Source organism: Paenibacillus sp. 203 (assembly GCF_037027525.1).
GTDB classification, from domain to species: Bacteria; Bacillota; Bacilli; order Paenibacillales; family Paenibacillaceae; genus Paenibacillus; species Paenibacillus polymyxa_B.
This window is the reverse complement of the sequence record NZ_JAXCHD010000014.1, coordinates 57,672-108,483: the sequence shown is the minus strand read 5'-3', so window position 1 is coordinate 108,483 and position 50,812 is coordinate 57,672. Positions and strand designations below refer to the sequence as shown.

At 46.1% G+C, this 50,812-nt stretch carries 27 protein-coding genes and 3 pseudogenes (1 of these 30 running past the window's edge); 11 read left to right on the top strand and 19 right to left on the bottom strand.

From position 1 onward, the window contains the following. From WA407_RS26825 to WA407_RS23375, 8 genes and pseudogenes are all read right to left on the bottom strand, one after another. A partial coding sequence (locus tag WA407_RS26825) for a non-ribosomal peptide synthetase (RefSeq protein WP_442952053.1) occupies positions 1–3,236 on the bottom strand: 3,236 nt, incomplete at its 3' end. Between the two features lie 93 nt (positions 3,237–3,329). Continuing rightward, positions 3,330–18,468: pseudogene (locus WA407_RS23405) on the bottom strand (amino acid adenylation domain-containing protein); the annotation flags it as partial. Beyond that, positions 18,443–19,666: an ACP S-malonyltransferase gene (gene fabD / locus WA407_RS23400; protein ID WP_336078511.1), complete on the bottom strand. Its 1,224-nt coding sequence runs from the start codon at positions 19,664–19,666 to the stop codon at positions 18,443–18,445. The pseudogene WA407_RS23405 and the gene fabD, both read right to left, overlap by 26 nt. A gap of 540 nt (positions 19,667–20,206) precedes the next feature. Further along, on the bottom strand, positions 20,207–22,234 hold the full coding sequence (locus WA407_RS23395; RefSeq protein ID WP_336078510.1) for a S9 family peptidase: 2,028 nt from the start codon (positions 22,232–22,234) through the stop codon (positions 20,207–20,209). Between the two features lie 404 nt (positions 22,235–22,638). After that, positions 22,639–23,231, bottom strand: a pseudogene (locus tag WA407_RS23390) (LLM class flavin-dependent oxidoreductase); the annotation flags it as partial. A gap of 19 nt (positions 23,232–23,250) precedes the next feature. Then, positions 23,251–23,799 (bottom strand): GNAT family N-acetyltransferase, encoded by a 549-nt coding sequence (locus WA407_RS23385; RefSeq protein WP_336078509.1) that lies wholly within the window; start codon positions 23,797–23,799, stop codon positions 23,251–23,253. A 288-nt stretch (positions 23,800–24,087) separates the two neighbouring features. After that, on the bottom strand, positions 24,088–24,591 hold the full coding sequence (locus WA407_RS23380) for a ferritin (protein ID WP_013310291.1): 504 nt from the start codon (positions 24,589–24,591) through the stop codon (positions 24,088–24,090). Positions 24,592–24,725: 134 nt separating this feature from the next. Next, entirely contained in the window at positions 24,726–27,674 is a 2,949-nt protein-coding gene (locus WA407_RS23375) for a glycoside hydrolase family 48 protein (protein WP_336078514.1), read from the bottom strand. A gap of 316 nt (positions 27,675–27,990) precedes the next feature. On the opposite strand from WA407_RS23375, the gene WA407_RS23370 reads away from it, so the two are divergent. Next, positions 27,991–28,359 carry a DUF423 domain-containing protein gene (locus WA407_RS23370; protein WP_336078507.1) on the top strand — a complete coding sequence of 123 codons (369 nt, stop codon included), beginning with the start codon at positions 27,991–27,993 and terminating at the stop codon, positions 28,357–28,359. A gap of 91 nt (positions 28,360–28,450) precedes the next feature. Here WA407_RS23370 and WA407_RS23365 read toward each other — a convergent pair whose 3' ends face one another. Together WA407_RS23365 and WA407_RS23360 are read right to left on the bottom strand one after the other, a co-directional pair. Next, positions 28,451–29,305: a sugar phosphate isomerase/epimerase family protein gene (locus WA407_RS23365; RefSeq protein WP_336078506.1), complete on the bottom strand. Its 855-nt coding sequence runs from the start codon at positions 29,303–29,305 to the stop codon at positions 28,451–28,453. A 19-nt stretch (positions 29,306–29,324) separates the two neighbouring features. Further along, the gene (locus tag WA407_RS23360; RefSeq protein ID WP_336078505.1) at positions 29,325–30,059 is read right to left on the bottom strand and encodes a thioesterase II family protein; all 735 of its coding nucleotides are present in this window, start codon (positions 30,057–30,059) and stop codon (positions 29,325–29,327) included. A 162-nt stretch (positions 30,060–30,221) separates the two neighbouring features. On the opposite strand from WA407_RS23360, the gene WA407_RS23355 reads away from it, so the two are divergent. From WA407_RS23355 to WA407_RS23345, 3 genes are all read left to right on the top strand, one after another. Further along, positions 30,222–30,590 carry a hypothetical protein gene (locus tag WA407_RS23355; protein ID WP_442952051.1) on the top strand — a complete coding sequence of 123 codons (369 nt, stop codon included), beginning with the start codon at positions 30,222–30,224 and terminating at the stop codon, positions 30,588–30,590. 39 nt (positions 30,591–30,629) lie between these two features. Continuing rightward, positions 30,630–31,754, top strand: a complete 1,125-nt coding sequence (locus tag WA407_RS23350; RefSeq protein WP_235306269.1) for a GGDEF domain-containing protein — start codon at positions 30,630–30,632, stop codon at positions 31,752–31,754. Positions 31,755–31,924: 170 nt separating this feature from the next. Beyond that, positions 31,925–32,443 carry an NAD(P)H-dependent oxidoreductase gene (locus WA407_RS23345; RefSeq protein WP_235306270.1) on the top strand — a complete coding sequence of 173 codons (519 nt, stop codon included), beginning with the start codon at positions 31,925–31,927 and terminating at the stop codon, positions 32,441–32,443. Between the two features lie 88 nt (positions 32,444–32,531). On the opposite strand, the gene ectB is transcribed toward WA407_RS23345, so the two are convergent. Further along, entirely contained in the window at positions 32,532–33,794 is a 1,263-nt protein-coding gene (ectB, locus tag WA407_RS23340) for a diaminobutyrate--2-oxoglutarate transaminase (protein WP_061831657.1), read from the bottom strand. Positions 33,795–34,387: 593 nt separating this feature from the next. Between ectB and WA407_RS23335 the strand changes: the two genes are divergently transcribed. Then, positions 34,388–35,074 carry a response regulator transcription factor gene (locus WA407_RS23335; RefSeq protein WP_061831656.1) on the top strand — a complete coding sequence of 229 codons (687 nt, stop codon included), beginning with the start codon at positions 34,388–34,390 and terminating at the stop codon, positions 35,072–35,074. Between the two features lie 5 nt (positions 35,075–35,079). Here WA407_RS23335 and WA407_RS23330 read toward each other — a convergent pair whose 3' ends face one another. The 5 genes from WA407_RS23330 to WA407_RS23310 form a co-directional block, all read right to left on the bottom strand. Beyond that, positions 35,080–37,641 carry a hybrid sensor histidine kinase/response regulator gene (locus WA407_RS23330; RefSeq protein WP_336078504.1) on the bottom strand — a complete coding sequence of 854 codons (2,562 nt, stop codon included), beginning with the start codon at positions 37,639–37,641 and terminating at the stop codon, positions 35,080–35,082. A gap of 144 nt (positions 37,642–37,785) precedes the next feature. Continuing rightward, positions 37,786–39,786, bottom strand: a complete 2,001-nt coding sequence (locus tag WA407_RS23325) for a methyl-accepting chemotaxis protein (protein WP_336078503.1) — start codon at positions 39,784–39,786, stop codon at positions 37,786–37,788. 400 nt (positions 39,787–40,186) lie between these two features. Then, a complete protein-coding gene (locus WA407_RS23320; protein ID WP_336078502.1) occupies positions 40,187–42,253 on the bottom strand; it encodes a thioredoxin domain-containing protein in 2,067 nt (688 codons plus the stop codon). A gap of 241 nt (positions 42,254–42,494) precedes the next feature. Beyond that, entirely contained in the window at positions 42,495–43,499 is a 1,005-nt protein-coding gene (locus tag WA407_RS23315; RefSeq protein ID WP_250268261.1) for an alpha/beta hydrolase fold domain-containing protein, read from the bottom strand. 420 nt (positions 43,500–43,919) lie between these two features. Next, entirely contained in the window at positions 43,920–44,192 is a 273-nt protein-coding gene (locus tag WA407_RS23310; protein ID WP_061831680.1) for a CD3324 family protein, read from the bottom strand. Between the two features lie 398 nt (positions 44,193–44,590). Here WA407_RS23310 and WA407_RS23305 point away from each other — a divergent pair, with 398 nt between their 5' ends. After that, positions 44,591–45,313, top strand: coding sequence for a TetR/AcrR family transcriptional regulator (locus WA407_RS23305; protein ID WP_336078501.1), 723 nt, complete (start codon positions 44,591–44,593; stop codon positions 45,311–45,313). 26 nt (positions 45,314–45,339) lie between these two features. Beyond that, a complete protein-coding gene (map, locus tag WA407_RS23300) occupies positions 45,340–46,086 on the top strand; it encodes a type I methionyl aminopeptidase (protein ID WP_336078500.1) in 747 nt (248 codons plus the stop codon). Positions 46,087–46,293: 207 nt separating this feature from the next. Here map and WA407_RS23295 read toward each other — a convergent pair. Beyond that, positions 46,294–46,798, bottom strand: a pseudogene (locus WA407_RS23295) (hypothetical protein). Positions 46,799–46,981: 183 nt separating this feature from the next. On the opposite strand from WA407_RS23295, the gene WA407_RS23290 reads away from it, so the two are divergent. Then, positions 46,982–47,509 carry a DUF4303 domain-containing protein gene (locus WA407_RS23290; RefSeq protein WP_336078499.1) on the top strand — a complete coding sequence of 176 codons (528 nt, stop codon included), beginning with the start codon at positions 46,982–46,984 and terminating at the stop codon, positions 47,507–47,509. 185 nt (positions 47,510–47,694) lie between these two features. Here WA407_RS23290 and WA407_RS23285 read toward each other — a convergent pair whose 3' ends face one another. Then, positions 47,695–48,396, bottom strand: a complete 702-nt coding sequence (locus WA407_RS23285; RefSeq protein WP_336078498.1) for an RNA polymerase sigma factor — start codon at positions 48,394–48,396, stop codon at positions 47,695–47,697. Between the two features lie 223 nt (positions 48,397–48,619). Here WA407_RS23285 and clpP point away from each other — a divergent pair, with 223 nt between their 5' ends. The 3 genes from clpP to WA407_RS23270 are packed head-to-tail and all read left to right on the top strand — an operon-like array spanning position 48,620 to position 50,191. Further along, positions 48,620–49,204: an ATP-dependent Clp endopeptidase proteolytic subunit ClpP gene (gene clpP, locus WA407_RS23280; RefSeq protein ID WP_336078497.1), complete on the top strand. Its 585-nt coding sequence runs from the start codon at positions 48,620–48,622 to the stop codon at positions 49,202–49,204. A 59-nt stretch (positions 49,205–49,263) separates the two neighbouring features. Next, on the top strand, positions 49,264–49,470 hold the full coding sequence (locus WA407_RS23275) for a hypothetical protein (protein WP_336078496.1): 207 nt from the start codon (positions 49,264–49,266) through the stop codon (positions 49,468–49,470). A gap of 49 nt (positions 49,471–49,519) precedes the next feature. After that, positions 49,520–50,191, top strand: a complete 672-nt coding sequence (locus WA407_RS23270) for an MBL fold metallo-hydrolase (RefSeq protein ID WP_336078495.1) — start codon at positions 49,520–49,522, stop codon at positions 50,189–50,191. A gap of 131 nt (positions 50,192–50,322) precedes the next feature. On the opposite strand, the gene WA407_RS23265 is transcribed toward WA407_RS23270, so the two are convergent. Then, positions 50,323–50,812: the 3' portion of a TetR/AcrR family transcriptional regulator gene (locus WA407_RS23265; RefSeq protein ID WP_336078494.1), read on the bottom strand. The gene runs 98 nt beyond the window's last position; only the last 490 of its 588 coding nucleotides appear in the window; the start codon falls outside the window, past its right edge; it ends in the stop codon at positions 50,323–50,325.

The window sequence follows — 50,812 nt, the reverse complement described above, 5'->3', positions numbered from 1 at the left end:
ATCTCGAAAAAGTTCTCTTTCACGCCGACTTGCTTCAGGCCCAATACATCCTGCCAAATTTGGGTCAGCTTCGATTCCATTGGCGTTCGCGGTGCGAAATAATCCGTTCTGCTTTGCAGATTATCTTCCAATGCTGGCAATGCTTTGCGGTCGATTTTGCCATTCGGTGTCAGCGGGAAACGATCCAGTTGTACGACATATGTCGGGATCATATAGCCCGGCAGTTTTGGCTGGAGTATGCTGCGCAGCTCCGGCAAATTCAGCGCCTCGGAAGCTACGACATATGCACACAAATCCTTGTCTCCGTTTTCGTTTTCCCAGGCGGTGACTATCGCTTTCTGAATGCCATCCACAGTCAGCAGCTGCGCTTCTACCTCGCCGAGTTCAATCCGGAAGCCCCGGATTTTAACCTGATCATCCATCCGGCCGATAAAGTCCACATGGCCGTCCGGCATCCACCGCGCCAAATCGCCGGTGCGGTACAGTCGTTCACCCGGCACGTACGGGTTCGCTACGAATTTCTCGGCCGTCAGGTCTGCACGATTCAGATATCCCCGTGCCACCCCGGCTCCGCCAATGCACAGCTCGCCCAGTACACCGATCGGCACCGGATTCAGCTGGCTGTCCACAATGTAGAAGCGTGCGTTCAGCCACGCCTGCCCAATCGGCACATGGCCGCTGCTTGGCAGCTTCAACAATTCTTCGTCGTAGAAGCTGGAGTCAATCGCCGCTTCTGTTACGCCATAACTATTAATGATGCGGATATCTGCACCAAACCGTTCTTGCAGCACTCGGTAGTCCGTCACGCTGCAACTATCCGAGCTCGTGATCAGCAGCTCCAGACTGCTCATGTTCAGCTCCTGTTCATGCACATGCTGCATAAACGGTACGATCAGGGCCGGTGTGGATTCGAACACCGTAATCTGGCAATCGCGAATCCAGCCATACAGACGGCTGAAATCAATCCGGTCGTCTTTCGGACAAATGACCATCGTGCCGCCGTTATAAAGCGTCCGCGCGATATCCCCGACGAATACGTCGAAGGAGAAGCTTGCCAGTTGCAGGAGTCGGACTGGGAATTGGTTCAGGCGATAATCCCGACGATACGCCGCAGCTGTATTCACCAAGCTGCGATGTTCGATCATGACGCCCTTCGGACGTCCCGTCGTACCGGACGTATAGATTACATACGCCAGATCCTGCGGCTCATTGATCGGCTCGATATTCGTGGCATCCCCGGTGTACAGTGATTCGTCGTCCAATGCTAGTACGGTGTGCAAACGTAAGTTTGCTACGGATTGGGATGCTGCTTCGCTGTCAGTTGGCGAATCTGCTGCTCCATTCACAGTTCCATGAAGAGCACCTGATTCCATCGTTTCGGCGCCAGTCGCTGTTTCCAACTCACCCTCAGTCTTACCCCTGGTCAAGGACTGCTTGCTTTCCTCCAGCCATGCCTGTGCTTGCTCCTGCAATCCCGTTTGTGTTAACAGTACCGTCGCACCACTATTCTCCAGCATGAAACGAATGCGTTCGGACGGATAATCCGCATCCAGTGGCACATATGCGCCGCCAGCCTTCCACACCGCCAATACGCCGACCAGCATATCCATGGAGCGTTCACTCAAAATGCCGACAATTGACTCGCGTCCAACGCCTTCATTCCGCAATCTCCGAGCCAATTGGTTCGCACGCTCGTTCAGTATGCGGTACGTCAACTGCTGCTCCTCATACACCACCGCCATATGATCCGGTACAAGCTGAGCCTGTTCTTCTACGAAGGTATGGAACAGGGCTCCTGCTTCAACTGCAGCAACATCTCTTACTCCCACTTCTCCAAAACCGTAGATGAGTTGTTCTTTTTCCTCGACGGTTACCATATTCAAAGTTGCCAGTGACTGCTGCGGATGATACGCAATAGCTCGGACGATCTCCGTAAAATGCTGCGCCATTCGGGCGATAGTCTCCGGCTTATAGAGCGCCGTGCTGTATTCCAGACTGCACACAATCCCCTCCGGCTGCTCCATGGTCTCCAAGGACAGATCCAATTTGGCCGTAGTATTTCCTAACGGGTACGAATTCAAGGTCAGACCTTCCAACTCGAACTCCTGCTGCTCCAATGTTTTCAACTCAAACATCGTGTCAAACAGCGCATTCCGGCTCGTATCCCGTGTTAAATTCAGCTTTTCAACCAGCTCTTCAAAAGGATAGTCCTGATGCTCATAAGCACTGAGCGCATGCTCCTTCACCTCTTGCAGATAATCCAGGAACGATTTGTCGCCAGACGGATAATTGCGGATCGCCAGCGTGTTGATGAAGACACCTACCAGGCTCTCCAGTTCCGCATGCGGTCTTCCAGCAAACGGCGTTCCAACTACGATATCTTCTTGGCCTGTGTATTTATGCAAGAGCGTAGTGTACGCCGCCAGCAGCACCATATACAAGGTTGAACCTGTTTGCGAAGCCAGTTCTTTCAGGCGTTCGCTAACTTCACGCTCCAGTCCAAATTCGATCGTATCCCCTGCCGCACTTTGCACTGCCGGACGGGCAAAGTCGGTTGCCAGATCCAGCACAGGCACTCCGCCCCGGAAGGTGTCGAGCCAATATGCTTCCTGACGTTTCATCCAATCCTTTTGCGCTTCACTTTGCTGCCATACGGCATAGTCTTTGTATTGAATCCGTAGCGGTGGCAGCTCTTCATCGCTGTATAAGCGAGCAAATTCGCGAGTCAACACGCCCGTCGACACACCGTCCGAGATGATATGGTGCATATCGAGCATCAGCAAATACTGCGGCTCTTCTTCTATTCCCTGTACGCCCAAATCGATCAGGGCAACCCGCAGTAACGGAGCGGCTTGCAGATCAAATGGACGTACAAAGCTTTGGATCTTTTCTTGTACTTCCTTGCTCACAAGCTGCTCAGTCACCGATGCATACCGTTCCTGCACTACATCACGATGTAACACTTCCACATCGGTTTGTCGATCTGCTGCTGTATAAGCTACGACATGTCCCACCTGCACCTTCGCATACTCCAACTCGAACGATACGGTATCCTGAATCTGCTGCTTCGGCTCGTTATTTATCATTTCAAAGCGGGTACGGAGTGTTGAATGGCGTGAGATCAATTGACGGAATACTTCTTCCATCCGCTTCACATCCAGCGGGCCGCTTACCCGGAACATAGCAGGCATGTTGTAGTTTACATCGTCAGGGTCAAGCTGGTGCAATACGTACATCCGCTTTTGTGCAGAGGACAGCGGATAAAAAGTTCGTTCTTCCGTCACCGGAATCAATGCATACTTCATCTGTTCCAAACTTTCAATCACTACAGCCAGCTGTTCAATCGTTGGAGCTTCGAAAATACTGCGTAACGACAGGGATTTATTCAGTTCTTTGTGAATCTTTGAAGTCAAGGTAGTTGCCCGCAGTGAGTGTCCACCAATCTCGAAAAAGTTCTCTTTCACGCCGACTTGCTTCAGGCCCAATACATCCTGCCAAATTTGGGTCAGCTTCGATTCCATTGGCGTTCGCGGTGCGAAATAATCCGTTCTGCTTTGCAGATTATCTTTCAATGCTGGCAATGCTTTGCGGTCGATTTTGCCATTCGGACTTAATGGCATCTGCTCCAATTGTATAAAGTATGATGGCACCATATAGCTTGGCAGCTCTCGGCCCAGTTCGCTTCTCAGCTCGCTTGCGCCAATTTCTTGCCCGGCGACGTAGTACGCCACCATTTGCTTTTGCCCTGTTTCTTCTGCTTGAGCAATGACCGTTACTTCCCGTACAAAATCAACTTGCAGCAGCTTCGACTCAACCTCACTCAGTTCAATTCGATACCCGCGGATTTTCACCTGATGGTCGATTCGGCCGATAAACTCCAGGTTTCCATCCTCTTTCCAGCGGGCGAGGTCCCCGGTTTTGTACATTCGTGTTCCTGTTGAAAATGGATTATCTACAAATTTGTCCGCCGTCAATTCCGCGCGATTCCAATAGCCACGGGCCAAACCTTCCCCTGCAATGCATAGCTCGCCTGGTACACCGATCGGCTGTAATTCACCCTTTGCGTTAATGACATAAATTTGCGTATTCGCGATAGGACGTCCAATGTCAATCTGTTTGGCCTGGGTAAGTTCCTGTACTGCCGACCACACCGTCGTTTCTGTAGGTCCGTACATGTTATAAATGCGGGGACCGTTCAATTTTTGCAAGGCCTCCAGCAGCTTGGGTGGAAGTGCTTCTCCCCCCACCATAATTTCCTGTACACCTTGGAGCGCACGAGAGCCTTCCTCATGACCCAGCAGCATTTGCAGCCGGGATGGCGTCATTTGCAGCATGTCAATGTGATGTGCTGTAATCAGCTCGCCAAGTGCCTGAGGATTGACCTGATGACGGTGGTCACCAAGTATAACGGTCATTCCGCCCAGCAACGGCAGGATCGTTTCCAATACGAAAATATCGAACGAAATGGTGGTTAACGATAGAATCGTTTTGTCCGCTGCAAAGTCGATCACTTCGCGCATTCCTGTAATAAAGTTCAGCACCGAGCGATGCTGGAGCATAACGCCCTTAGGATTTCCGGTTGAACCAGAAGTATAAATAACGTAAGCCAGATGCTCCGGCTGGGCAGTGGCTTCCAGATTGGTCTTTTCCCCTTGATATACTTCCTCATCTTCGATAAACAGAGTGTTGGCGCTGTAATGGTGTTCTCCTACCAGATCGCGACTGGTCAGAAGTACGGCGGCCTCACTGTCATTCAGCATATATTCAATACGGGCTGACGGATATTCAGGGTCGATCGGCACATAAGCACCACCCGCTTTTAACACGGCCAGCAGACCGATGATCATCTCCGCCGAACGCTGTACCATCAGGCCAACCAGCTTGTCGGGTCCTACACCGTGCGCTTGAAGTACCCGTGCCAGTGAGTTAGCGCGTTCATTCATCTCTAGGTATGTCAACTGCTCCCCTTCGAAAAATAGTGCTACTTGCTCTGGTGTTTGTAAAACTTGAGCTTCGAACAAACCGTGAATCGTCTGTTTATTTGGATATTCTATTGCCATATCTCCACAACCAACAAGGATTTGCTTGCACTCCTGTTCGGTCATCGCTTTCATTTCATGCACTTGAATGCCCGGGTTAACCACAACTTGTTCTAGTAGGTGCACCAAGTGTCCATAAATTTGCTTTATACTTTCTCGATCAAACACAAGTGCGTTGTAACTAAAGCTCATTCGGGGTTTTTTCCCTGAAAAAACTACCAGGTTAAAATCATAGTTGGACTGTTCGACCGACTCAACCCCCGTAATGCTAAAGTGGGACTCTATATCATCACCTAGTTGCCCAGACTGTTCCTCCACCCAGTCATTTTCAAAAATGAGTATATGATTAATTAAATTTTGCTTAAGTTCTGAGAGTTTCTGAATTTCATATAGTGAAAAAGCATCATATTTACTAGAAGCCACTGATTGCTTCTGGGTTTGTTTCATTACTTCCCAGAACGAGTTGTTCTCACTACTGGTAATACGTACAGGGAGTGTATTCAAAATCAAGCTGAGCATACGCTCCTTATTTGGAATATCACCCTCATTTCCGGACAGCGTACTACCAAACACTACATCATCCGTGTCGTTATATTTTTGAAGCAAAATGCCCCACACCGTCTGAATCAGCGTGCTCTGATTCACCTGATAGCGGTTGGAGATTTGCTGAATCCCGCTCATCAGACTCGGACTTAAAGCTACGTTAAAATGCTCCGTTTGACACTCTGCTCTACTCTGAGTTTTAGCCTGTGGCAAACAGCAAGCTTCTTCATACCCGTCTAGATATGCGCTCCAGTAACGCGAAGCTTTCTGACGCTCTTGATGCACTCTCAGCACATGCACTGTTTCTACCTCTGTGATCCATTCCAGCTCCCCCAGTTTAATATCAGGATTCACCACAATAGCCTCAGACAATCGTATAAAATGACGCGTAATCTGTTCAATCGTTTTCCGCTCATACAACGATGTTGCATACTGCAATTCGAACCGAATACCTTCTTCTTCCTCGCTCGCTTCCAGCATTAAGTCAAATTTCACCGGAGCCTGCTCCATGTCGTATGGACGGAAACGGATATCCTCCAGTTTCAGCTCGCCTTCTTCGGTATTTTGCAGTATAAACATAGTGTCGAACAACGGATTACGGCCCATATCCCGTTTCACATTTAGCTTGTCCACCAGTTCTTCAAATGGATAATCCTGATGCTCGTAGGCTTGCAAAGCTTGGGTTTTCACGTCTTCCACATAGCTTCGGAACGTTTGCTTAGCGGTTGGATAATTGCGCATTGCCAGTGTGCCAACAAACATCCCGATGATCGGCTCCAGATCGGCATGCGGCCGTCCCGACAATGATATCTTCCTGTCCAGTATACTGATGCAGCAGTGCTGTATAGGCTGCAAGTAGCACCATGTACAGCGTTGAACCTGTCTGCGCCGCCAGCTCTTTCAAGCGCTCGCTGACTTCGCGTTCCAGTCTGAATACCACTGTATCGCCTGCCGTACTTCGTACTGCCGGACGGGCAAAATCAGTTGGCAGATTCAGTACGGGTAACTCACTCCGGAAGGTATCCAGCCAATATGCTTCCTGACGTTTCATCCAATCCTTTTGCGCTTCACTTTGCTGCCATACGGCATAGTCTTTGTATTGGATCCGTAGCGGAGGTAACTTCTCACCGCTATATAAGCGAACAAATTCGCGGGTCAACACACTCGTCGACACACCGTCCGAGATAATGTGGTGCATGTCGATCATTAGCAGATGCTGTGTTTCTTCTGTCCCCTCTCCGTTAAGATCCAGTAAGGCTACCCGTAACAGTGGAGCAGCTTGCAGATCGAATGGATTTACAAAATTGCTAACCCATTTTTCTATTTCTGTCTCAAATGCAAGTGCGTCTGTCCCTGCCTGTTTTTCCTGTACCTTGGCGTACTCCACCTCAAAAGGTACCCTTTCCTGAATCCGCTGCACAGGCTCATTGTTCACCATTTCAAAACTCGTGCGGAAGGCCTCGTGGCGTGAGATTAACTGCCGAAATGCTGCCTCTACCCGTCTTACATCCAGCGGTCCGCTCACCTGGAGTACTGCGGGCATGTTGTAGCTCACATCACCCGGATCAATCCGATGCAATATATACATTCGTTTTTGTGCAGAAGACAAGGTATAAAAGGGACGCTCTTCCGCCGCTAAAATAGATGCATACGCCACCTCGTTCAGATTTTCAATCACCACTGCCAGCTGTTCAATCGTCGGTGCGTAAAAAATGCTACGTAGAGGAATTGGTTTGTTCAATTCTTTGTAAATCCTCAAGACCAACGTCATTGCCCGTAGAGAGTGTCCGCCAATTTCAAAGAAGTTTTCCTTCACGCCGACTTGCATCAAACCCAACACGTCCTGCCAGATTACCGATAGTTTCGCTTCCAACCACGTCCGTGGGGCAATATATTCTGTCCCTCTTTGTATATTACCTTCCGGTGCTGGCAGCGCCTTCCGATCGATTTTTCCATTCGGAGTCAACGGTATACGATCCAGAAACACAAAGTAAGACGGTACCGAGTAATACGGAAGCAACTTGGCGGCATGCTCATGAATTACGGTTAAGCTTGGTGTTTCTTCTGTATGCAGTACAATGTAGGCACACAAGACGGATTCATGATCTTTGCTTTGATTTACAGTGACGACAGCCTCTCGAATTGCAGAATGGCTAATCAAAGCATTTTCAACCTCACCCAGCTCAATCCGGAATCCACGTACTTTCACCTGATGGTCGATTCGGCCGATAAACTCCAGATTTCCATCCGCTTTCCAGCGGGCGAGATCGCCCGTTCTGTACATTCGTGTTCCTGTTGAAAATGGATTATCTACAAATTTGTCCGCCGTCAGTTCCGCGCGATTCCAATAGCCACGAGCCAATCCTTCCCCTGCAATGCATAGCTCACCAGGGATTCCAATTGGCTGTAATGCACCCTGTCCATCAAGGATATACATTTGCGTATTGGCAACGGGGGACCCGATATCAATATGTTTAGCACCTGTCAGTTCCCTAGCTGATGAAAATACAGTTGATTCCGAAGGTCCGTACATATTGTAGATACGCAGCCCTTTAATTTGTTGCAATTTCTTCAGTAACGTAGGCGCAAGCGCCTCGCCCCCAAGAATAATCTCCTTTATACCTTGTAGTGCGTGCATTCCCGATTCACTGCTGAGTAACATTTTAAGGCGAGAGGGTGTCATTTGTAGCAAATCTATATGCTGAGCAACAATTAATTCCCCAAGTGTCTGTGGATCAACTTGATGATGGCGATCACCCAGTACAAAGGTCATTCCGTTTAGCAGCGGCAATATCGTCTCAACCACAAAAATATCGAAAGAAATAGTAGTCAGCGACAGAATCCTTTTGTCAGGCTTAAAATCAATCAATTCATGCATTGCTGTGATAAAGTTCATAACGGAACTATGCTGAAGCATGACCCCTTTTGGATGCCCGGTCGACCCTGAAGTATAAATAACATAAGCTAGGTTCTCTGATTGAACATTCGCTTCCAGGTTCGACTTCTCTCTCTGATATAATTCCTCATCTTCTAAAAAAAGCATTTTTGTTTTGTAGCTATTCTCTTCTACCAGTTTACGATGGGTCAAAACTACAGTCGCCTCGCTGTCTTCAAACATGTATCTAATACGGGCTGGTGGAAATTCAGGATCAATCGGCACATAGCAACCGCCTGCTTTCAGTATAGCTATCATACCAACGATCAGTTCTGTCGAACGTTGCAACATCAGACCTACGGGCTTGTCAGGACCAACGCCATTTTCACGAAGCACTCGTGCCAGTGAATTAGCCCGCTCATTCAGTTCTAGGTAAGTCAAGCTCTGATCCCTAAATACAAATGCTATGTTCTCCGGGGTCATTGCAACCTGCTTTTCAAATCGTCCGTGGATCGTCTCATCTGTCGGAAAAGGTACGACGGTATCGTTAAATCCGGTCAGCAGCAATTGCTTCTCTTCATCAGATACGATCGTAATATCAGCCAACTGCACCCCGACATCCTGCGTCACTGTTTCCAAAATTCGCACAAAATGCTCTGCCAGCCGTCGGATGGTCTCCAGTTTAAACAGCTTCGTGCCATACTCCAAAGTGAAGGACAAACGTCCTTTTTCTTCAGTCACATGCAATGAAAAATCCACCTTGGATATGCCCGCGTTGAATTCTTCCGGTTTAAAACGAATGCCTCCTGTTTCCAAAACATCTGTGCCGACATTTTGCAGACTGAACATCGTATCGAACACCGGGTTTCGACTTACGTCCCGTACCAGTTCCAGCTTGTCTACAAGCTCATCAAACGGGTATTCCTGATGCTCCAGTGCCAGCAGCGAATTTTGCTTAACCTCCTGCAAAAAGGATTGGAACGTTAAAGAAGATTGCGGATGATTGCGAAGAACCAGCGTATTGACAAACATGCCAATCATCGCTTGAGTATCCACATGCCGTCTTCCGGCAACAGGTGTACCCACGATAATATCCTCTTGACTAGAATATTTGCCCAGCAGGACATTATAAGCTGCCAAAAGTACCATAAAGATCGTAGATTCGGTATCTTGGGCCAATTTGTAGAGTGTGTTAGTAAGTTTGGATTCCAATGTAACGGTCAAGCTGTCACCTTCAAAACTTTGTGCTTGCGGACGTGAAAAGTCCGTAGGCATATTCAGTACAGGAAGCTCGCCATTCAAGGTCTGGAGCCAATATGATTCATGCGCTTGCCATGCGTCGTCATTGATCTGCTGCTTCTGCCAAGCAACAAAGTCCTTGTAATGAAGCTGAATGTTCGCAAGCTGTCTGCCCTGATACCGTTGAATGATTTCATCCAGCAGCACGGCCATGGAGAAACCATCGGACACAATATGATGCATATCCACTAGCAGTATGAAGCCACCTTCGATAAATTCGTACAGTTCGGCACGGAATAAAGGAGCTGTTCCCAGATGAAAAGGCTGAACAAACAAGGCCCGAGCCTGTTTTGCTTCTTCTTTGGAAATACGGGTATAGGGGATGTCGAATGGAATCGTGTCCCGAACTTTTTGTACTACTTCCCCGTCTTCCAGATCGAAATACGTCCGAAAGGATTCATGTCGTAAAATAACTTCCTTAACGGCTTCAACAAAGCGGGGGACCTCCAGATTTCCCTCTATGAAAAGCTGACCGGGTATATGATAGGCCGTTCCGCCTCCCATTTGATCCAGCACGTACATTCTCTTTTGGGAAGAAGACACCGGATAAAAGGCCTGCGATTTTACAGATACAATCGGTTCATAGGTCTGCTTTGTTCCACCCGCAATATATGTAGCCAGCTCAGCAATCGTTTGCAGCTCAAAAATGTGGCTGAGTGGAATGTGTACACCCAATTCCTTGTTGACTCTCGACAGAATGACCGTCGCTTTTAGCGAATCACCGCCCAGTTGAAAAAAGTTATCGTCATAGCTGATATCCGTTACATTCAGAACGTTCATCCAAATGTTCACGAGCTGATCTTCTACGCCGTGGTTCTCAGAAGCGACGTCTGTTTTAGCGAATACACTTGCTCGTTCTGGCGCTGGTAGAGCCTGTAGATCAGGCTGACCATCCGGCAGAAGAGGAATATGATCCATAGGAATCCAAAAACGGGGCTGCGTATAATCTGGAAGAATTTCGATTGCAGCCTTTTTTAGTGCGTTTTCTTCCCAAGGCTTCGATGCGTTTGCGACCACATAGGCGGTTATATATGAGACTTTTCCAGCTTCGTCCGTTTGTGGTGTAATGACGCAGGACTCCAATTTTAATATTTGCAGCAGGTGTTTCTCCAACTGCTCCAGATTAACCTGATGTCCGCGAATGTGGATAGTCCGATTCAAATTGCCAATATGCTGCAGCTTGCCATCGTTTTCCACGTAAGCCCATTCCCGGGTCGTTCCCAACAGGCCTGCTACTGAGGCTTGATACACCTCCCCTGCTGTCCCGACAGGTGCCAAATGCTTGTAGGCATCGAGAACGCAAAGATAGTTTCCGTTGGCATCGGTATTTGCTGCCCATGCAGCTCGAAGTTGTTCGTTCTCTGACGCACGAAGTAAAGACATCGCGGAAACGCGAGCCCCTTCTTCCTCTACAATGGAATGCAGCAGATTCAGGAAATACCCTGACCAAGCTTCGATGATGTTTTGCTGAAAAAGATCCGAATTGTAGTCAAAATCAAGACGTAATTGCTTCTGTGCCTCTGTCACGTTCAAAAACAACTCATATTTGCTGAATGATACCTCATTCTCAATGAGTTCTGCTTCCATTCCATGGAATTGAAAACGCGGAATCGGTCGATCCATATTGAATACAGCGTTAATGACAGGCAAATTCTTTAGCCCCAGCTGAGCGAGTCCGGCAAAGCTGTACTTTTGGAAGCTGTCCAGTTCATTCATGCGCTTTTTGACCGTTTGGGCATGCTCTGTAAAAGTAGCATCAGGACGCACTTCGCTGATCACTGGCAGTAAGTTGACACAGTTGCCGATCAGGGAGAAGGCGTCCATATGGGATTGTCCTGCAGTAGGAACCCCCACCGTTACTTCCTGCTGCCCTGTCAGGCGATGCAGAAAAATCTGAAAGGCGGATAGCAGTGTTATAAAAAGACTGGTGCCAAGCTTTATGCTGGCGGATCTCAATTGTTTAACGAGCGGCGCTTCGAGCATTACAGTATGTCTGCTTCCGCTAGAAGACGGAATCTGTATTCCCCTCACCGGAGATGGTAGATTGAGGACAGGCGGATGATTTTCCAGCACTGCTGACCAAAAAGTAAGGGGCCCTTCTTTCCCGGCTTTCAATTGATCCTGCTGCCAAACAACGTAATTCCGAAAAGGTACTGGATCGGGAAGGTTGTAGTCAGCATTTCGGACAAGCGCAGAATAGATGTGTTCCAGTTCCTGAATGAATACACCAATCGACCAGCCATCCGCGATAAAATGATGGAACGTAAAGACACTCAGATGCTCCTCATCTGATATTTTCAGCAGATGGATTCGGAATAACGGATCTCCTGGCGTCATGGCAAACGGGGTTTCGCTGTCCTGGATCATCCATGCCCGGATATGTTGTTCCTGTTCATTTGGGTGGTGACTGGTAAAATCATGAAGCGGAACTTCCACTTTCATCACAGGAGCGATCACCTGAGTTTCCCCATCACCACTCATAAAGGTATGTAAGGCTTCATGCCGGTTTACGATGGTCTGGACAGCCCGGTTGAACTCCTCCTGCTGAAGTGGACCACGAAACCGCAACAAGGCGGTTTCGTGTAAAGATTGAGAGTCACTTCGTTCTGAAACAGAGGCGAACCAAAGCTGCTTTTGATCAGGAGTCAGCGCAATTACGGTTTCTGGAACACTCACTGCTTCAGCTTCTGGAGGTACAGTTACAGGTACAGTTTGCTTGCCCGGCCCTGGGCCGTTTCCATTCGGGGGCGGGGCCGGTAAAAATCCCCCTTTACGCAGCTCGTTCACGCTATCCTTGACCGCTTGTACGATTCGCGCAATATCTTCCTCGGTATGGGCCGTGGACAAGAAGCAGTTTCGTCCCTCCCAGATATAGATGCCTTTGTCCAGCATGTGATAAAAGAACAGCTCCAGATCGCCTTTGAGCACGAAGCGGAATAGGGAGCCAAAGTGAACGACCTTCATAGGTACGCGTTCGTCAGTGAAATAGCTGTTCAGCTCCGCAGCTAACGCCGAGGTGCGGCTGTTCAAGCGATTTTGCAGTTGCTCGCCATGTTTCTCCAAATGATCCAGCACCGCTAAGGATGCAGCCATTGCCAGCGGATGATGGCAGAAGGTTCCTGCCACAAAGGTTCGCTGCTGCTCATGCTGCGGATAGGAATCGTCCCCAAAGCTCCACGTGCCTCCGTCGATCCCGTTCATAAAGGCGGCTTTTCCGGCTACGATGCCGATGGGCAGTCCGCCGCCAATGATTTTACCGTAGGTCACGAGGTCGGCTTGCACCCCAAACCACGCTTGGGCCCCTCCGGGCTGAATCCGGAAGCCTGTGATGACTTCATCAAAAATGAAGGCAGTACCCGACTGCTCCGTTATCTGGCGAATTTCCTGCAAAAAAGCTTTAGGCTGAAAATCTGGACGGCGGCTTTGCACCGGCTCCACGACAACCGCGGCCAGCTCATGCGCATGGGTGCGGATATAATCCAGCGATTCGTCCGCTCCATAATGAAGCACGACGATATCGTCGACCATATGCTGCAAGATACCTGGAGCGAGAGGCGTCGAATGCTCCTTGTCATCACCCGCGCTCCCCAGTGCCAGCACCCCGTCGAATGTACCGTGATACGAGCCAGCAAAAAGGACGACTTTAGCTCGTCCAGTGGCAGCACGTGCCAAACGGAGCGCGACCATGACGGCCTCCGTGCCGGAATTATACAGGGCAATCCGTTCCACACCGGTCATCTTGCATATTCGCTCGGCGACTTGCCCAGCCATGTTGGACATGGGGCCGATACACATGCCGTTCTTCAGCTCTTCCTCAATTTTTTCACGAATAAAGGCTGGATTGTGTCCGAACAGATTCACACCAAAACCCATCGTCAAGTCGACATATTCATTGCCGTCCAGATCCCAAATTTTTGAACCATCGGCGCGTTGGGATACAATTTGATACACCATTTCCTTCAAAACAGGCCGGAAACCAGCCACATTGCGGTTATTGGCGTATACGGAGCGATACTGCTGGGTGTACTGTTTGGTGCTACGCGTACGGGTCGTGTAGCGCTCAATCAGCTCTTGCAGGTGTTGTTCCTGACGGAGCGAAAGCAATTCACGTGCTTTAACATCCAGCTTTTTATAAGGCGTATACGGCTTGGCTTCATTGCCTGTCTGCTTGAAAACAGCCTTTACGGATGAAGCTGGTGCTAATGCAGCCGCGACTTTCTGCTTGGATTCGGTACGGATGATATGCGGACTTTCACTACTTGCCGATAGCAAAACGCTCGTTTCCGGGTTAAATGGCTCGGAAGCTATTACGGATGCAGATGGCTGATGCCGGAGAACATCGAGCTGCTGTGACATCAGATGTAGCTGTTGCTCCAAAATTCGCTCTACAGCCGCAGGAGCTGTAGCGATTGGAAAGCTTTGAGCTCGTGTTTGCCCAGCCGTGTCTATGGCATAAACGGATGCCGCAGCCGGAACAGCGGATTCATGAGACGGTTGGGTTAGCGGGAAAGCTGCCTGATTCAGAGTTGTTTCTGGACGATTTTCCACAGATTGAACCGGGGTTTCAGCAGAAGTGAAAATGCTCACCCGCTCGGCTACGTAGCTTGCCAACAGCTCCAGCGTGGTCAACGATTCGAAAAATTCGTTCATTGGAATGTCCAGTCCGAAGGTATCCTTGATACTGTGGCGAACCTGGGACAAATTAATGGAATCCAGCCCAAGCTCCAGAAAATGTGTTTGTGGCTCCAGTTCCTCCAGGCTGAGTTGGGACACGTTACCGATCATTTTCGCTAACTTTTGAAGAATAGATGATTTGTGCTGGTCGGTAGCAGATGCTGGCGCTAAATACTCGTTCCCCATAATTCCAGACTCCTTTATTGTTGAGTTTTCATGAACTGGTACCTTCTGTTCCGTTCGAACCTGTTCGGGTACGTTAATCCAGCATCTTTTCCGTTCGAATGGATACGTAGGCAGAGAAACCTTTTTATAGTGCTTACCTGCATAGAGGGCATTCCAATCGATCTGCGCTCCTTGCACATACTTGGCAGCCAGTTGCTCCAGTGATTGCAACGTGTCCAAGCTTCCAGTGACCGTCTCTGTGCCACCAGCGCTATCCGCTTTCCCGGTGTATACACCATCGACGGCTCTGCCTTGTTCGTGCAACTGAAGCACCTTTGCTTTCAGCGCATCTGCTCCTGCCGCAGTCACCGCAATCCGGTGATTCAGGTGGCTTCTTCCCGTGTTAGCCGTATAGCATACATCCTTCATCACGAGTTCTTCCGCCCGTCTAAACCGTTCTGCGTACCGCCCGACCAGCTCGCGTAAAGCGGATTCACTCCGCGCTGACAGGGTCAGCAGCAGCGGTGATGATCCATTATTGCTGCCCGTGGAGGATTTATCCGATTCCGTCTTTGCAATATATTCCTCCAGTACCACATGGCAGTTTGTCCCGCTGAATCCAAAGGAACTCAGCCCGCTTCTTCTCGGGAAGCCGTTCGTCTTCCATTCCCTCAGCTTCATATTGGCATATACCGGAGATTCCTCGAAATGGATCTTCTTGTTTGGCGTGCGAAAATGAACGAGCGGCGCAATCTGTTGATGCTTCATGGACAGTACGGATTTGATCAAGCCCGCAATTCCGGCGGCTTCGTATAAATGACCGATATTCGTTTTGACCGTGCTGATTACCACAAACTGCTTACGCTGTGTATACTTGCGGAAAGCCTTGGTAATGCCGTCAATCTCAACCGGATCGCCCAGCTTGGTTCCGGTGCCATGTGCTTCGATATAACTTATCGTTTCAGGATCAATCCGTGCATCGCGCCACGCCTGCGAAATCACTTCTGCCTGAGCCAGCGCATTCGGCGCGGAAATACCAATCGTGCTGCCGTCCTGATTGATAGCACTTCCCTTGATCACGGCTAAAATGTTGTCACCGTCTTGTTCCGCTTTGCGCAGCGGCTTCAGTAAAACGGCTCCAACTCCCTCACCCCAGCCTGTTCCGTCCGACTGGTCGTCGAAGGCGCGTGCTCGATCATCGGAGGATTCCATGCCAATGCCCGCTTTCAGCGGCAGCAAAATGGTCTTCACTCCACCTGCCAAGGCCATGTCGCAGTCTCCGCTAAGGATGGATTTGCAGGCCAAATGCACTGCCACGAGTGATGAAGAGCATGCTGTATCAATTGTTAGCGCCGGACCTTTTAGATCGAGCAAATAGGCAATCCTGCTGGAAATAATGGATGATAAATTACCAATGGCAAAGTTCGGCAGCGCGCCTGGTTCCACCTCGGACAACAAACGCTCGTATTCGAAGCTGGTTTTGGAGAAGCCAACATACACGCCGACCTTTTGGCCTGCCAGTTGCTTCCCCCCATACCCTGCATCCTCAATCGTGCTCCAGGCTGTTTGGAGAAATAACCGTTGATTCGGGTCCATGAGTGAGGCTTCCCGTGGAGTCAGCTTAAAGAAGGAGTAATCGAACTTGTCTACTTCATCCAGATAGCCGCCTTCTGCAATTTGCATATTCCGTCCTTTCGTATTCAGACGGGAAATGAAATCTTCGGCATCTTTTCTTCTTTCATCGCTGTACGGGCCGATATTGTCAGCCCCTGATGCCACATTCGCCCAAAACTGCTCCAATGTTTCCGCTTGAGGAAACTTGCCTGACATGCCGATGATGGCGATATCCCGGACATTTGCTTCCTCCTTGGCCTCGGACTGTGCTGTTGCAGCCGGATCCCTGCTCATGCCCTGACTAGAGATATATGCAGCAAGCTTGGCGATGGTCGGATAGGAAAAGAAGTCCGTCACCTCAATATGAATCCCTAATTGATCCTCCAACACGTCCACAATTTGAACGAGCTGCAAGGAGGTCACTCCGATATCAAAGTAACTATCGTCCGTCCCGATCGATTTTACATTTAAAATATCCTGGCAGATTCCAATCAGCTTCTGTTCTATCTCTCCTTGAGGCAAGACTGCACGCTCAGCTGCTTGCACGGTTTGAGTGGCCTCAGCCAGTGCTGTCAATATCTCATTAAATTCGCCCTGCTCATAACTCTGGGCTAATTTGAAGCGCTGAACCTTTCCACTGGTTGTTTTAGGAATACGCCGTATCGGAACTATATCCTGAATATGCCAGCCTCCCCGGTAATTCAGATGGCTTTTCAGCTTTTGGACAAGCGGTACAAAATGCTCTATCTTTTTCGTGTGCATCACAAAGGCAACAATACGATCCTGCCTGGTCTGCGCATCATGTACACCGCACACAGCTACTTTCCCGAGATCCACGCCATCCAGTTCCTCGGCAATCCTCTCGATGTCATGCGGGTAGACATTCTGTCCGTTTACGAAAATGATATCCTTGGCTCTACCGGTAATAGTCAGGCGGCCGTTCCGCATAAACCCTAAATCGCCGGTGATAAGCCAGCCATCCTCTGTTTTGACCTTCGAAGTAGCCTCTGGATTGTTGTAATATCCAGCGGTCACATTTTTGCCACGGATTTGCGTGTGTCCAATCACACCATCTTCCAGCACCCGATTTTGTTCATCGCAAATGCGGACAGAGATGCTGGCCATCGGATACCCCAAATCCACAAAAGTAAGACACCGCTTGTCGGACTTGTCCACTTCTTCTATGGGTTCACCCACGTGTAACTGCTGCCGGTTCAAATGAATGGGTATAAAGGTACTTTTGTCCAGAGGTGGAGAGGAAACTCCCACACTCGCCTCTGCCAATCCGTAGACAGGCAACATTGCATTTTTATTCAAACCGTGAACACTCATCGCATCCATAAACACATGGCAAAGCTCTACAGATATCGGCTCAGCCCCATTTAAAATCATACGCACGCTTGACAAATCCCAGTTATCCGCTGTTTCAGGTTTGTACTGATCGAGAAAAAATTTATATCCGAAATTGGGAGAGCATATTTGAGTCACCTTGTGCTCCGATACTTTTTTTAGCCATAAAGACGGGCGTCGGATAAAAAGTGCCGTCGGCATAATCAGCTGCTTGGCATTAGCGACCACACAGGTTAAATGAAAGGCGATCAATCCCAGGTCATGCGTAAGCGGCATCCAACCCAAATAAGCATCCTTGGAGCTCATGCCTGTTTGATTTGCGATATCCCGAATATTGTAAACCAGATTTTCATGTGTCAACATGACTCCTTTAGGATCACCTGTAGAGCCTGAGGAAAATTGGATAAAAGCCAAATCCTCCGGTTTGGATGCATGAACTGCCCCTTTACCCTCAATGGAATAGTCGAATGTATGGCTTGAAAAAGTTGCTTTTTTAACAGGCTCAAAGGAATCCAGCAATCCGTGCTGGTGCGAGTACTTTTCCAGTTGTTCCATTACCTTATCATCCGCAATCATATAAGGGCGGGATAGGGTATTCCAGATTTTAAACAGTTTCATTTTATGTTCATCATTATTCCCGATGCTTACAGGAACAGGAACGATTCCACCGAGCAGGCAGCCCCAAAATACATTCACAAAGGTATGATTGTCGTCGATCTGCATGATCAGCTCATCGCCAGGTTGTATCCCTTTTTCCTGTAATGCATGAAGCACCTGTGATGCTTGCTCCAGAAGTTTACTGTAGGACACATATTCCTCTTGCTTATCACCGGAAATAAAGGTGATCCCGTTCTCATCCCGGCTTGCACGGTCTTGAATGATTTCAACTAAAGTTTGAAACTGTTCCATCCTGATCCCCCCTTAATTGCTCTAGCATTACTTTCTGCTCTCCTTCGGAGACCTGTTTGGTTTGCAACACCAAGGAAATACACCCCAGTATTTCCTGTCTTTGCTCAGAAGCAGGTGTTGGACTACTGCCTGATTCTGAGTTTCGCAATAATTCTTCCAGTCTTCGGATAGGTGAAATAACACCCTTTAGGTACTCATCTTCATTCCAATTGGCATTAGGGGTAGACACAGCCAGTGAAAGGGAACGGGCAACCCAATCACGGATCGAGAAACGGCGTTCCAGTTCAACGCGATCCAATTCTCTGTCCAGAGACAGCACTTCGATGGTAGTGTTTATTTCCTTCGCCAAATTTTTCAACACCGTTCGTGGGCCTAACTCGATGCCTTGTTTCACGCCATGATTCGCCATATACTGCATGGTTTGAATCCATCGAACCGGGTGAGTCATTTGCAAAATCAATCCTTGACGAATGCTGTCTACATCAGGGTATGGCAGAGCGGTCACATTGGAGATCACGGGCCACTGCGCTTCATGGAAAGTGTATTTTTGCAGCTCGATGGTCAGCCTGTCCGCAGCATGTTGCATAAGCGGGCTATGAAAAGGACCACTAACCTGTAAGCGAGTAATTTGGGCCCCCCGCTGTTCTAACTTGCCAGCTACCATAGCTACCGATGTATGATGACCAGAGACGACATATTGACTAGGCGAATTGTAACAAGCAATGACAGCAGGCTGATCGATTGTGGAGTGCAGACGACAGAATTCTTCCACGGCGTTCAACTCAGCTCCGCGAATGGCAATCATGCTGCCCAGACCGGCCTCTGCGGCTGCTTCCATGAAGCCTCCCCGCTCTTGTACCAGTCGTAAAGCGTCGCCAAAGGATAGAACACCGCTACTTACCAGTGCTGAATATTCACCCAGGCTATGACCTGCTGAAAATTCGGGAATAATTCCGATTTTGTGCATATAACGACGGAATGCAATGACGCTGATCGTAAAAAGTGCGGGCTGAGTATAGAATGTCCTGGATAATTGGGTGATCGGACCTGCCATGCATAATGCTTTCAGGTCATATCCCAAAATATCAGTAGCCTCTTCAAACAAACGATCCGCTTCAGTAAAATCGCTATGCCATGCGGGTCCCATCCCTACATACTGAGATCCTTGTCCCGGAAAAACCAAAGCCATGCGATTCATACCAAACCCCTTTCTTCCCCACAAAGATGTGGCAAAAAGTAACAATATGGATTTCCAAAAAAAGTAAATATATATTGTAAAAGTGAATTGGTTATGGAGTTTCCATTCGTGGTGTAACTGAGATCAAAAGATGATGTGTGAGTAAACTTGGAAGTGTAAAAAACTTTGGAGTATACTGGAATTTCAGGCTTGGAACCCAAAATTCAGCATCATAGATGAATGTGATGTGAAAGTGCTGAGGTCATACAAAATGTTATTCCATAAGTAAGAATTAAATGTGAAATATTTTACTTATATAATAAATATGGACTAGAAAAATGTCAATATTTTTTTGAATTCCTTTAATAAGAAAAAAATGTGATATATGATTTTTTATGTTATTATAAACACAAAATAAATTAAAGTATGACGTTATAATGTATAAATATATTATACACACAAACAATACCCTTTTTTGTCTAAAAATCAGGCATTGTTTGTAAATTTTTAATGATTTTTGTAAAAATTTCTGTGTCGTAAGTGCAAGAAACGCATAATGTGTTATATCTGGTGCTTGACAAACCAATTAGTAATACGTTGCAGTCGTTCCACGCGAAGCTGCGGGTGCCCTTTTCGTGAAAGCTCGTGACTTGAAGCTGGAAAACGGACAAATTGCGTAGGTTTCCCCGAGCGACGTAATGCTGTAAACAGCTGCTCTCCCTGCTCAATTGGGCAACGCAGATCCTGCTCCCCGTGCAATATGAGCAGCGGTGTATTGATTTGCTGCACATAAGCCAGCGGAGATTGTCTCCACAGGAGTTCGAAATCTTCCCACGGATTCCCGCCAACTTCGTCTTCTGTAAACGAGTACCCTATGTCACTCACCCCATACATCGATAGCCAGTTGGATATGGAACGCTGGGTTACAGCTGCGCGGAAACGATCGGTATGGCCGACAATCCAGTTTGTCATAAATCCACCATAGCTGCCCCCTGTTACGCCCAGCCTTTCTGGATGAATGAATGGAAATTGAAGTATAGCCTCGTCCACTGCGCTCAGCAGATCGGTGTAATCGCGCCCGCCATAATCTCCAAGGACGACATTGGTAAAAGACTGTCCGTACCCTCGGCTTCCTCCCGGATTCGTGTAGATGACTGTATATCCCTGAGCGGCCAGCAACTGAAATTCATGAAAAAAAGAATTGGAATACATGGCATGAGGACCACCGTGAATTTCCAATATGGCAGGATAAGATACGCCCTCCTTAAATCCAACAGGTTTCATCACCCATCCCTGCACCCGTCGTCCATCCTCAACCTCAGTCCAGAAGCTCTCAGGCACACTGATCTCAATCTCATCAAGCAGAGGGTCATTCACTCTGGTCAGCCGTTCCTCAATTCCTGAATGGATCGCAATTCGGAACAAATCGCCTGGTAAAGCCACTTCAGTGGAAGCGGCAATGATATGCTGCTCATCCGAAGTAAGCTCGAATTGGTAAATTTCCCGTTCTCCTTGCGTTAAAATTTTAAAAGTTCCATCATGCGCAAACTGATATACGTGTACATTCCCTTCAAGAGTTACTAGCGTATACAGGGATTGACCATCCGCACTGAAGCGTGGTGGTCCTATATGGAGATGTGAACGCATGTCGCTCATACCGGCATTACCGATGTGAGCGTCCAGCGTCTCACTAACACATACTACCGTCCCGCCACTGGAGGGAACCGTATACAGTCGAGTCTGAGTAGCGCCTTTGGCATGTCGATCATGACCGTAAAAGGCAATCGTTGAACCGTCGGGAGAATAAGCAGCACTCTCGATGTGCAGTTCAGAATGGGTCAGCTTAAGCGGTGCTGCTGCATCACCATTTGAAATCACAGGAACTATCGTAAACAAATCATTTTGCTTACGTAAATCCGTATCCTCTTTCGAATGCTCTGCTATTCTGGCGACGAATAAAATACGTTGACCATCCGGTGACCACACAGGCTCCGCCACATCATAAGCGCCGGAAGTCAGTTGAACTGTGTTCCCCGAAGTCACATTAGTTACATACAGGTGATCACGAGTATCATCCCACAGTCCATATCCGTCGGATTTAGCTTTCGTTCGATTAACGACTCGTCCCTTAAGTTGTGCCTCCTGAGTTCCTCCATCGGATGTAGGGCTTGACGGGTTCTCGGCCGTTTTAGCTACAAACGATATGCAGGTCCCCTCAGGAGACCAGGCTAATGAACGAACGTTGTTCTCTACGTGTGTAAGCTGTCGTGCCTCCCCCCCGCGTTCTGGAATAATCCATACCTGGCGCTTGCCGTCTGTCGTACGAAGAAAAGCTAGTTGTGATCCGTCTGGTGACCAGACAGGCGTTTCATCTTTCGGTCCGTATGTAAAGGGTATCGGGACAGCGACTTCGGACGATAATAGCCAAATTCCTGAGTTATAATCGGTCCGATCTTTATTAATATGCTGCTCTACGTAAGCGATTTCACCGCTGACAGGATGAATAGCTGGATCGCTAACCCAATGAAGGTGATATAAATCCTCAGCGGTTATACAGCGCTTGGTCGTGCTAGATTGCGAGTCGCTCAAAAAAACCCCTCCTTATATCGTCAGATTTCTACATCTCAGATTTTAATTAATCCGATTAATTTTATATGATTTTAATAAATATACATTTACGTTACTCTTTTTATTTATCTCTGTCAATTTGTCTAGAACTAAAAAAAACTCTCTCAGTCGCTATTGACCCGAAAACACCGTTACTTCGGTTGCTTTCAAGAGAGAGGGTAGCATTTTCATCAATCATAACTGAAAAATAGGAGAAATGGAGAAGCCTCATTAGGAGTAGCAGCCAGTGATCCATTTTCTTTGTGTAGATTCGGCACCTGCTGCCAAATAGTGCTGGGAATCTCTCGCGCAGTATAGAGATGATATCCTCAGCAAACCGATGCAGCTGTTCAAGTTGCTCCTGCTCTCCCAGCCCATCCACGCAAAGAATTAGAAGAAAATAACGGCTCTCCATATTGTGCCGCCAGCTCCGTTGATAATGTGCTGGCGGCACTTCCATGCCATATCGGAATTTGCTGTTGATACGGGCGTGACTGGGTCGTGACCTGATACAGCGGGGACCGATAGTTGCCCTCCCACGTAACTTCTTCCTCGCTCCAGAGCCGCTTGAGCAGACGATAGCGTTCTGCTAGCGACTCTCACTGCTCTTCCTCCGTAATTCCGAACAACGGATAATGACGTGGGTCATTGCCTTTTCCGATAATCAGTTCTAATCTTCCACCCGATAAATGATCCAGTGTCGCATAATTCTCAGCTACGCGTACCGGGTCAAGAATACTAAGGCACCGTTACCATCGTCAGCAGACGAATCCGTTCAGTTCTCGCTGCTATAGCGGTCAGAACGAGTGGAGGTGAAGACGACAAAAAAGGCGTACCATGCCGCTCCCCCACACCATACGCATCAAAACCAAGCTCCTCTGCGAGCACAGCCTGCTTTATTATTTTGCTGCGAACTCCAGGCTTCTCCGGTAATCGCATTAGGCAGATTAGCCATTAGGCTGAACAATACAAACTTCATTCGTTCCCTATGATCGCGTCTAATTTTGGTTAGCTGTCTCGGCTTCATTTTTTTCACGAATGTAGGTGGAGAATAATTCAGGATTCACCACTTTACGCAGTAAATGCATCGTCCCGTTCCCTGTTCCATGGTCAAAAGCATGGATACGTTCATACCCCCAACGCTCGTACATGGATAGCAAATAGGGATGCTTTTCCGCAGTCGCCAGTGTCACAGCAGGAGCACCGACCTTGTCACGAATAATCGTTTGCTCTACCCAATTCAGCAGTTTTTTCCCATATCCTTTGCCCTGGGCAGCCGGGTCTACAGCAAACCACATCACAAACGGTAGATCGGTTATAAAATTAAGGGCTCTATTTTTGAGATGGCTAACGGTAGCCTGAATGACACCGTCTACTTCCAGCACATAGCAATCATTATTTTTAATGTTTTCTTGAATGAGAGCAACGTCTGCCTGAGCGGCAGGCCATTGAAGCTCCAACTGCCGAATTGTTTCATACGCCTCATACGTCACATACTGCAATCTTTCTGCGTCCTCCTGGAGTGCCAGACGATAGATTTCACTCATACTAACCCGCCTCCTTATAATGTTTTTATAAAACGAGTGAATCACTATATAACTATTCCCATCTATTTAATAAGATATAAAAGTTAACATAACTGTAGCATGCTCACCATTCAGCGACAAATTAATTTTTTCTATAACTCCATTTAAAATAACAATAGCCCCTCGAAAGGTGGGAGTTCGTTAATTAAAGTCAACGCAAAAAAGCCCGAAAATCGGGCTCCTCTACTTTCTAGACGAATAAAATGCTGGTCTTAGCTCCGGCATTCAAAACAAACCATGTATGCTGTATTACTCCGCAGGGGCAGTAAAGCTGCGTTTAGCAAACTCGCTGTCCAGCATATAAAAGGCGTTGCTGTCTCTTTCAATGCGCTTAAGCTTCTGGATAACACTGTCGAACAGAGCTTCCTCTTCGACTTGCTCATCAATAAACCATTTCAGGAAATGGATCGTTGCATGCTCGCGTCCATCGAGGGCCAAGTCAGCCAAATGATAAAATTTTTGTGTGTTTTGCTGCTCATGCTTGTAGCCATGCTCAAATACGTCCAGCATGGAATCGTAGCTATTTTTCGGCTCTGGCAATGCAGCCAATGTGGCGCGTCCTCTACGGTCATTAATGTATTTATACAGTTTCATGGCATGAAACCGTTCCTCCTCAGCTTGTACCAGGAAGAAGTTTGCAAACCCATCCAGACTTTCACTGGAGCAATAAGCAGCCATCGCCAAATATACGTGAGCAGAGTAAAATTCAAAGTTCATTTGCTCATTCAGAGCCTGTGCCAAATTGTCGTTCATGTCTCAGGTCACCTCGGTCATGTATGTAATGATGTAACGATCATAGTGTACCACGAATCCGATCACAAAAAAATGGACGGAAGTGAATTCAATGATCTCACATTCCGCCCGCAATTTCCACTATCAGTTCACAATCAAGGCTCCAGACCCCAGACACGTTTGTCGTTTATATACAAAGGTGCTTTGTCCCAATCCGTATAAGATGTCTTGGTTGAATCATAGGAAAAATCATCACTTTCGTTATAGTTGCTCCAGTCCGCCTTGTTCATGCGAATCTGAATATCCCCTGTATTTTCCCCTGCTGCCAGACTTCCAGCACCAGCTCCAAAGGAGATTTCCAGATAATAATCTGCACCTGTAACGGCCTTATCCAGTTTCACCAAACGTCCCTGAACGTTACTACTACCCAACTGTGCATAGTCACAATGGAATTCCTGTGACTTGTCGCCATCTACAGTATAGTAGTATCGCAGCTTGACATTTTTCAGGTCAACAGCATCTTTACCCTTGTTTACAATACGGAAAAGTGGCCGAATCTGGTTATCTCCCGGGTTGGTGTCGCCCACGCGGTATTGGGCAATCACATCTCCCGTTGCCGGAATGGGTGCTGCCGTAGGCTTGGCACTGACCTCAGCAGAATCCGGGCTGGTTCCTAAAGAACTTGTTGCATTTTCCACATAATAATAAGTGGTTTCATTCACCACTCCTGTATCCTTGTAAGTGCTGTCTGTTACCGTTGCTACTGTGGTATAAGGGCCACCACTGGTTGTCGAGCGCTTGACTGTATAGCTATCGGCACCCGTCGCTTTGCTCCAGGTTAGTGTAACCTGAGCATCCCCTGCGTTTGCCTTCACATTTGCCGGAGCTTTGGGAGCTGTCGGCTCGGTTGGTCCACTACCGTTAATGAGACGGTCATACTCGGCATAAGCCGTTGCCATATCCACTTGGGACCAGAAACGATGATACGTAAATTCTGGAGCGCCTTTATCCCATTTTTGGGTCTGATTGTTCCAAGAAGTCGTGTATTTATCTTTGAGATAAGACCATTGCGGATCTTTAGTGATATTAGGCCGGATGTCACTATAGCTGGAATACGTACCATTGCCGCCTTTGGACGGATCAGAAGCCGTAGCGTCGGTGCCAGGGATCGTGTTGCCTTGTCCAGTCTTACCGCTCCAGCCGCTCGGAATATACACTTCTTTAGTGAAATAGCGATAATAATCCTCTCGCGCTTCCTTCGTTGTAATGCCTATACCATCGTTATAACCCCATGCAGCATCAAGCAAAGCTTTAGACAGATCCTTAGCTTCCTTGCCTAACTCGGAATAGTCTCCTTTTTCAGCTTTCGTTCCAGCAGCAAAAAAAGTAAGTGCTTTAACATAGCTGCCCAGCACTCCGGCATCCTGCCCCGGATTCTTTGTTACCACATGGAGATTGGTATTCCCTTTATGATTGGTAAATCCGCTCCAGGTTTCAGGCTTTCCGCTCCATTCCAGATTGCTCGGCAGCCAGAACTCACCTTTAGCCGCTGTAGTAGCCACCTTCGGATTCTTGCCACCCAGAATACGCTTACCTTGAGCGTCCAAATAGTATCCCTGTGCATCAGTCACAGGCCGTTCGTTGGCAAATACATAGCTCTTGGACCATGCTATCCAGTTTTCCGTCACTTGTTTAGCCATTTTAAACTGCTCGGACGAAGTATCCCCTTTCTTAGCTAAGATGTAGTACAGCTCGGCAACCCGCTCGACAGGCCAAGCCTGCATCCCAAACCAGTTGTTGGATGGTGGATCGTTATATACAGGAGCCCCTGTATAAGCCATACCATAAAAGGTACTTGTGCCAGATGGATAAGCTTTGTAGGCACCATCCCAGCTATTCGTCGCTCCGCCTGCAATGGCCCCCTCATCGGATTGCAACCAAGTATAAAACTCCAGTTGGCGCTTCAGCGAGGTCGCCCAGTCCTGTCCCGCCGTTGGTGAATTCGGTATTAATCCACCATCTTGATCGGACAACGCATACGCTGCAACGACATTTTGGTAGCCCTGATGCGCATGGCTGGCACCAATTCGCCAAGCCCAGTTGCCGCTTTGGCCAAGTCCGCCGCCCCAAGCCGTATACCATGCCATTAGGTAAAGACTGGCATCCTTGCCCGTACCAGCAATAGGACTTCCATTGGAAGCGCTTCCGGTTTTCTGGAAGTATTTATCGTACATGCCGTACCGCAAAAAGTCTCCCATCTTTTTGGCTTTATCCAAATATACGGAGTTGTCATATCCCAATTCCTTAGCCCAGTACATCGCTTGAACTGCCCGTGCATCCGCATCGGTGGCATTCGTGTAGCGCCATTGCTGTGCCGGGGCATTATTTTCCTTAGTGAACAGGCTCATAAACCCTTCATTAGGCTTGCCAAACTTATGATTATCTTGTGATGGATGTGGTACAGCCTCCCAGACTGATTCCTGTTCCCCACGCTGGAAGGTGTTTACATAGGCAGCTGTATGCGACGGATTCAGAAGATTGCCGAAGCCGTACCAATTATCCACATCCAACAACCAGTGCATCAGATAAGTCTGGTTGTTGCCATAGGTTGCCTTCAGCTCAGAGTCCAGTGGATCCTTGCCAGCACCATACTGACCACTCAGACGGCTTGGGTACTGATCCGGCTGCGAATATTCTGCGGCATAAGTGGCGGGGCTGTTCGGATTATAGTTACTCATTGTCGGTTGCTCTTCCTTACCGTCCCCTTCATTAACAGGAATGATATATTTCTCCATGTTGTCCCATGCGGATTCCAAATGCCCCCAATCCCCGGTATAATGACCATACAGCACTTCCAGCCACATCCAGTAGCTGTACGCTTCCGAAGTCGTTAAGTGTCCGTAATCCGGAGCCTCGCTCATGAGCGTTTCAACAGAATGATAAGGGATGCCTTCTTTTGAAAAGTATCCGCTAGCCGGATCCTTTAGCTGTTTATATAGTTGTAGAAAACGTGTCGATTCCGGTGTTGCGGCTGATGCACGGTCGGGTCCTGCCTGAAATAACCCCAAGGTTAACGGAAGTACCAAAATGGCTGACATGACCATAGAGACAGATTTCCTGAACACGGATTTTCTGCTGATCACTTTTGCATTCATCCTCTCCATTATCAATTTTGGCTTTACACAAGAATTTATTCCGAAAAACGACAGCATAAAAAGACAGCATCATCACCTCACTTTTCCGTAAAAAAGGTGGAGGACACGCTGTCTATTGCTCCAAATGCTTCGCATTGGCCCTGGAAAAAATATATCATACTAGGCGCCAAATGAGAGTCGAAAAATTCTATAAGTTTAGAGATTCACAAGGAAAATTGACGAAATCGATTGGAATCGGTACTATTTCACAGGGAGGCGTTAAAACATGAAAATTTTGCTATTGCTTGGTTGTATCGTGATGTTTTTAGCCGTAGCTCTGGGAGCGTTCGGCGCGCATGCATTGAAAAAAAGACTTTCCGCAGACATGCTCAGTATATTCCAGACAGGAATTCAATATCAAATCGCTCATGGACTGGGTTTGCTACTGCTTGGAGTTCTTGCTGACAGCCTTGTCCATTCTTCTCTCATCGTAACCGCAGGTTGGGTTATGCTGGTGGGTATTCTCCTGTTTTCCGGCAGCCTGTACGCCCTTAGTATATCCGGTGTGAGAAAGCTTGGAGCAATCACTCCCCTTGGCGGGGTGGCTTTTTTGGCAAGCTGGGTCATTGTGATCGTGGCGGTTGTGCAAGGTTAGAGAAGGATAAAGGAACGGAGACTTGGAAAAGGAGGCGCTTCCAAGTCTCTCAATTACTAACGCAGCATTCCTGATTATATGAAAGAATGCACTATCTCGTCTGCACTTGTTGCGCTTTCTGAGCGGCTATCCAATGACCTTCGATATAACGTCTGGATTCAGCCATCTCATGCTCCTGAGCAGCTTCCATAATAATATGAACCCCCGGCTTGTACTGCTCCAGTAGTTCCATGTAGAGGCCATAGTTCATGTCTCCAAAACCCGGCGGCACCGTCTCAATTTCACCTGACGATGACAACCGCCGGTCTTTGGCATGCGCTGCGATAATCCGGGGGCCCAGCAGTTGGAAAGCTTCGCGGATGATCTCATCCTGTTGCGCCAGATTTTCCGTTTTCAGCAGATTACCCGGATCAATCACAACACCGATGTGTGAAGAAGGTACTTCCTCCAGAAAGGTAGCCAACTCTACGGCGGTTCCGACCAAGTGATCGTTTGCAGCTTCCAATCCTACGAATACGCCCCACTTCTCCGCTTCATCTGCTAATTCACGTACTACTTCCCTTACAACTCTCCAGTCACGTTCCGTATAGGCGGTACCGTCCTCATTACGTCCGACTTCAGCTGCAACCATTGGTGCTCCTAACAGACCCGCATATCGGATCAGCTCTTTGAAGCGCTCTACATTTTCACGCAGCAATTCCTCATCCTGTATAAAAAAATGTAAATAGCACCCGAGCACCGATATGGATACACCATGCTTACGAAATTCTTCTGCGATAGACAGTGCCAATCCCGGATTGAACTTACCCGGTTTATTAAAATCCACATCACTGATCGCTCTCCACGGAGCCAGCTGAACATGAGTAAAGCCCGCTGCGCCTACCTTTGCAGCCAATTCGCGATAAGGCAACTTGCCAAACAAATGTGCCAATACACCTACTGTCACTAAAAATCACCTCTTATTTTTATTGTTGTATGCTACTTGTTACCGTACTCTGCTCCAAGGTCTCATTGATGATGTGCGTAATCCGTTCCACTTCATCATGAATAAAAAAGTGTCCTCCCTCAAAGGTAAACATACGAAATTGCTGATCCGTATGGTGTGCCCATGCCTCCGCATCTTGTAAGGTCACCGTGTTATCGGTCATTCCCGTCAAAGCGGTGATAGGACAATGTAAAGGTACGGCTTTAGCCATGTACTTGTACAACTCGACAGCTTTGAAATCCGCTCTTAACACTGGCATAAAATAGTCGTATAATTCCCGATTGTCAAAAATCGCTTCCGAAAGCTGACCGTACCGCTGCAAATGCGTCCTGAACTGATCTGCGGGCAGATCGTGTAACCACGGGGAATTTCTTGGGACATGCGGTGCCCGTCCACCTGAAACGAACAGATGAGCAGGCTTTCCATATCCACCGGCCACCAGCTTGTAGTACAGCTCGAATGAGATCATCGTCCCCATACTGTGTCCGTATATGGCATAAGGATCGCCCGGGGCTATCTCTTCGCTGATCTTGTGCAACAGATCCTCGCTCATCTCCTCAATGCTTTCCTTTAACGCTTCCCCAGAACGAATACCTCTGCCCGCTAATTCCAGTGGAACAAGCTTGATCTGCGGAAGCAGCAACTTTTTCCATTTGAAGCTGACCGACGCCGATCCGCCTGCATACGGGATGAAAAATAATGTGATAGGTGCCATTCTTGCAACCTCCTGCCTTGCTAAGTTCTAACTTTTTTATTTTAGCATAAAAAGGTATATTTACCCATTTCAAATATTTTGCAAATTCCATAAGAATGGTTTAGAAAATCAAGCACATTTTGTATAAGGCAGGAAATGTCTTTCTAAAGAAAGAACGGCTTTATGTTTGAATATAATCATGTGTTGGGTCTTTTGACGGGTACAGTGGCATGGAACTTTATAGCTATTACTCAATCCATTCTCGGTATTCAGCCCGAATGGGATGGTCTGCGTATTGATCCGTGCATTCCTACAGCCTGGGACGAATTCACAGTCATCCGTGTCTTCCGCGGTGATACCTACGTGATTCATATCACGAATCCACAACATGTCTCCAAGGGTGTAGTTACAGTTACCTTGGCACCGTCCTTGCGAATAATATCCTGCCGGTTGAAGGGGACGGGGCTATCACCAAGTAAAAGTGTTGCTAGGCTAACAAGTTCATGGCCTTCAAAAAAATTAGCTTCAACTTCATCACATAGTATCTTATAATACGAGAATGGCTAAAGATACATTAAGTGTGGTGACATCATGAACAAGACAAAACGGCTTACTCAAACCATGGATTACAAAACAAAGCAAGCCCGCTGGGTACGCAAAATGTTATTACTGTATTGGATGATTATAGCTGTACATTTTATCGTCCAGCTGGGCAGCTACTTATTTCTTGATTACCACGCTTCGCCTTATGAATTTTACGTCGGAACCCTTATTGTTCCCACGCTAATCATGAGTGGTTCCAACTTACTGGCAGAGTTGGCTCATTTTAAATTTAACAGGTATTCTTTTGCGATCCTGTTTATGGCAAGCACCGTCATTTGCTGGATGATTATTCGCCTAAATTATGATATTCGGATTATTCCTGCGCTATGTTTGTTGCCTATTTTCTCTTCTATTCTGTTCTTCAATCGTCGCTTAATATGGCTTTCCTTTGTATTGCAAGTGGTCGTCTTTTTTCTGTTGCTGGCAGCAGATGGATCATTCCGCAGCTATTTGTCAGACTTTGATATCGTGGCGATTCCAACCTTTTTAATTATGTCCACCTTTATTGCTCTCATTATTCAGGCCAGCGGCCGCGATTTGTTAGTGGATTTGTATAAAACAAAGCGCGCCCAACAGGAATTAATGATCAGTAACGCGATTATCAGCAAAATGTCAATGACTGATGGTTTGACAAAGCTGTACAATCATTTGTCCTTTCAAAACTTTTATGAAAAAGCACTCGAATATGCGGAACAAGGCGCGATCATCCATCTGGCGTTAGTGGATATTGATAATTTCAAGAAGATCAATGACACTTACGGACACCAGTTCGGAGATAAAATTTTGGAAGGCATCTCGCAAATCATTACAGAACAGATTACCGCAAATGACATTGCAGCTCGCTATGGCGGTGAGGAATTTGCTATTTTGATGTTCGAGCATACTTTCGAAGAAGCTTATCAGATCGTCGAAAACATCCGGCGTGAAGTGGAGAAAATGACCTTTCAGGAGAAATTGCAAATCGTTTCTGTAACCGTAAGCATTGGACTGAAAAGCTATACAGAGGAAATGAACAAAGATAAAGATGTATTTTTTCAGCAAGCAGATGACTATCTGTATCAAGCTAAGCGCTCCGGGAAAAACAAAATTGTTGCTCTTAATCATATCGCTTAATGTAAAAACACTTCATTTGTTGAGACTCCGGCATGAGCTTGCCGGAGTCTTTTGAATATAGAGCTTAAAATGTAATAGAGTTGACAATTCCATAAGTTGAAACTAAAATTGTTACATATGTATTGGTTATTTACTTACATTAAATAAGTTCGAAGGAGATGGTTTTTTAAATGTCAACCCTCGTTATTGTCGTTCACCCTGATCTTGCGGAATCTCGCATTAACAAAAGATGGGTGCAAGAACTCAAGAAACAATCTGACGTAACCATTCACAACCTGTATGAGGTATATCCAGATGAGCAAATCAATGTCGCCCAGGAGCAGGAACTGCTAGAGCAGCATGACCGTATCGTTCTGCAATTCCCTTTTTACTGGTACAGCACTCCTTCCCTGCTGAAAAAATGGCTGGATAAGGTTCTAACCTACGGCTGGGCTTATGGAAGCGAAGGTGGCAAGCTACAGGGCAAAGAGTTGTTGATCGCCTTGTCTGCTGCCAGCGTTGAGGAAAATTATCAACATGACGGACGGAACAGGTATACGATTGAAGAGCTGTTGAGACCTCTGGAAGCTACAGCCCATATGATTGGTGTCAAATTGCTCCCTTATTTCGTACAATATGGTGCTGCAGTATTGACCGATGAGCAACTAGAGCAATCCGCACAAAAATACGCGCAAACGGTTATTTCTTAATTTTTTACTAGAAAGCCCCTTGGACGGCGCCCGCCATACCTGCTTTACAGCAGACGGCAGCTCCAGCCAAGGGGCTTTACTGATCGATTTACATCGTAACCAAGGTACTGGTTACTTGTGCCATACTTTCTTTAATAATTTCGCAGCCCTTACGCAAGTTTTCCAAGCTTATCGTTAACGCTGGCATAATTTTAATTACCGTATCGTTACGCCCAGCACGTTCAATAATGAGTCCCCTACTAAAGCAGAGAGACGCTACCTCCTTGGCGAACGCTTCTCCCAGATGAGACACATCAATCCCCCAGATCAATCCCATGCCACGAATTTCAATAAGAGGATCTATCGATTGGATATGTTCACGCAAGAACTGCTGAACAAATGCCTCTTTTTCCTTCACTTGTGCTTCCAGCTCTACCGTATCTCTGAACTCCAGCGCAGCCTTTGCCCCGACGAAAGCAAGCTGATTTCCACGGAAGGTGCCGTTATGCTCACCCGGACTCCATATATCCAATTCTGGCTTGAGTAGCAACAGAGACATTGGCAATCCGTATCCACTGATCGATTTGGACAAAACAACCATATCAGGAACGATTCCCGCCCGCTCGAATGAGAAGAACGAACCAACCCGGCCGCAACCGACTTGAATATCGTCAACAATGAGTAAAATATCATGATCATCGCACAGCTGTCGCAAATCACGCAGCCATTCGGTCTCTGCAATATGAATACCGCCTTCAGCCTGTACCGTTTCCAAAATGATCGCGGCAGGCTTTTCCACACCCGAATGGGTGTCTGTTAAAAGCTGCTCCATATACAAAATGGTATCCATTCCGTTAAATGTGCTGTTATAAGGTATGAAGGTAACATTGTTCAGGGGAACCCCTGCGCTCTCTCGCATGGAGTTGTTGCTGGTAATAGATAAACTGCCCAGCGACATCCCGTGGAACGCACCCATAAAAGCAAAAATACCATTTCTGTTTTTCACCTTGCGTGCAAGTTTCAGTGCTGCTTCCACTGCATTGGTTCCGGTCGGTCCGCAAAATTGCAGCTTATAATTCAAGCCCTTGGGCTGGAGAATACGCTCTGAAAAAGACTCCATAAACTCTTGCTTGGCCGTCGTGTACATATCCAGACCATGCATAATCCGATCGGAAGTTAAATAATCCAATATCCGGTTTTTCATAAAATCATTATTGTGCCCATAGTTCAAAGCCCCTGCACCGGCAAAAAAGTCAATGTAACCCTTGCCTGCCTCCGTGTACAGTACATCGTTTTTAGCTTTGTTGAAAACAACTGGAAAACTTCTGCAATAGGATCTTACATTGGACTCCAGCACTTCGAATGTGTTCATGATCTCTCGTCCTCCCGCTGACCTGATTTTAAAAAATACAAGCATGGAAAGCAAAAAAATGTAAATATGTAATCTAAAAGAGTAGACAGTCTGAATTCACAATGGGATATCCACACCAAAGAATCATAAGTATGATCGCAAGAACAATTAAAGTACGAAAATTAAATACAGAGATAGCACATTGAGAGTAAGTTAGTAGAAGATTAAATAGTGGGTTTTTCTCTAAGAGGCCTATCAGAGGATGTCAACTCCTATGTAATAAAATACCATAATTTTCATTTAAGTCAATGCATGTTTCTGAGATGTTTTGTTAATTTTTTGTAATTTATCATCAACGACTTGTAGTATATTGTTATAAGAAAACGAAAAATGTCGAATTATAGAAATAAATCTCAAAAATAGTACATTTCTATATCAAATAGATATACATCTGGACTATTTGTCCACAGGATTGCCACAACAAGCCTGATCTTTTGACAGACTGTCCAAAGGAGTTTACTCTATCAACAGGACCTGCCAAAAACTTGTTGTAAACATTGCAGTTATCCTAACTATTTCGCTCGAATTTGATAGAAAGATAAGGAAATATGATCATGTCTAATGTTTTAATTATTGAAGATGACAATATGCTGGGAGATACCCTTTCCTTGTATTTAACAGGAGAAGACTACAATGTTACTCGAGTGGAACAAGCGTCTGAGGGTATTGCTAGGCTTGAGATCGTACAGCCCGATATTATTTTGTTGGATCTGTTGCTTCCAGATTTGGATGGAATAAATCCCTGCCCACTGATACGCAAGCATACGGACGTGCCCATCATCGTGATTTCTACAGAAAACAACATATCAGAGCGCATTCGTACACTTACGTTGGGAGCAGATGATTATATTTGCAAGCCTTTTAGTATGCAAGAGCTAAAAGCACGGATGGAGGCTCTTTTCCGTCGTATTGAAATCACACGCTTGCAAGGAAGAGGCAGAGCACCTGAACCTGAAACGGGCATTACTTTGGATCTAGCGAAAAGAATGATTACCGTTAACGGACAGAATGTGGAGACAACATATTCAGAATTTGAGCTCATGAAGCTTTTTTATTTGAACCGGGGAATTGTATTCAGCAGGTATGCTTTGATTCAAGCTCTCCGTGGCACAGACTCCTTTATTAATGAGAGGGCTGTGGACGTACATATTAACCATTTACGCAGAAAAATTGAAAAAGACCCTAAGAAACCGCAATTGATCAAGACCATCTGGGGAATCGGCTACAAATTTATGCAATAATACGGTCAGCTCCAGGGAAGTGATGACTTGATCTGATTAATCTCCTTCTGAACCGTACTGAGTTGCTCTTTCCAGTCCGGATACAGTTCACCTGTTGAGGTTTCATTGCTGCGCTTCAATGCCTTTTCCAGGTCTATCACCTTTGCCAGCAGCTCTGGCGCGCATAGATTCCCCGTTCCTCCCTTAAGCGAGTGGATTAATCGAAGAGCAGAAGATAACTGCCCATTGCCCATTTTTTTCAGTACTCTCTTATCAAGATGCTGGTATTCTTGAATCCATTTATAAAGGGCAAATTGAAAAATGTACACCTTGCCATCCATAGCGGCTATCGCCTGATCTGCGTAAATACCATGTAAATCTTGCAGCCATGCTAAGTTAATCCAACTAGTTAACACTCTAGCAGCGGTCAGTTCATGGATAGGCTTGAGAAGCACGGCATTAATACCGGCACGAAGACAAACTTCCTGTTCATGCTGCACAGCATCAGCGGTAAAAGCGATAATGGGAAGCCTGTTAAAAGCTTTGTTTCTCCGAATATGTCTCGCCGTCTCAAAACCATCCATCTCTGGCATATGCAGATCAAGCAACACCATATCCCAGTAACGCAGTTCCAGTAACGCTATTAGTTCTCTTCCGTTCGTGACCATCGTTACCTCAAAGTTACGCTCTGCTAAAAACTCGGTAATCACCACCTGGTTAATTTCGTTATCCTCTGCTATGAGAATTTGATAATTCTGTGTTGTATCCCCCACCTCATTGCGGGAACTCATGGTCATATGAGTCTCCAGAGTATTACCATCTGCAGGCACTGACTGTTCCTTCTTCCAGCAGAGAACCTCCAGCAGAGCGTTCCGGGTAACGGGCTTGGACAAAAAGGCATCTATCCTATGATCCATGTCCCCATCAGCTATGGTTTCCATCTGAAACACGGTTGTAAGTCCAATGATCTGAGTTATCTGCCTATCCAGCATTTGAAGCCATTGCCTCCGGGAGTCCAGTTCTCTAAAACCTTCCATCCCCATATCAATGATAACAAAATCAAAATGCTCACCCTTTTGAAAAGCGTCCATACTTTCTTGGAAGGATGAAATAGTGAATGGTTTTAGCCCCAAATCTTGCAGTAATTCGTTCAAACTGTACCTCACCAGTTCATGCTGCGCAACAATTAAGGCTTTGCCTTTGATTTGTTTTTCTATTTGTGTGCTTCCCGCATTCAATTCCCCGGTATCCAACTCGACATTAAAGTAAAATTGACTGTACTCTCCTAATCGGCTTTTCACTTCTACTTTCCCGCCCATAGCTTCAGCCAAATGCTTGCTGATGGCCAAACCCAGCCCAGAGCCCCCATATCTGCGGCTGGTTGAGGTACTCGCCTGGATAAAAGGGACGAATAGCTTGTCCATACACTTCTCGGAAATTCCTATTCCCGTATCTTCTACCATAAAAGAAACGCCTACTCGTCCGCCCTGCTGACTGAGCATTTTCACCTGTAACAATACATGTCCCTGATCCGTAAACTTGATAGCGTTGGTCAAAAGATTTGAAAGCACCTGCTCCATTCGAAGCGGATCTCCCTTAAACCTTTTCGGTAACGCCAGGTCCGTTATAAATACGATCTCTATTTCCTTACCTTCCAGCAAAGTTCCAACGGTATCTGCGAGATGCCGAAGCATTTTTTCCGGCTCAAATTCTACCTTTTCCAGTTCCAGACTGCCGGCTTCCATTTTGGAAAAATCCAATACGTTACTGAGCATGGATGAAAGGGTACGCGAGGAGGCAAGAAGCTTGTGGAGGTAATCTCTTTGAACGGCAGTCAGTTCAGTCTTATTCAATAGCTTTGACAGACCGATGATTCCATTCAGCGGGGTGCGGATTTCGTGACTCATATGAGCCAAGAAGATGCTTTTCGCATGGTTAGCTTCGTCCATCTCCTTTCTCTTCTGCTCTGAAGCTTTGTACTCCGTAATATCCAACACGTGACCGATAACATACCTAGTAATCCCGTCCTCCTTAACCGGATGTAAGGTAATGAGAGCCGAATATTCCCAAAACTCCAATTCAAATACGGCTCGATCACCAAACCAGGCTTGCTTGTAGTATTGACTAAGCTGCTCCATCGTTTCAGAGGAAAGCTCCAATATGTCCCCGAGACGCTTCACATGCTCCCTTTTGTTGTAGTTGACTTGCAGATTCAGACCTACGCGCTTCAGCAATTCCCCTTCAAGCAGCTTATAATAAAATTCATCACCACTTTTCTCCAGCCTGAAGGTAAAACCCGGTTGGACCCGAAGTAAATTCAGCAGATCACGGTCTTTGTTTAACAAACGTTGTCCATATGTATACTTAGCGGTGGTTAAAGTGTGCACAAACAGAGTCATGAACATTAGACCAATCCCTAGCTCCAGCAAGCAGGTCAGCAGTGTTTTATCACTTATACCAATACATAAGAGCAGAATTCCTGCCACTCCATAAAATACACCTGCGATCGTCTGACGAACAAGCTGACGCTGAAAAACCAAAACTAACAATAATATCACGATAGCACATAGCATTAAATCTCGAACCAAGTGTTCGCCCCCTTATAATCTTCCATGTTTTGTACAATAAATCGAAAATATAAAAAACTCAGGACAGATTCCTTATGCCATAAGGCTTAAAGAACTGTCCCGAGCATTCATTGTACTATAGATTCCATAGGGTTCAAGCTCGTTTTAATATTTGAAACGACTGATCATCACCTTCAAATCAGTAGCCATGGTTGAAAGCAACTGTGCAGAAGCTGATATTTCCTCCATGGAAGCCAGCTGCTCTTGTGAGGAGGCGGCAACTTCCTCAGATGTGGCGGCATTACCGGTTGCAATCGTCGCAAGTTCGTTGGCTGTCGCTGCAATCTCTTGTACACTGGCTGATATTTGCTGTGCAATCGCAGCGACCTCCTCTACCTGAGGTGTTGTCTCTCGAATGCCTTCCATCGCATGACCCAACTTGACAATGGTTGCTTTGGAAATCTGCAGTCCATCCTGCACCTCAGTCGTAACCCTGTCCATCGTCTTCACTGTTGTTTCGGTTTCATGCTGAATTTCGGCAATCAAGGTGGCAATCTGTGTGGCGGATGTCTGAGACTGCTCTGCCAGCTTGCGCACCTCATCAGCAACGACGGCAAAGCCTTTTCCATGATCACCCGCTCTGGCTGCCTCAATAGCTGCATTCAATGCCAGCAGGTTTGTCTGATTGGAGATATCGCCGATAACCTTCGTAATTTCACCGATTTCATGAGAGCGGGCTTGCAAGGTTTGAATCATCTGGTTGGAACGCTCTACTGATTGATGAATGGAATTCATTTGCTCACCTGTCTGCTCAACAGACTTTCGTCCTTCCTCGGCTTGCAAGGCAGATCGTTTGGCCAAATCGGCTACCGAAATCGAGCGTTCAGCGATTTGGGTGATTCCTTGTGCAATTTCATCGAGGGCCACCGAATTATTTTCCAGCCCTGTAGTCTGCTTCTCTGCACCACTGGCTATTTCTTGCACAGCCTGGGACACCTGCTCACTTGCAGCACTGGTTTGTTCCGCGCTTATTGTCAGTTCATTCGAAGAAATTGCCACATGATCTGCACTGTTCCCTACGTTCTGAATGACAGATCGCAAGTTATTCTGCATATTTTGAAAAGCCACTCCTAATTCTCCGATCTCGTCCTCGCTCTTTACTTGAATGTCCTGTGTCAGATCTCCGGCGCTCACATTTACCGCTTGTTCTTTTAACTTTAAAATCGGTTTGATGATGGAACGGATCAGGAAATAAACGATGATAATACCAATCACAAGACAACCGATGATGGTTAGTAAAGTGCTGATCAAAATCGGTCCTGCTGCCTCATCGACTTCAGACAAATATAGCGTTCCGCCTATCTTCCAGCCAGTTAGCTTGTTAGTCGCATAGTTCATATATTTGGGCTGTCCTTCATACTCATACTCGTATTCACCAGTATCGCTCTGAAACATGCGTGATTCAATATCTGTAATTTTGGTGCCTGCTTCCTTCGTCGGATGTACAATGTAAGTATGGTTGCTGTCTAGCAATATAGCATAACCCTCATGACCTACTTTAATATTGTTCAACGTCTCTTTAATACCACTTATTTTCAGGTCAATGCCAATAACACCCGATCCATCTAACGTTGCCTTGGACACCGTAACCGTCATTTGCTTCGAGCTTGCCGAAAGATAGGGAGAACTAATCGCTGTCTTTGCTTGCTCCTTTATCGCTTTATCGTACCAAGGTCTGACTCGTGGATCATAATTATCCGGTAATTGCTTCTGTGGATAGGTTGTAAATTTACCGTCCTTCGTACCATAAGAGATGGATTCTGCTTCAGGATGAAGTGCAGCATATTGCTTGAAAAACTCTTCCAGTTTGGCCTCTTGTTCCTCCGTCTCTACCCGATTGCCTTTTAGTCTTTCTGCAAAATATTCTGCGTCATGTACCTTGGGTTCAATAGTACTATCAATAATAAAATTAGTGCGGATGATAGCCTGCTCGGCACTTTCTTCAATCTGTTTTCGAATCTGCTGACTCGCGCTTATAAACGACAAAGCCCCCACGATCATGGACGGTAAAATCAGAAATGCAATAAAGGCGACCATTAGCTTCGTTTTAAAATTTTTGCTGAGCATCCTTGCGACTAGCCACTTTTTTCCCGATAACTTCTTCATTAATAAACATCTCCATTTCATTTCCTGGATTTCCTAACCTATGGCGAATCTCTTCGTCTTGCCGATGACGACAATCACCCGACAGACTCTCTTTCACATTTTTCACATCTGCTGCTAAAACGCTTGGACATAAAAGATATAAACACGCTAGTTAAATAGGTATATGTACTTATTTTCGAAAACAGCAAGGCTGGTCGGAACCGGTTCTTTGATATAATATACCTAAAAAATATTAAAAAAAATGCGTAGCATATGTTAAGAAAATATTAGTTTCATCTCACTATACCTACCTCTTAATATGAAAATAATCCCCTTGAAGGTAGCAAACATAGGGTTATTTTCGAAAATCACCTTATGCTTACTACCCCCGAGGGGATTAGGTTTGATCGCTTTATTCAGTTCAATCCAACAACACCTTCAGATCTTCAAGCCTGGTAACAGGTGCCTGACAGGTAAAATGCTCACACACGTATACAGCTGGTTTGCCTTCCACAAGATTGTAATCACGGATATAGGAAACTGTCTCTGCAATCTCCGACTGTCCTTCATCCTTCAGAATAACGACCGTATTCGGCCTGAACCCCGCTCGAATCGCCTGAATGAACTGTACGGTCTGTGGATCGTCCCTATGACCTACAATCACAATCTCTTTTGTCGTTCCTGTTGCATACAACAACGCGCTGAGCAAGGCTGAGCAGCCTGACGGGTAATGAGCAACCATGCCGCCAAAAGCCTTAAACTGCTTGGCTGCATAATTCTCCAATCGGGATTCACCCGTTAGCCGTGCAAGCCGCACAAAATTATGAGCCGCAATGCTGTTACCCGACGGAATCGCACCGTCATAGATTTCTTTAGGCTTGGCAATTAGCTGCTCACTATCTGACCCATAAAAGAATAATCCGTCCCGTTCCTCATCCCAGAATAAGTCGATCATATTTTGATTGAGCGTCAACGCCCGTTGCAGATACTCTATATCGAAGGTCGCCTGGTACAGCTCGATCAAGCCCCACACATAAAAAGCATAATCATCTACATAACCGGGATAAGCTGCTTCTCCGTCCCGATAACGTGCCAACAGCCGTCCATTCTCCTGTCTCAAATGGTTCCACAAAAACGTCTCAGCCTTCCGAGCTTGCTCTGTATATCTTGTGTCTCCAAAAGCTTGTCCCGCCTTCGCAAGAGCAGCAATCATCAACCCGTTCCACGAGGTCAAAATCTTGTCATCCTTATGAGGATGAACCCGCTGCTTTCTGGCAGCAAACAGCTTGGCGCGTAGCTCACTAACCCGCTGCTCCAGTTCCTGCTCAGTCAAGTCATGCTTGATCCGATAGGCTTCCAGATTGATATCAATCAGGTTTGGAATGTTGTGGCCTTCAAAATTTCCGTAAGGTGTAATCCCATACAAATCGTTGAAAAAGGCGGCATCCTCATCGCCTAGTATAGCCCTTACCTCAGAGTGGTCCCAGACATAGAATCTCCCCTCTTCTCCTTCGGAATCCGCATCCTCCGCCGAATAAAAGGCACCCCCTGCATCCGTCATGTCTCTTGCGATATATGTAAAGATTTGTTCTGTAATCCGTCGGTACAGTTCCTTGCCTGTCACCTGCCAAGCTTCTGTATACGCGATGGCCAACAGAGCATTGTCATACAGCATTTTTTCAAAATGCGGCACCAACCATTTCTCGTCCACGGAGTATCGTGAGAACCCCATGCCTACGTGGTCGTAGATTCCTCCACGGGACATCGCATCTAGCGTTTTCTCTGCCATTTCCAGTGCCTGTTGATTCCCCGTATGCTGTGCATATCGCAGCAGAAAAGACAGGTTATGCGGAGAAGGAAACTTAGGAGCTTCCCCGAAGCCGCCATATTCCTTATCGAAGGTGTGGCTGTATTCATGGAAAGCTTTATTCAAGCTCTGTTCATCCAGTTCACCGCGATAACCTGCAAGCAAGTCCTGCCGCTCATGCTCGGTAAGCACCTGCTCACTCAGCTCCACCAGCTCTTCGGGCTGTTCTTTCCACCGGGCGCCCACCTTGTTCAGCAGCTCCAACAGTCCGACACGGCCATACTTTTGCTCCTTGGGCAAATACGTCCCCGCAAAAAAAGGCTTCTGATCCGGCGTCATCAATATTGTCAGTGGCCAGCCTCCATGCCCTGTCATCGTCTGGCAGATGGACATATAGATATGATCCACATCTGGACGTTCTTCACGATCCACCTTAATGGATACGTAATCCCTGTTTAATACCTCAGCCACTTCTTCATCCTCGAAAGATTCTCTCCCCATTACATGGCACCAATGGCAAGTGGAATAGCCAACAGATAGGAAAATAGGCTTGTTATCACGTTTAGCAATTTCAAAAGCCTCATCTGACCAAGGGAACCAATTTACCGGATTGTGAGCATGCTGTAGCAAATACGGTGATTTTTCCTTGGATAGTCTATTCGGTTTGCTGCTCGTTGTCATGGGACATCACCACTTCCGTTGTTGGATTTTATGCTTGGTACTATTTTACCCTAAATGGGTGGTAAAAGTCGGAAGAGATGAAAAAAAGATGATATCAGATTAGAATTACTACATTGTTAAGAAGTATCAATGACTCTCAACCGAATCTATCCATAAATTGTTTATTCAGATCATAAGTAGGTATGAAAAAGCACTGATGGATATTCTTCATCAGTGCTTTATATACTGCAGTCGTACCTTATTAGCGTTTAGCATTATACTCATTAGAATTTATATCAAAGATCTCCAGCGCTTTCAGTAAGGCGTATTCACTTGTTCTGGCCCCTTCTTTTGAAAAATGTGCATCCGGAAACGCAGGAGACATATGATGGTACCCGGGATAGACATGTAATTCCACTAAGACTCCATCAAAAGCCAGTTGTTTGGCAAAAACCAATGCTTCATCAATGAATAAATCAATGGTACCTATATTTATATAAGTCGGTGGTAACCCGGCCAATGACTTAGCACGGGCCGGCGCATAATACTCATTTACCTCCTCTTGACCCGGTTCTTCCCCCAATACAGATTTCCAGCCAAAATAATTACTTTGTTTTGTCCAAATAAACTCTCCTGCGTATGGATGCTCTGGTGCGGTACTTGTCCGATCGTCTAGCATTGGCCTCATCAATCTTAGATGATGGATTTCGAATTCCTTCTGATCACGAATGTACAAGGCTAGGCCAGCCGCCAGACCGCCGCCAGCGCTGCTGCCCCCTACGGCAACTTTCTGAGTATCTATCCCTAACTCTTCCGCATGTTCAATACACCATTTTAGGCCCGAATAACAATCCTGTAACTGACTTGGCTGCACATGCTCTGGTGCTAGGCGATAGTACACGGATACACAACAGAAACCATGTTGTGCAGCAAGAGATGCATTAGCAGGACGATCCACGACTGGACTTCCTAAGACCATCCCGCCTCCGTGTATCGAATAATATAGAGGCATCTTATGATGCTTTGAATGTTTGGGCTTAATGATTTCTATTTGAATATCTGGACCACTAAAGTAACTTGGCACAACCTTTTTTTCTAATGTAATAGGGAACATCTGCGTTACATCTATTTGTTGCATCATTTGAGATTGATTTTTACGTGCTTCCATTAGTGTAGATTCGGTAAGATCGGTTGTTGGTATTAAATCAACTGCACTGATAATTTCCGGATCAATCAGATGTCTACTTCTACTTTTTTGCTCTCCCATAGTAATCGTTTCCTCACTTTCTTGTTTTAAGACAATGAATCAATACATTTTTCCCTTTAATTGTTGCTGTTGTTTATATTCATATTTTAAAGATTAAAATAAGCTTAATAAATGAAAACAACGATTTAGAATCATTTTTGGCATAAAAACAATAATGAAAAATGGAGTACAGCCTTTGAAATAGAATGGGTCTGTTGGATCATCGGGGAGGGTGAACGGAATTTTGGGATCAAGAACGGTATGTAAAAAAGCTCAAGAGAGAAAATGAAATGCGAACACATATCAAACCTTTTGCCAAACAAAAAGACGTGACCGGATTGATTTTTCACCACGATCATCCGGTCACGCCCTAAGCTCACCATGTTATGAGGCCAAAAATAAATTCATTGACGCGAGTATAGCACCACGCCACTTTGCAAACTAGGTATTTTTATGTGAATACACAATTTTCTTAATGGTTTCGGTAGAGAGGAAAAACTCCGTAGCTAATTGCTCGATACTGCTGCTATTTTGAAAAGCATTTCTGATTGCAGCATTTCGCTGTTCAAGCAACCTTCTCCCGCCACTCAAACTTCCCCAATCCATATATTCCGTTTTTGGCTTAGGAATATACAGCGTCTCTCCTTGAACATATTTTTGGATTTCCATAATTAGTTTTTGAGGTAAAACTTTTGTAGCATTCGTATATCTCAATTTTGCTCGCCCCTTATTTGGATTCTTTAAAATAAGGTGCAAAGCCAAAAATATTAAAAAAGCTTGTAGCGTTAAAAATTGTTTCGCCCCATACAAAGTAACGCTTTCCCAATAATTGGCTTTGCATGAGTGTAAGAAGTCACAGACAATCCCAATAGATTCTCCATCAGTAGGCACCCCCTTTTACTTCGCAAGTATAGCATAACTTCTGCTCACCTGGGACCAGCTAAATGATATCAGTACAATCAAACCATTAAAATTGAGCTGATATATAACTGATCTTCATTCGTTTATGAGGTGTTGCCGGGACTTTTGTTTGCCCGACTCTTGTTATTCGCAAGCCGATGTTTTATATTGACATAAGAGTAGGTCAAAAATAAAAGAGGTGAACGGACGAGATGTCTCCACGTACGAAGGAACAAAACGAAGAGATCCGGCTGCGGCGTCTGGCGCAAATCCGAAAAGCCGCTGCCGATGTGTTTTTAAATAAAGGGCCTTTACTGGAAATCCGCGATGTGGCCGTGCAGGCGGGACTCGGCTATGGCACGGTATACCATTATTACAGCAACAAGGGTAATTTGCTCCACGATCTGCTGTGGGACGCGTTGGAGCGGGCCGGGGGATGGCTGGAGGCCCCACGCGCTTCGGCTTCGGGGGAGGCGCCGGCAGGCGGGCATTTCGGCTTGGTTGCTGCGGCGGACACCGGTAACTCGGCTGCCGCGGATTCCCAAAGCAGCAGCCGCGAAACGGCTGCTTCCACAGAGCTTGACTCCGTCGCCGTCGCCGGCATTCGGCTGCTGCAGCTTTGGGCGGAGGACCACGCCTTGTACCTGCTGCATAAGCTGGCCGGTGAGGGCTTTGCCTCGCTGCCTGAAGCGCGCTCTGCCCCACTCTCGGCTGCCTTTCGCCGGGAGGTGCTCGCGCCGCTTGCCGCGCTGCTGGAAACCGGTCGTGCGGCGGACGGGGCTGCCGCTTCCGGCGGAAACGCGGCTGAGCCACCGTATCGGCTACAGCGCGCGGAAATGCTGCTGGCCGCCTTGGTCGGCTGCGCGTCGCTTTCGCTTCGCCGCGGAAAGCTGCACGAAGAGGCCGAAGATATCGTCCGGTTTTTAAAATTATAGAATTGATAAGGAGCGAATAGACAAAAATGATCATTTTAAAATCACCTAGGGAAATCGAAGAGATGAAGCCGGCGAGCCAAATCGTTGCGGACTGCTACCGCGAGGTGGCCAAACTGATCGAGCCTGGGATCACCACCCGGGAAATCAATGACTTTGTTGCCAGACACATCACCAAGCTGGGTGGCAAGCAGTTTACGAAAGGGTACAACGGTTTCCCCGCCGAAACCTGCATTTCGGTCAACGATGTGGTGGCCCACGGCATTCCTTCGAACCAGGCGCTTATGGACGGCGACTTGCTGAAGCTCGACATCGTCGTGGAATACGGTGGATGGTTTGGCGATTCGTGCTGGTGCTATGCAGTGGGCAATATCCGGCCGGAAGCGCAAAAATTAATGAAGGTGACAAAGGAATGCTTGGATATGGGGATCGCCCGGGCACTCCCGGGGGGCCGGCTCGGCGACATAACGTCGGCGATTCAACAACATGCGGAAGCCAACGGGTATTCAGTCGTACGCGATCTGCTGGCGCATGGGATCGGGCGGAGCCTGCACGAGGAGCCGAGCTACGAGCATATCGGCGTAGCCGGCAAAGGCATTCGGTTAAAGGAAGGCATGGTGTTTACGATTGAACCGATGCTCAACGAAGGTACGTTCCGTATCACGATCGACGACGATCAGTGGACGGCGAGAACGGCCGACGGCAAGTTGTCGGCGCAATATGAGCATACGATCGCAGTTACTACGGACGGACCACTGATTTTAACGGCCCAGTAAGAATAGAGGAGAACGGACAGCAATGCGTCATTTTAGGAAATAAGTCGCCAACCCGCCCTCCTTGGCCTGACGAAAGTTCGTAATCCGAAACGCGAAAAAGCGCCGGTTCCAGCTTGGGACCAGCGCTTGTTTTATATGGTTTGTAACTTACCGATTTACGAAAAACCACGTTGTTATACGTTTTTTTATTATGCCTTTGGTATCGTGTTACGGATTTACACTCTCTGCTTTGCTAGCCTGTCTTACGTGTATTTTTTTCATTGCAAATCTTGCTATTGGCTGAGCGACCAATAGCTCAATCCAAAATGCTACACCAAAATTTCTAAAAAAAACTGTGAAAGAAGTTCTGAAAAGGTTCTAGGCTTATTTGTTTCGTACCAACCCAAGTTCCTATAATGGTTAGAAGCATAGATAAGACTGTAACATTCAATAATGTATTCAATAAAACTCTAGCATTAAATCCATCTGTTTGTCCTACGAATTTGGGTATCACTTTACCCACTAACGGTCCTGCAACCAATCTTACTAACAAAACAACGATAATCCACATAAACGGAATAATCTTTAGCGTTTCTAAATAGTTTTCTTTACTAAAGCCTCGTTCCAATCCCATAATAATGGGGGCGATCGTGTTTACTGAAATAATTGAAATAATCAATAAAAATAATATACCTTCTTTTGCGTTTTGAGGCAGTCTTTCTTCCTTATACATATTGTTTCCCTCCGAAATAAAAATATTTCAGATGGTAGACGTATCATGCGACATATATTTTTGGTCATTAAAACTAGTACCAATATCTCTACACACTGATCTAACAATTATAACAACTTTTTTAAAACAAATAAAAGGGTTTTCTAAGCAAGTATAAAACTGATAAAGGAGTATATGAACCAGATGAACAATTTTCTAAATGAATTTGAGGAAAGATTTAGGGCAGGATTTTTGGATGATCTTAAAAGCATACTGGAAGAAGTGAAGAATGAGCAGGTTTACACTTGTGCTTTTGGCACAGACAGCGATTTTATCACCTTGTTTCTTGCTGTTAATACGGAGGAATCACTTGTTAGACATATCACAAACATGAAAGCCCAAGACCTGTGCAACAGCAAGGAAGATGAAAATTATTATAGATGGGGATTAAGCGAATATCAATATGGCGATACAACACATCTCAATCATATTAGCAAATTTCTGTATGCAACCGAAAATGTGTTTAACTATAAAGATGAAATGATAAAAATTATGGCCAAGGTAGTTAAGGAAACAGACGATGTACTTTTTAATCAATGTGGCCAATCCAAAGAAGATATTATTTTTTTCGTGTCCATGACGGATGATGATATGGCCGAGGAACTGGAAAATCAGTCCGTAATTCAGATGACAAACGCCAAATTAGTTGATGGCTTCTTGCATCGTTATTAATAAAAGTACGTTTGGAATATTACACTCATTTCGTTTAGGTAGGTGGCTTTGCTAGACAAATTCGCAATGTGCTTGTCCTATGCGCTAGTACCCTCTTGATCTACACGGGGTAGTACTAGCGAAGCTGACACTACCCCCGGGTCAGAAACAACCACTATGATCAGCCCCGCATTTCTCTTCGCAAACTACGCCGCTATCATACTCATGGTATGGGAATCCGTTTGTTTTACTAACGCGAGACTCCGGTGCAGCTTATGATTGACGATTCCGATCACCACGTCCGGCTCCATTTCATCCTGATGTGAGAGCATAACCATTGCTGCAATATCTCCCATCTGATATGCCGCCGTCAACGCCCTTAGAAAAGTCTTCGAGTTTTCACTTTCCGGTAAGGATAACTCTCCTTTGAGGAGATCCTCCTTGACTGCTTCAAGCGATTTTCGTGCCCGGTGGAGTGCAACTTTTACCGCTCCCTCCGTTGTTTCGAGCATGTCGGATGTCTCGCTAATCGAATATCCAAACACATCTCGCAGCAAAAAAACAGTTCTCTGAAGCGGAGATAAATGTTTCATTAAGGACTGCAACGCTATCTCTATTTCAAAAGATCCATGATCCGGTACAGTTACTTTCGCTTGTTCCCTATTCAATATTCGAGTGTAGACTGCTTTTCTCCGTATATCATCAATCCAGGTGTTCTTAGCAATTCGTAGCAAAAGTGCTTTGGGGTTTGTATGCTCGAAGCTATTTAACTTACCTAATGCTTTTATCCAAGTTTCCTGAGCCAGTTCTTCCGCATCCCAATTTGATTTCGTAAGCGACAGACAGTAACGTTTCAGGACCGCCTGTAATTCCTCCAAGTTCTCGATGTTTATTGTATTATCTGTCATTTGTATAGAATCATCTATGCGCATAGGTCCTCTCCTCCACAGTCTTATTCTGCCCTTTCCTAGAGCAAAGCCATTTGTACCTCGAATGTAAACGAACAAGTGGTTGTAAAAGTTACACCGTTTACGCAAATCGTTTTCCCATTGAAACCTCCGTATCTTTTTACGACCTCGGTTCGTTTACAAGGAGAAATCAACTGAAAACAGGGAAATTGGGGGTATCAGAATGAGTGTTTATGTTCCTTATGTTGTCGAGCAAACCGCTCAAGGTGAAAGATCGTACGATATCTATTCCAGACTCTTAAAGGATCGTATTGTGTTTGTCGGGGCAACCATCGATGATCATTTGGCTAACAGTATTATTGCTCAATTATTGTTCCTGGCGGCAGAAGATCCGGAAAAAGAAATTTACATGTATATCAACAGCCCGGGTGGCTCTACTTCCGCAGGATTTGCCATTTATGATACGATGCAGTACATCAAACCCAATGTACACACGATATGTACGGGATTCGCTGCTTCGTTTGGCGCGATCCTGTTGCTAGCGGGCGCCAAAGGGAAACGTTCGGCGTTGCCGAACAGTGAAATAATGATCCATCAGCCGCACGGGGGCGCACAAGGTCAGGCCAGCGATATTGCAATCAGCGCAAAACGAATTTTATGGACTCGTGAAAAGGCAACCCGTATCACAGCTGAACGGACCGGGCAATCTTTTGAAAAAGTCGAAAAAGATATGGACCGGGACTTTTACATGTCCGCTCAGGAGGCACTGGAATATGGTGTTATTGATCAAGTGATAACTTCTTTGTAGAGTATGCTCAAAACCTAATGATCTGCAAGAAACTTCAAGAAATAATACGAGGTGATATCATGTTAGCAAGCTTACAAGGCGAGGAAGTAACTATTCATTTTATAGATGGGACCCATGTATGCGACGGGGTACTGGATCAGATTGACGACAAGTTCGTTAAATACCTTACGCAATATCAGACGCTTGTTATTCCTATTACATCCATTCGCACCGTATCCATTGACATTAAGGAACGGCAACGCCACAGAGTTGGATTCGCCCCTTGAACCTATTTTAGCATGGGGTGGCAATTTCATTTTACGGAGGCCCGATATTTTGAAAATTTCACAGGGAGTAGAAATGCTTCAGCTAGATTTTCATGGGAATATGATTCACCCCATTCTTTTGTGGGATCAAGAAACCGCTGTTTTAATAGACACAGGATTCCCTGGGCAAATGGAAGATTTACGCGAGGCTATGGAAAAGGTAGGTGTGTCGTTTGACAAACTAAAAGTTGTGATTTTGACGCATCAAGATGTGGATCATATAGGTTGTCTTCCTGAGATTTTGCAGGAGTGTGGCCATCATATCAAAGTCTATGCACACGAACTAGATAAGCCGTATATTCAGGGGGATATCCCCCTTTTAAAAGATAGTCACCTTGAGAATCCCCCGAAGGGCAAAGTGGACGATACCTTAATAGATGGTCAGGAACTGCCGTTTTGCGGCAGAATTCGAGTCATCCATACGCCTGGGCATACCCCTGGTCATATCAGCCTTTATTTAATGCAAAGTAAGACTCTTATTGCCGGGGATTCGATGTACAGTGTTAACGGGATTCTCGGGGGAATTCATGTCCCGACCACACCGGATATGGATGCAGCTCATCTCTCATTGAAAAAGTATTTAGATCTCGACATTGCATCCGTAGTTTGTTATCACGGGGGATTAAGTAATGTACATGTGAATGATCAGATATTAGGACTTACCCAAGGATTATTAAGTTAAAGTTCCAGCAAGCTGCCTTTTGGTGAAACGATGTTGTGAACGAGAAGATTATTTAAAATAACACTTTGTTAATTCGCGATTGAACTTTAACAAAGTGTTATTTTGCATTTCACAAAATAGATCTTCATTGTTTATTCCTGCAACCCATATGTATATAGATCAGACTTTAACTGATTAAAAATGTATGCTTGCATTTGATCTAAAAGAAGAATGATGTTAGTATCTTTACCATTTTTCAAAACCCACTGAATAGACGTCATTGAGTTAGCAGCATATAGTTCAGCTAAATACTCCAATGCGATCGAAGTTGAAGAATTCTGTTGCTTTAAATAATCTAAACAAGTCCGAAACAAAATTTGTTCAAATTCTTTACGTAAATCAGCGGATACTTCATGAACGGTTAACAATGTTGAAATTTCGAGCTTATTTTTAATCATATTATCGGTTACAAGTTCTATGGCGTTTGCCACCTTGCCATCTTCCGTGGAATTAAAACGCTGCCCAATTTCAACTTTAAAATCAGAAGCATACTGTTTAACTACTTTTTCTAGTAAGTCGTACTTATCCAAATAATGACTATAAAAGGTAGAACGTCCGATAAGAGATTGATCACAGATTTTT

What these genes read in the sequence shown, in the direction of transcription:
- fabD (WP_336078511.1), bottom strand. Translation starts at nt 19,666, where the DNA reads ATGAATCGCATGGCTTTGGTTTTTCCGGGACAAGGATCTCAGTATGTA.
- WA407_RS23385 (WP_336078509.1), bottom strand. Translation starts at nt 23,799, where the DNA reads ATGAGTGAAATCTATCGTCTGGCACTCCAGGAGGACGCAGAAAGATTG.
- WA407_RS23380 (WP_013310291.1), bottom strand. Translation starts at nt 24,591, where the DNA reads ATGAACGACAATTTGGCACAGGCTCTGAATGAGCAAATGAACTTTGAA.
- WA407_RS23375 (WP_336078514.1), bottom strand. Translation starts at nt 27,674, where the DNA reads ATGGTCATGTCAGCCATTTTGGTACTTCCGTTAACCTTGGGGTTATTT.
- WA407_RS23370 (WP_336078507.1), top strand. Translation starts at nt 27,991, where the DNA reads ATGAAAATTTTGCTATTGCTTGGTTGTATCGTGATGTTTTTAGCCGTA.
- WA407_RS23360 (WP_336078505.1), bottom strand. Translation starts at nt 30,059, where the DNA reads ATGGCACCTATCACATTATTTTTCATCCCGTATGCAGGCGGATCGGCG.
- WA407_RS23355 (WP_442952051.1), top strand. Translation starts at nt 30,222, where the DNA reads ATGTTTGAATATAATCATGTGTTGGGTCTTTTGACGGGTACAGTGGCA.
- WA407_RS23350 (WP_235306269.1), top strand. Translation starts at nt 30,630, where the DNA reads ATGAACAAGACAAAACGGCTTACTCAAACCATGGATTACAAAACAAAG.
- WA407_RS23345 (WP_235306270.1), top strand. Translation starts at nt 31,925, where the DNA reads ATGTCAACCCTCGTTATTGTCGTTCACCCTGATCTTGCGGAATCTCGC.
- ectB (WP_061831657.1), bottom strand. Translation starts at nt 33,794, where the DNA reads ATGAACACATTCGAAGTGCTGGAGTCCAATGTAAGATCCTATTGCAGA.
- WA407_RS23335 (WP_061831656.1), top strand. Translation starts at nt 34,388, where the DNA reads ATGTCTAATGTTTTAATTATTGAAGATGACAATATGCTGGGAGATACC.
- WA407_RS23325 (WP_336078503.1), bottom strand. Translation starts at nt 39,786, where the DNA reads ATGAAGAAGTTATCGGGAAAAAAGTGGCTAGTCGCAAGGATGCTCAGC.
- WA407_RS23320 (WP_336078502.1), bottom strand. Translation starts at nt 42,253, where the DNA reads ATGACAACGAGCAGCAAACCGAATAGACTATCCAAGGAAAAATCACCG.
- WA407_RS23315 (WP_250268261.1), bottom strand. Translation starts at nt 43,499, where the DNA reads ATGGGAGAGCAAAAAAGTAGAAGTAGACATCTGATTGATCCGGAAATT.
- WA407_RS23305 (WP_336078501.1), top strand. Translation starts at nt 44,591, where the DNA reads ATGTCTCCACGTACGAAGGAACAAAACGAAGAGATCCGGCTGCGGCGT.
- map (WP_336078500.1), top strand. Translation starts at nt 45,340, where the DNA reads ATGATCATTTTAAAATCACCTAGGGAAATCGAAGAGATGAAGCCGGCG.
- WA407_RS23290 (WP_336078499.1), top strand. Translation starts at nt 46,982, where the DNA reads ATGAACAATTTTCTAAATGAATTTGAGGAAAGATTTAGGGCAGGATTT.
- WA407_RS23285 (WP_336078498.1), bottom strand. Translation starts at nt 48,396, where the DNA reads ATGACAGATAATACAATAAACATCGAGAACTTGGAGGAATTACAGGCG.
- clpP (WP_336078497.1), top strand. Translation starts at nt 48,620, where the DNA reads ATGAGTGTTTATGTTCCTTATGTTGTCGAGCAAACCGCTCAAGGTGAA.
- WA407_RS23275 (WP_336078496.1), top strand. Translation starts at nt 49,264, where the DNA reads ATGTTAGCAAGCTTACAAGGCGAGGAAGTAACTATTCATTTTATAGAT.